A 41,043-nucleotide genomic window follows, 5' to 3' on the forward strand; every position below is an offset into this window, starting at 1 on the left:
GGGTCAGACCACAATAAAAACACCAGACCATTAAAAATTTAAACCGTGGTCTGACCCCGTCTTCTATTCCCATAGCCAGCGCGTGCCAAACCATCTCGAGTATCTGTGCCAAAACGTACAAAATCATCTGTGTTTGAAAAACCTTTTGGAATTACAGGCGCTTTTGCACCAACTAAACCTTAAGAAAAATAGAAAAATCCGAGCCAAGTTCATCTCTCAAGCTTTCAGCTAACCGCTCTCCCTCCCGCTTGAATTCCCGTTCTAGCTCCTCACTCTTGAATCCAGAATTGGGCGGGTAATCAGCATCCAGTGTTTCATCGTATATAGCGGCCCACTTTGATAGACGCTGCTGAAGCTCTTTAGAGATGGGAAGCTCGCAAGGAGATATGTCCCCATACTCATCGGGGGACATATCCCAAAGCGGATGACACTGATAATCCGCCATCAACTTTATATTTTTCATTTAACGCTCCCCCTTGGGTTTGCACCGACGACAAAGCCGTTGTCGCCAACAGTCACAGCGATTCGCTGCGGCTGCCCATTAATAGTTAACTCATAAATTGGGCGCCCAGCTCCAGAGCCTTGATAACCAACGAGCTTACCCTCAGAAACAGCTTTCATTACTACGCCCGGAATCTGAGCTTCAGACACGCCCATCTGAGCGAATTGGCTACCATGCTCCTCAATAATATGCTGCAACCCGGCTTTTGAGTTTCCAGCCTCGAGGAATACAACCTTCCCGCTAGAATTGCGAGTCGTTGCAATGACATTCTCGGGGGTAAATTTCACACCATTAGCAGTTAACTCATCAAGCAAAGATGTGTTCAACGTGCCTTTTGCACCATCCGTCAGCAGCAACGGCGGCGTATTCACCTTCGAATATGAAGCAAGCTCACTACGCCCATCAGCGTACACAACCTTCATCGTATCGTCACTGACAGTGACAATGCTGCCCTTGGGAATCACTTTCCCACTCTGCAGCGTTACGCTCTCACTGAGTTCGACTGTCGTATTGGCCTGAATCGTGGCGCTTTTAACGTATTGGGGGCCGCCCACCGGCACGTGATTGGGCACATCGATCGGATGTGGCCCTACACGTTCAAACTTGGCCAGCTTACCTTCAACACCACCCGCAGCCTTGGTGGCTGCAGCAATCTCTTTGAACCCATTGATAGAGACCTCGACGCCAGCTTTAGAAAGTGTTGACGCGCCCTGAGCAGCGCCCCCTGTTCCGCCGGTAGCAATGACTTGGGCGTACAACGCCACCGCCTCACCCATTTGCTTACCAAGCTTCTCGGCGTTTTCATCACCACCAACAACCAGCGCATCGCGAAGCTGACTAATTTGCGACTTGAAGCCAGCGGCAGCCGCACCGAAGAGCTTCTCCCCCTCCACTGACAATATGAACGCGTTCATAGCGTCAATGCTTGCAACTGGATCGCGCAGAACACCCACTGCACCGTTCAGAGCATCTATGCCAGCGCCTGCCATACTGTCTTTGAAACTATCGAAGAGCGCGCTGGCTGAAGCCATATCTTGGCTACCAGAAATGGATAACCACTTGCCCGTCACCTTCATTTTTTCAGTGAACGTTTTGGCTTCTGCTACTTCCTTGACCATTTGGACTATTTGTTGAGTCGCCAACCAATTGTTGTCGACGTTCGCAATCGCAGCGTTAGTAGCCGTCGCCGCGCCGTTCGGGTTGCTCATTGCAGCAATGCCGGTCACCATCGACGCGATAATGTTGCGCTTGGCCTCTCGCTCCTCGCTGGTTTCGTTAGGGCTGGTTTCGTTGAAAAGGCCTGCGAGTAAACTACTGGCCGAACCACCTAGCGCGCCCGCTGAGCAGCTCTGGCTGCTGGCGGCAGCACCGGCACAGCCGAGAATGGCATGCAAGCTGGCGTGCTCGGGGCTGCCTTCTTTCAGCCCATTGATTACCAGTTTGCCGATGTAGTCCGAGCCTTGTTGCTGGACGTAGTTAACGACCATATTCTGTGCAAACTGCGCACCACCACCGGTTACGTTGCCGCTTGCACCCGCGACCAATGCGGTCGCGATTTGTCGATAGGTACCGCCCGCGCCCCAATCAGCGGCGACGGCATTGGCTTGTTTATTCAGGTCCAGGTATTTCTGTCGATGAACCGCTTGTACGTTAGGGTCGACTTCAGGGTCGCGGGATTTGGCAAATTCCTTTTCAGCGTCGCTACGCAGCGTATCCGCCTCACGGGCGCGAGTCTCCAGATACGCCGCTACGTTCTGAACAAACTTGCCAGTAATCTCGAAACCGACCTGAATTTCCTTCGCGTCGAAAATTGGCTTTAGCTTGTTACTGCCATCTCGATCACTGGACACGTCAGTATTGATTGCAGCCACAGCTTGCTCGGCCGTCTGGCCGGTCAACGCCTGCTGCTTGGCGCTGTCAGTAACCGTCACTGCTGCGCCGCTGATACCGCTCAAGGTTTTACTGCTGGAGCTGTCACCGGCGTACAGCGCAACAGGGGCGTTGACGCCGAACCCGCCTTTATCAGCCACTGGTGTACCGGTCTTGGTAGCGTCGACGTTGCCGTCTGCATCCCTGCCAACCTTCCCGCCTTTGCTATAGCCACCGCTCAGATTGATACTGGTAGCGTCATAGTCCGCCTTGTTCTTGACATCCGAACTAGTCAGCGAGCCTGTTGTGAGGGTGTTCTTACCATCGGCTACCGCTTTATCGGTGCTGGCAATGATCGCGCCCTTGAGGTCGGTATTACCCTTGACCTCAACCTGGAAACCACCATCGCGCGCCTTGATGCCCGATTGATCGCTGACACTGGCGTAGTCGCTGTGCATTTTCTGCTGACCAATGCCACCACTGACGCTGCTCATTCCCATACAGAATGGTGGTACGCAAATGCTGACCCCGACGTTTGCGCTCAGTTGCTCGGAGCGATAAGTACTGGTGTCTTGCAGACTCTCGATATTGAGATCACCGCCCACCTTGGCCTGAACTTGCTGGCCGGTAACGACTGCACCTTTGAGATTGGTATCCCCGGCACTCTCAAGCCGTACTGTCTGCCCAGCCTTGACGGATGTGTTGGTTTGGGTGACATCGTCACCATCGGACATCCCCCGCCCTTTATTGGCCGCGAGGTCCAATGTGAACCCGTTTTGTTGCCCGCCAAAACTGAACCCGACACCAGCGCTCCAGCCACTGTTGTTGTTGGAGCTATCCTGATGTGCCGTATTTTGCGCAGCCAGGAGGTTGATCTTGCCATCCGCCTTAAGGTTGGCATCACCTCCAGCATCGATACGGCTGCCCACTACATTCAAATTACTATCAGCACCCGCCCCCTTGGCAGTGATATTGACGTCACCGCCTGCAACCACGCTGCTGCCCACCACATTGCGGCCACTCTGGCTACTTTCATTGTGACTACGGCTGTCGCTCAAGTTGACACTGATCTTCACGCCCGTGAGGTCTTTTTTCATCAGCGCCTGGCCACCTTCGAGCGCTGAATTGGCACTCATGGCAGCATTCACAGCGGACAGCGCGAGCATGCGGCCGTCGCTTGTTTGTTGGGCGGACTCAACTGTCCCCTGAAGGCTGCGCAGTGCATCAACCATAGGAACGCTGACGGTGCCGCCAACCGCCGTGCGACTGGTGCTCGCTGTGTTGTTGGCTTTCAAGGAATCGAATCCAGCCTCGATATCTACCTGTTTGGCCTTGATATCGATATCGCCTTTAGGCGCAACCACCTGGCTGGCAATCTGGCTGTAATGCTCCCCAGCCGTAAGGCTGACATCGCCCCCCAACGAAGCGATCTGGCTGCCGGTCTGACGGGTAGTTTCGCTCTGATCAGCCTTCTTGGTCTTGACGACACCTGTCGCACTTTGCCACCAGGAGCCCACCTCCCCGACCTTTTTGCTGTTGGCCTTGGAGCTTGCGCTTGAGGTGTTTTCAGCGCTGACTACTTCAAGATTTCGCCCCGCGTCGATCTGTAGCTCACGGTCCGTAACCAACGTACTTCCACGCACGGTAGTATCGCGTCCGCTGGTGATCTGCAAGCTATCGGCGCTGATATCACTGCCGATGCTTTGCGAGGCACTTTGCTGAGCCTGCTGGCCTTTCTGCGCCGCAGACATTCCGACGGTGAGCGATATGCCGACCTTGCTGGACTGTTTGGATTGGCTTGAGGCCTGCTGCACTTCAGCCGTACCGATTTCCACATCATTGCCAGCATTGAGCTTAACCACACCTTCTGCCCGCAGAGCCGCTGCTTCCAGAGAGATATCGTTATCCGCTCGCAGATCAATTGACTTGGCAACAAGCTCGGTACTATTCAACGTTGTCTGGCTACTCGAGCTGCTACTGGACTTACTCGAAAACAGGCCTTTTTTGGATGAAGAGCTAGCCTGGCTGGCATAGTTTTCGGCCGCAACAAGATTGATGTCGTGCCCTGCGGTAGCCAGCAGTGCCCCGCCACTATTGATCTTGGCGCCCTCCGCATTAATATCCTGAGCCGCCGAGATAACAACTTTCTTGCCAGCGTCAATGGATGAGCTAACAGCAACATTGCTGTCACTCTCACTCATCTTCGTACTCTTCTTACCCCATGATCCCTTCTTAGTTTTGGAGTAGTACGAGTAATCGCTGTCCTCGGCAGTGTTGAGATTCAAATCGTTTCCGGCAAACAGATACGCTTCATCACCCGCAGAGACTCGACTAGCCGTCAACGCCAAATCCTGCCCCGCACTCAAGCTGACATCCCCTCCAGCCTTAACCGAGGTGCCCACCTGGCTCACATGATCTTCCTGCGCTTTCACCTTCTTCAAATTCAACGCCGAATGCTGCTCATCCGCCGCCGAAGCCAGGGTCAGGTCTCCCGTGGCCGACATCGCCACATCACGCTTGGCCTCGATCTGGCTCGCAATGGCCGTCAAGTCCCGACCCGCAACCGCTGACAGATCCCGACCTGCTGTCACCGACGAGCCGTTCTGGGTCCTGGTGCTGCTGGAGTTGCTGGCGCTGATGTTGGCGTTGCTGGTCGTCTGTTCCACCGACCCAAAGCTCAGGTCACGCCCGGCCTGGATCGTGGTGTCGCGCCCGCTCTGCAGCACGCTGCCCTGGTTGGAGAAATCTCGTCCGGCCCTGATGCTGAGGTCGTTCGCCGCCTCGATGCGCGCGGCGCTGTTGAGGAAGTCGGTGTGTTCGCTCATCACCCCATTGCTGCTGTCGTGACCGGTGACCGTGCGCTCGTTGATCACATCACCGCGCAAGGCGGTCAACGTGACGTCGCGGCCGGTAATAATGCCCCCGGCTTTGTTGACGATGTTGTTGCCCGCCAGCAGGTCCAGGCGGTTGCCCGCTTCGATCAGGCCGCTGTTGACCAGGTCGTTGCCGGCCTTGGCCGACAGGTTGTTGCTGGCACGCAGGGTGCCGACGTTGTTCAGGTCTTGCCCGGCGATCAGGCTGACGTCATTCCCGGCAATCAGCGCGCCCGTCGGGGCCAGGCGATTGTTGGCGTTGGCCAGGTAGAGCACCGGCACCAGCACTTCCTCACCGTTCACCACGCTCTTTTCCAGCCAGACGATGTCGTGGGTCAGGGCCGCGACCTGTTCTGAGGTCAAGTTCACCCCAACGGACAGGTTCAGTTGCTGCTTGCTGGTGATGGCGTTGTCCATCAGGTACTTGAACAGTTTTTCGTCCGTGTTCTGGCCATCAATGAAGCGCTGGCCGGTGCGGGCCACCACCGCCTGTTGAACCAGGCGCTGTTCGTAGAAGCCGTCACCCAGGCGCTTGGCGCTTTCATCCGGGTTGTAGCCCAGGCCCGACAGCAGGTAATCCGAACTCATGAACTGCTTGAGGTCGGTGAGCACCGGGTTGGTTTCGATCAGGTATTTATGCGGCTGCGAAACCGCGCTACGGTCGGGAAGGCCCTGCACCCGGTTGACGGTCTGGCTGGCCACCGGAGTCGGTTGTGCTTCGGATGGTTGGACAACGACCACGGCAGGTCGGCTGCTGGTACTCGCGGCACCCGGTTGCTCGACCGGCGTGATGACCGGTTGGCTCTCGCGCGGTACCGGCGCTACCGGAACCACCACGGACGGCTGTGGTGTACCGACGGCAACCTGTGCATCGTGGGCCAGCGGTGTCAGGCCTGGCAGGTTGAGGTCGGGGCGCGTGCTACTCGGCGCAATGGCCACAACGCTGGTACCGCGATCCACGGTCGACAGGCCCGGTACATTCAGGTCGGGGCGAGTGCTGCCAGACGGGGTGCCATCGGGCGTGGTCAGAACGATTCGCGCGTCACGCTCGGCGGGTGTCAGACCGGAAAGGTCGACATCGGGGCGCGACACATCGACCACTGGCCGGGAACCGTCAATGGGGTTTTGGGTATTGATGCCGTCGACATGGGTGATATCGCCGCCGGTGGTGCGGCCAGGTTGTAGCGTTCCCACGTCGGCATTGCCCACACCGGCAACGTTGATGGCGCTGGCGCTGGCGTTGATTCCACTGGTTTCGCGTGCCGCCACCGAAACCTGCCGGTTGTTGGCGGAGAGTTGGGTGACATCCTCCAACTGAATCGTCCGGCCCTGGGTTTCGGGAAGGCTCTGTTGGCGTTGTGCCAAACCGACGCTCGCACCGCCCAGGGTCCAGCTCTGGGGCCCTGCATTAGCTTGAGTCGCCTGCCCGCTGCTGGCGCCCTGCCCGCTCAAGCGGAACAAGCCGTTCTGGCCGGTGGGCAGGCTGAAGCCCGGAAGCGCGATGGGGTTGACTTGCTGTTGGGCTAAATCAGGTGGCAACTGCGAATTGATGGAGATCGCTGTCGAGTAGCCACTGCCCGCGCCGGTGTCAGTCTTCGTGCGGCCCGCGGCCACATAGGCATAGTAAGGACGAACCACACTGTTGTTGATGTTCTGGGCAGCATTAAGGGCAACGTTGCCCCCCGCCTGGATGACCGCGTCATAGGACTGGCCATCGCTATTGAGGGTGGTGATCTTTTGCGAGAGCTTGCCGCCGCCCATCAGGCTAAGGAAATAGCTGAGGTCTGCCTCAACCGTTGCCGAAGGCGTGGGGCTATTTTTGGCGTTGAAGTTGGCCGCCGCCGGCAGGGCCTGGAAAATCTGCGTGACATAGTTCCAGTAAGTGCGGGTGGTCTTGATCTCCTGGGCTTGCACGCCCTGGTTATTGATGGTGGTCGCGTTGGCGGTCAGGTTGCCCGTAGCGGCAATGGTGCTGCTCAGGTTGTTGAGGGTCTGGGCGTTGATCTGCATGTCAGCGCCACTGCTGAGGCTCGAAGCCACGCTGCTGCGGGTAACGTTCAAACGATCGATTTCATCGATTTGCCACAGACCGTTTCGACGGCCTTTGCTGCGGAAGTCACAACCCGCACCCGGAATCAGGTTGCAATCAAGTTCGGTGATCTTCACCGAGCTTTTTTCATGCGCCGAATACTCCAGCACATCCCTGACGTTATTGACGGTCATGGCATTGATCGTCAGGTTCTTTGCGCTCTCGATAGTGCCTGAACGGTTATCCAGCAAATCGGCTTTAGTCTGGTTCGGGTCTTTGGCGATCAGTACCTCACCCAGTCCATAGACATCGGCATAGGCGTTGGTGAAGCTGTTAGCCAGCAACCGCATGTCGCCACCGCTGGTGATCAACCCATTGCTGTTGACCAGGGTATGGGTGCTGAGGGTCAGGTTGGCACCTGTAGCCAGTGTGCCTGTGTTGCTGACCCCGCCGGCCGTGAGGGTCATGTTGTTGCCGGAGGTCAGACGCCCGGCGTTATTGAGCTGGCCACCCACGTTGACTGTGCTGTCTTGTCCGCCAGCAACACTGGCCGTCGTACTCAGGCTCAATTGCCCGGCACTCAGGCCAAGGTTACCCACACTGCTATAACGCCCATTGCCACCGTAGTTGCCGGCCAGCGTCAATTGGGCCGTGCCATCGCTGGCAATCAAACCATCGTTGTTCCAGTTGCCGCCACTGCCGGCAAAGCTGTCAGACGCCAGCAACTGCCCGCCTGCGGTTTGATTCAAGGTATTGACGTTCACCGTCAAGCGCCCGGCCTGGATCACGCTGCTGTTGGTCCAGCTGTCCGCTGCCAGGGTCAGCCCGCCACGGGTCACCACGTTGCCACCGGCGTTGGTAAGGTTCGCGGTGGCAATATCAAAGATTCCGTTGCCGCTGTGCAGCAGGCTGCCGCCCTGGTTCTGGAAACCTGCGGCATTCAGGGTCAGGTCGTTGTTACGGCTCTCGAATTGACCATTGCGGTTGTCGAACAGGCCTGCGATCTGGAAGTCGGTCTTGCCGCTGCTGCCCATGGCGCGCAATTGGCCGCCCTGGTTATCAACGTTGTTGGCGCGCACGTTCAGGACGGTGTCGCTTTCGATAATCCCCGAATGGTTGCTGAGCTGGCCGCTGAGTCCCAGTTCAACTCGATTCGCCGCCACCTGGCCCGAACTGTTATCCAGCCACACACCACCGACCCGTAACAGATCCTTGGCGTACAGACCGCCGTAGGCGTTGGCGAAATAATTGGCGTTGACTACGGCGTCGCCATTTTGTGCAGCGATACGGCCGTGCTGGTTGTCGACGCTGCCGGCCATCAGGTTCAAACGCTGGCCTTGAATCACGCCAGCCTGGTTACCCTGACTGTAGCCGTTGAGCAGCCTGTCGCCGACGTTGGCATCCAATAGCCCCTTGAGGCTGGCCAGTGTGCCGCCCTGGTTATTCAAGGTGGTGGCCTTGACGGTCACGTCCCCGCTCTGCGCCAGAAGCTTGCCACCTTCGTTGTCGATGTCGCCGCTAACGTCCAGGCTCAGACCACTCTGCCCCTGCACCACACCCGCACGGTTACTCAGGCCAACGGCCTTCACTTGCAGGTCGGCACCCTGGCTGTAGATCAAGCCGTCGGCGTCGTTTTGCAGGAGGCCGGTGCTGGTGATTGCCACGCGCTCCTTACCGGCGATGGTGCCGCGCTGGCGGTTGTCGATACCGCCGGCGAGCAGGGTCAGCAGGCCTTGGCTGGCGATCTGGCCACCCTGGTTGTTGACCTGGACAGCGCGCTGCAACAGCAACGGGCCGGCACTCGCCAGCTTGCCATTGGTGTTGTCGAGGGTGCCCAACAGGTTGAGGGTCAAGCGGCCATTGCTGGCCAGCGCGCCGCCCACGTTGTGCAGGTCGGTGCCGGTGAGGCTCAGGGCTTGTTGTGCATTGACGGTGCCGGCCTGGTTGCCCAGGGTGGCGGCTTGTACGTCGAGGTCGGCGCCGCTGTCGATCAGGCCGCCGTTGGCGTTGTTCAGCACACCGCTGACGACGAGGCTTTGCCCTGCGCCGCTGGAAAGAATACCGCCGCGGTTGTCTAGGCTGGCGGCACTGACGTTCAACTGGCCTTGGCTGACCAAGGCACCGGCACCGCCATTGAGCAGTTCGCCGGAAAGACGTACGTCCACCGCGCCGCTGCGGCTGGACAAGGTGCCGTTGTTGCGGTTGTCGAGGCTGCCACCGCCGACGCTCAGGCCCTGCCAGCCGGAGACCAGGCCGTTCTGGTTGATCAGGTTGGCCGCGTTGACCGTCAGCACCTGGCTGCTGATCAGCTTGCCGCCGCTGTTGTCCAGGGTACCGGTGTTCAGGGACAGGGTTTGCTGGCTGGACAGTTCGCCGTTCTGGTTGTTGAAGGCGCGCAGACGGTTGAGGGTCAGTGGGCCTTTGGCGAGGATCAGGCCGTTGCGGTTATCCAGGTCGCTGTTGTTCAGGTCCAGGGTGACGCGCTGTTCGCCCACCACGCGGCCACCCGCCAGCGTCAGTGCGCTCAGGTTCAGGTCCATTGCGCCTTTGGCGGAGACTTCACCGCCACTGCCGGTGTTGAGGCTGGCGGCGCTCAGGTTGAGGTTGCCCTGGCTGTTGATCAGGCCGGCGACGCTGTTGTCCAGGGCCATGGCGCTGAGGGTGACGCCCGCTGTACCGAGCAGGCTGCCGTTTTGGTTATTCAGGTTGGCGCTGTGCAGGGTCAGCGCCTGGGTGGCGCTGATCAGGCCTTGGTCCTGGTTGTTGAGCAGGCCGTCGCTGGTCAGTTGCAGGTCGCTGCGACTGGTCAGGGTGCCGCCCCGGTTGTCCACGGAGCCGGCGTGTGCGTTGAGGCTGGCGGCGCCGATCAGGCCTTTGACGTTGGCCAGGGCCTGGTTGAGGCGCAGGGTCAGGCCTTGGTTGCTCAGGAGCTTGCCGTTGCTGTTGTCCAGGCTTTGCGCGGCCAGGGTGAAGGCTTGGGCGCTGGAGATTTCACCGTTCTGGTTGCTGACGGTCGTGAGGTTATTGAGCAGCAACGGACCGACCGTGTTGATCAGCCCACCCTGGTTGTTCAACTGGCCGTTGTTCAGGTCGAGGCTCAGGCTGCTGTTACTGAAGAGCTTGCCGCCCTGCTGGTCAAGGCCGGTGACGCTGGCGGTGAGGGCCTTGGCGCTGCCGATGCTGCCGCCGTTGTTCACCTGGCCGGCGCTCAGGTTCAGGGTGTCGCCGCTGTTGAGGCGCCCGCTCTGGTTATTCAGCACGCCGGTGCTGACCGCAACGGCACCCTTGCCGCTGATGCTGCCTTGCTGGTTGCCCAAACTGGCGCTGCTCAGCACCAAGGCGCCGTCGGTGACCAGCTCACCGTTCTGGTTGTTCAACTGGCCAGCGACGCCGACGTTCAGCCCCTGGGCACTGGAGAGGCTGCCCTGGGTGTTAGTGAGGTTACGTGCCTTGACGTCGAGGGTGCCTTCACTGCTCAGCAGGCCCTGGCTGTTGTCCAGGTCACCGGCCAGTTCCAGCCGCAACGGTTGCTGGCTGAGGATTTTGCCGCCGGTGTTATCCAGGCCTGTGCCCACCAGCATCAGGCGCTGGCCGCTGAGTTGGCCGCCCTGGCGGTTGAGCAATTGGTCGACTGTCAGGTTCAGGCCGTGGGCCGCGAATACCTGGCCGCTGTCGCTATTGTCCAGACGCTGGCCGATCACGCTGACGTCAGCGTTGCTGGTCAGTTCGCCGGCGCGGTTGTCGATGGCGCCCACGTCGAGTTTCAGCGCTTTTGTGGCGCCTACCAGACCGCCACGGTTATCCAGGCTGGCGCCGCTGACGTGTAGGGTTTCGGTGCCGATCAACTGGCCTTTCTGGTTGTCGAGGCGGTTCGCGTTGACGGTCAGTTCGGCCTTGCCGGCGATCTCGCCGCCACGGTTGTCCAGGTTGGCGGTGGCAAGCAGCAACGCGCCGTCGCCGATCAGGGTGCCGCGCTGGTTATCGATCAGGTCGCCGGCGCTGACATCCAGGCCGCCACGGCTGCTGATCAGGCCGTCGGTGTTGTCCAGGCTTGCACTGCGGCTGTTGAGGCTGGCACCGCTGATACGGCCTTTGGTATTGGCCAGGGCCTGGTCGATGCGCAGGACCAAGGCCTGGTTGCTGATCAGTTTGCCGTTGCTGTTGTCGAGGTTGCGGGCGGCCAGGGTGAAGGCGTTCTGGCTGGAGATCTCACCGTTCTGGTTGTTGACGTTGCCGAGGTTTTTCAGCACCAGGATCGGCGCGTTGATCAAGCCTGCGTTGTTGATGTCACCGTTGTTCAAGTCCAGGTTCAGTTGCGTGTTACTGAACAGCTCGCCGCCCTGCTGGGTGAGGCCGGTAAGGCTGGCGTTCAGGGTGCCGGCGCTGGCGATGCGGCCACCGTTGCTGACCTGGGTGGCCTTGAGGTCGAGGCTGCCTGCGCTGATCAGGCGGCCGCCCAGCGTGTTGTTGAACAGGCCGGTATTCAGGGTCGCGGCGCCCTGGCTTTTGAGCAGGCCTTGCTGGCTGTTGTCGAGGCTGGCGCTGGTCAGAGCGAGGGTTTGGGCGGTCTCGACGACACCGCCCTGGTTGAGCAGATCACTGGCGCTGGTGATGTCCAGCGTAGCGGCGCTGGAAATACTGCCGCCGGTGTTGTCGATGCGTTGGCCGAGCAGTTGCAAGGTGCCTTCGCTGCTGAGCTTGCCGTGGCGGTTATCCAGCCCCGCCGCCAGTTGAATCGCCAGCGAGCGCTGACCGGCAAAGGTGCCTTGGGCGTTGTCCAAACGAGTCCCGGTAAAGCGCGCATCCTGGGCGAACACCAGCCCCTTGGCCTGGTTGATCACCTGGGCCACGGCCAATTGCAGGGCGGTCCCGGCCAGCAGCTTGCCGCCACTGTTGTCCAGGTGCTGGCCGCTGAGTTCGGCGTCTATCTGGCTGGAGATTTCTCCGGCGCGGTTATCGATGCTGTCGACCTTGAGTTTCAGCGCTTTTGTGGCCCCTACCAGACCGCCGTCGCGGTTATCGAGGGTGGTGCCGCTGAGGGTCAGATTGCCTTGGGCAACCAGTTCGCCTCCTTGCTGATTCAGAACACCGATGGTGGCGTCCAGATCGGTCTGGCTGGCGATACGGCCTTTGCCGTTATTGACGCTATCCAGGGTCAAACGCACCGGCCCTACGGCGCTGATCAAGCCGCCCTGGTTGCTCAGCGACTGGCCGGTAACGTCCAGGGCCTGCTTGCTGTTGAGCACGCCCTCGCGGTTGTCCAACTGGCCAAGGTGCAGGTTCAGGTCCTGGTTGGCGCGGATCACGCCCGCGCGGTTATCCAGGCTGTTACCCCGCACAGTCAGCAGGTTTTGCCCGGAAAGGCGCCCGCCACGGTTATCCAGGCTCGCCGCCTGAATATCGATCAGCCCTTTGGCCAACACACTGCCCTTGGCCTGGTTGTCCAGCAAACCCGCGACCTTCACCGTCAGGCTGCCATCGCTGACCAGGCTGCCGGCCTGACTGTTGTCCAGGCTCGCCGACGTCACCTGCAAACGCTGACCGGCGCCCACGGTGCCGTTCTGGTTGGTCAGCGCGCCCTGGATCGCCAGGTCGAGGCTCACATCGCCCGTGACCTGACCGTTGCGGTTGTTCAAGGTCATGGCGTTGACCACGCTGGCACCGGCACTGGAGACTTCGCCGTCGGCGTTCAGCAGGTCACCGGCCAGCGTCAGGGTCAGGTCTTTCGAACTGCTGAACACCCCATCACTGTTGTCCAGGCTTGCCGCTTGAGCGGTGAGCCCGGCCGCTGAAATCTGGCCCTTGAGGTTGATCAGAGCCTGATCGATCTTGAGGCTCAGCGCCTGGTCACTCAGCAGTTTGCCGTCGCTGTTATCCAGGCTTTGCGCGGCCAGGGTAAACGCCTGTTTGCTGGAGATCTCGCCGCCCTGGTTGGCAACGCTCGACAGGTTCTTGAGCACCAGCGGGCCAGGCGCATTGATCAAGCCACCGGCGTTGTTCAGATGGCCTTTGTTCATGTCCAGGGTCAGGGCACTGGTGCTGTACAGCTCGCCGCCGCCCCGTTGGTCGAGGCCGGTGAGGCTGGCGGTGAGGGCCTTGGCACTGGCGATGCGACCATCGAAGCGGTTGTCCACCTGCCCCGCCACCAGGTTGAGCCGGTCGGCGCTGGTCAGCCGTCCGCTTTGCTGATTGTTCAAGGCTCCAGTGGTGACCTGCACGGCCCCATCACCGATAATTTTGCCGCCACGGTTGTCGAGGCTGGCGCTGGTCAAGGTCAAGGCGACGGCACTGAGCAACTCGCCCTTCTGGTTGCTGATCGTCCCCGTGGTTGCCAGTACCAGCGGCGCGGCGCTGCTGATGCGACCGCTGTCATTGTCGAGGCTGGTCGACTGCACGTTCAGGCTGCCATCGCTGCGCAGCGCGCCTTGCTGGTTGTTCAAATGACCGCTCAATGCCATGGACAGGTTGCCCTTGGCGTACACGCTGCCCTGGCCACTGTTATCCAGTTGCGCGGCGTTCAGGCTGATGGATTGCTGCCCGGAGATGATGCCCTTGAGCTGGTTGTTCAGGCGCTGCAAGGTCAGTTGCAGGTCGCCGTTGGCCAGCAAGTGGCCGCCGGTGCTGTTGTCGAACTGGCTGCCGGTGAGCGTCAGGTCGGTGACGCTGGAGACTTCCCCGGCGCGGTTGTCCAGGGTGTCGACTGCCAAGGTCATGGCCTTGCCCGAATTGAGCAGGCCGCCGTCGCGGTTATCCAGCGTCGTACCGTTGACCTGCAACTGTCCCACCGCCGCGACGCTGCCGCCGCGGTTGTCGAATTGGCCGACAGTCAGGCTCAGGTCGCTCTTGCCGGTGATACGGCCCTTGGCCTGGTTATCCAGGCCGGCGGCGGTCAATTGCAGTTGGGCACTGGCGGCAAACAGCCCGGCCTGGTTAAGCAACTGGCCACTGATCAGGGCGTTCAGGGTTCCGTCGCTGGTGAGCTTGCCCTGAGTGTTGTCGAGGCTGGCGGCAGTCAGGTTCAGGGCCTGGCCAGCGACAAGGCGGCCATTGCGGTTGGACACCGCGCCCGAGTGATTGAGGGTGAGCAACTGGTCGCCCTGGATCAGGCCATGGCGGTTATCCAGCGACGCACCGGTCAGGGTGGTGGTGGCGCCGAGGATTTCGCCCTGCTGGTTGTCCAGTGCCGCCTCGACGTGCGCCGTCAGGCCATCGCGAACTTTGAGGGAGCCTTCGGTGTTCACCAGGCTGTTCGCCCGCAAGTCCAGCCCGGTAGCGGAAACCAGGCCCTTGGTATTGTCCAGGGCCTTGGCGATACGCACTACCAGCCCTTGCTCACTGAGCACGTTGCCGCTGCGGTTATCCAGGCTGTCGGCGGTGAACGTCAGCGCCTGGCTGCTGGAAATTTCCCCGCCCTGGTTATCCACGCTGGCAAGGTTGCTCAACAGCAACGCACCCGGTGCATGGATCAAGCCGCCCTGGTTGTTCAGGTGACCGTGGTTCAGGTCCAGGCTCACGCCCGCCTGGCTGTACAGACGACCGTCGTTGTGTTGATCGAGGCCGGTCACGGAGGCGGTGAGTTGCTGTTGGCTGGTGATACGCCCGCCCGCGCTGTTGTCCACCTGCCCCGCAGCTAACACGAGTGTGCCGTCGCTGTTGATCGTGCCTTGCGCATTGTTCAGCGCGCCGCTGACCGAGAGGCCCAGATGTTCCTTGGCGTAGAGACTGCCCTTGGCACTGTTGTCGAGGCTGGCGGCGGTCAGTTGCAGGTTAGCGCCGGCCGTCAACTGACCGGTCTGGTTGAGCAACTGCCCGGCAATGAGCGCCGTCAACCGAGCATCGCTGGTCAGCTTGCCGGCGCTGTTATCCAGGCTGGCCGCAGTGATGTCGAACGCCTGAGCACCAAACAGCGTGCCCTGACGGTTATCCACGGCGCCCAGACTGTTGAGGTTCAGCGTGGCATCGCCTTGGAACAACCCCAGGCGATTGTCCAGGGAGCCCACATTGACCGAGGCGGTGCGCGCCAGAAGCTTGCCGTTGCGGTTGTCCAGCGCACCGTCGACCTGCAACGCCAAGCCTTCAGTGGCACTGAGTGTGCCCCCCAGGTTATTCAGGCTGCCGGCATTCAGTTCCAGCGCCTTGGCGGACACCAGGCCCTTGGTGTTATCCAGGACGCGCGCAATGCGCAGGGTCAGCGCTTGCTCGCTGAGGACCTTGGCGTTGCGGTTGTCCAGCGTATCGGCGGCCAGGGTAAACGCCCGGCTGCTGGAGATTTCTCCGCCCTGGTTGTCGACGCTGTTGAGGTTGCTCAGCAGCAATTGGCCAGGTGCGGTGATCGCACCGCCCTGATTGTTCAGGTGCCCGCGATTGAGGTCGAGGCTGACATCGCCCTGGCCGAACAGGCGGCCGTCATTGCGCTGATCCAGCCCGGTCACGCTGGCGCTCAGCGACTGGCCACTGCTGATACGCCCACCGTCGCTGTTGTCCACCTGGCCGGCCTTCAGGTCCAGTTTGACGTCGCCGCGCAAGGTCCCTTGCGCATTGTTCAGCGCACCGCCCAGCAACAGGTCGAGATGATTGTTCGCGTACAGGCTGCCCTGGCGGTTATCCAGGGTGGCCGCGTTGAGTTTCAACACACCTACCGCCCCGAGGTTACCGTTGCGGTTATCGAGCGTGGCGCCGGCCAGAGTCAGGTCGGCCTTGCTGCTGATCCGTCCCTGGCGTTGGTTATCAAGACTGCCCAGGTTCAGGCTGAGGTTACCGGTGGCGGCCAACACGCCTGCCTGATTGAGCAGGTACCCGGCGATCGCAGCGGTCAAGGCGCCGTCGCTGGTGAACGTGCCCTCGGTGTTGTCCAGGCTCCCAGCATTGAGGGTGAAGCTGTTGCCTGCTGCCAGGGTGCCGTGCTGGTTGGTCAGCGCCCCGCTGTTGATTGCCAGGGTGCGGTCGCCTTGAGCCTGACCGCTGCTGTTATCCAGTACGCCTGCCGTCAACGAAAGCTCATTGGCCAGCAGCTTGCCGCTGCGATTGTCCAACAGACCGTCGACGCTCAGGTTCAAGCCACCACTCGCACTCAGCGTGCCGCCCTGATTGCTCAGGCTACCGGCCCGGGCATCCAGACCCGAGGCCGAAACCAGGCCTTTGGCGTTCTCCAGCGCGTGGGCAATTCGCAGGGTCAGGGCTTGCGCGCTCAAGACCTTGCCACGGGTGTTATCCAGGCTGTCCGCTTGCAGGCTGAAGCCCGTGGCGCTGGAGATTTCCCCGCCCTGGTTGTCGACGCTGTTGAGGTTGTTCAACAGCAACGACCCCGGAGCGTTGATCAACCCATTCTGGTTATTCAGGTGGCCGCGATTGAGGTCCAGGCTCAAGTCGCCCTGGCTGTAGAGACGACCGTCGTTATGCTGGTCCAGGCCGGTGACACTGGCACTGAGGGTCTTGCCATTGATGCGCCCGCCCATGCTGTTATCCAGCAGCGCGGTGCGCAGTTGCAAGGTGCCGCCGGCACTTAGTTGACCCGCCTGGTTGTTCAGGTCGGCGCTGCTCAGTTGCAGGTTCGCGCCTGCGGTAAACAACCCGCTCTGGTTGAGCAGGTTGCCGGCAATGGCAGCGGTCAGCGCTGCGTTGCTGGTCAGTTTGCCAAGGGTGTTGTCGAGGCTGGCAGCAGTCAGTTCCAGGGTCTGGCCGCTTGCCAAGGTGCCGTTGCGGTTGCTGAGGGCACCGCTGTCGATCTTCAGCAGATTGTCGCCCTGCACCTGCCCTTGGGCGTTGTCCAGCGAACCCGCCGTAAGCCGCACATCACGGCCCAGGATTTCAGCGCGGTGGTTGACCAGCGTTGCGCCGACGCCCAGGTTCAGGCCGCCCTGCGCCACCAAGTGGCCGCTGCTGTTGTCGAGGCTGCCGGCTTGCACCTGCAGTGATGTCGCACTCACCCGGCCCGCCGCATTGTTCAAGGCCTGGGCGACGGCCAGGGTCAGCGACTGCTCACTCAAGACCTTGCCGCTGCGGTTATCCAGGTTGTCGGCTTGCAGCGTGAAGCCGGTGGTGCTGGAGATTTCTCCGTTGCGGTTATCGACGCTGTTGAAGTTGTTCAGCAGCAACTGGCCGGGTGCGCTGATCACACCGCCCTGGTTGTCCAGATGCCCGCGGTTGAGGTCCAGGCTCAGGTTGGCCTGGCTGGAGAGGCGGCCGCCGCCGTTGTTCAGGCTGCCCACACTGAGCTGGCTGGCACCGGCGCCGCTGAGGCTGCCGCCACGGTTGTCCAGCAGCCCCGTCACACGGGCGTTCAGCGTACCGCGACTGCTCACGCTGCCTTTCTGGTCATTGACCAGGCTGGCAACATCAATCTGCAAACCGGTGGCAACAATCTGCCCTGCACCGTTATTCAGTGTCTCGGCAATCCGCAAGGTCAGTCCCTGGTCGCTGAGCAGCTTGCCGGCGCCGTTATCGACAGTGCGTGCCGCGACGGTAAAGGCCCGTGCACTGGAGACTTCGCCCTGGCGGTTATCCACGCTGTTGAGGTGGTCGAGGGTCAATTGCCCGGCGGCATTGATCAGCCCGGCACGGTTATCCAAATGGCCCTGGTTGAGGTTCAGGTTCAAGTCGGTGTTGCTGTAAAAGCGGCCGCCGTCATGTTGATCGAGGCTGCCAAGATTTGCGTTCATGCCCTGGGCGCTGGCGATCTGGCCACCGAGGCTGTTGTTGACCGCGCCAGCCGTCAGGTCCAGGGTCTGGCTGCTGGTGAGCACACCGCCCTGCTGGTTATCCAGCGTGCCGGCCTTGACCTGCGCACCGCCGGTGGACTCGATTCGTCCCTGCTGCTGGTTGGCCAGGGCGCCGCTCAGTTCAATCCCGAGCGTGCCTTGGCTGGTCAGCAAACCCTTTTGGCTGTTGTCCAGTGAAGCCGCCTTCAATTGCACGGCTTGGCGTGCAGCGATCCGCCCGCCCTGATTATTGATGGCCCCATTCGCATTCAGGCTCAAGACTTGCCCGGCCGACACCAGGCCTGCGACGTTATCCAACGTCGCCACCTGCAAGCTGGCCTGGCCGAGGCTCGACAGTTCACCGTTGCGGTTGATCAACTGGCCGACCGTTGCCGTCAGTTGTCCGGTGCTGGTCACCAGGCCGCCCTGGTTGTTAAGCCACTCACCGGCATTCAAGCCCAGGCTGCCAGCGCTCAAAATCCGGCCCTGGTTCTGGTTGTCCAGACGAATAGCACTGACCTGCGCCTGGCGCTGGGCAGTCAAGGTGCCGCCCTGGTTGACCAGTTCGCCGGTGTTGACGCTCAGGTCGCGACTGGCGATGACCGTCTTGCCGCTGTTGTCGATGGACTGCGCCGTCAAGCGCACATCACCGTTGGCATTGCGGCTGTTATCGGCATTCACACCTGCTTCGATAATTCCACTGTTGGTCAGCCGACCACCACTGTCCAGGGCAATGCTGTCTCGGGCGGCGAGGGTCTGGCGGTTGGTCAGCGCGCCTTGGGTCTTGACGCTCAGGTCAGTACCGGCCGACACCGGGCCCTGGGCATCGAGGCTGGCGGCCTTGACGTTGACCGCGCCAGTGGCGGAGGCCAGCCCCAGGTTCAGATTGCCACTGGCATCAATCTGAATATCCCCACCAGCCACCATGTCCCCGGCCAGCCTCACCCCTACACCTGCCTCGGTGCCCACCAGCTTGATCGCCCCCACGTACATGCCGCCCAGGGCCGAGGAGTCGATGGCCAGTTCCGGGGCTTGGCTGCCATCGGCCGCCCGCGCGGTGGCGTTCAAGCTGCGTGCATCCACATCGTTGCGACCGGCCACGATCGTCAGGTGCTTTGCCTGGATCTGTGCGTTGATTTTTGCGGCGCGGGTGATGATTTCGAACTGATCGACATTGCTGGCGTTCAAGCCGGCACCGTCGACGGACACGTTGCCCTGGTCAACCTGATAGCGATTGATCTGGCCGTTCTCGATGATCGCCTTGCCGGTGGTCAGGGTCACTTTCGGGGTATTGATAAAACCGCAGCCATTGCAGCTGATGCCATAGGGGTTGGCCACGATCACATGGGCCGACTGCCCCGCCACTTCGGTATAGCCACGCAACTGGCTGGGGCTGCCGCCGTTGACTTCGTTGAGGATGATATTGGCCGCCTGGCCCCGCAGGTTGGGGTTGCCGACGATGATCCCGCCCAGTTGGGTGTCCTGGGTCCGCCCGGTAACGTTATTGAGGATCAGGCCCGGCGCCGCAACGTTGTAGTCCTTGAACTGGTTATGGGACAAGCCGTTGGCATTGGGCGCCGCGATGTTGACGATGGGCACGCCGTTGCCTGCCTGGCCGAGGCTGGTGCCGGGCGCACTGACCACGATGCCATCGGCCTGGGCCCACAGCGGTTGCCAGAACATGACGTTGGCCAGGAGCAACGCCAGACCGCGTTTGGGCAAACCCCAGAAATGCTCGCGCGACTGCACGGCAGCCGAGGGTTGGCGAACCAGAAAGGCGAATTGGCGAACATCCATGTCGTGGTCTCGTTGCAGCGGCGGCGATTAAAGGAAGAAATCCATCCGGAAATAGATCGGGCTTTCACGGTCGGTAATGGCGTTGGGGCGTTCCAGGGAATGGGCAAAGGTCACGCTGGCATTGACGTGCTTGCCCCGGGCGAACAGCTCCAGGGAATTGCTGGAGACGCGGCCGTGTTGTTCGTGGTTGTAGCGATCGCCACGAATCACACCCTGGTCGTAACCCACGCTGGCGCCGTATTCGGCCAGCACCGGTTGCAACCACGGCAGGGTCACCGGGCGGCTCCAGCGCAGGTCGTTGCGCCAGTAACCACCGCTGTCGCCGGTCAGCGACTGATCCTTGTACCCGCGAATCGACGACAGGCCACCCAGGCTCAGGCGCTGCGGACTGAACAGCGGGTCTTCACTGCGCTGGCCGGTCATCAGGCTGCTGAAACTGAATGACTCGCCCCACAGCTTGAACGGCTGCAAATAGCTCAGGGTCGCCGTGTACTTGCGGTAACGGGCGTCGGGCTGGCCGGGTTTGAGGTCGTGATTGCTTTGTGCATCGAAGGCACCGATACCGTTCTGCATCCCCAGGTCGAGGTTGACGAACGCGCTGCCGATCCGCCGGCCATGGTTGATGCCGAACTGCGCTTCGCTCAGGCGATTGCTGCTCAGGGCCAGCTTGCTGTCTTCGATGTAGTTGTTGGTGCGCAGGTAGGCCAGGCCGGTATTGAGGGAGGTCTTGCTCACCGCGTCGCGATGGATGACCCGCTCTACTCGCAGTTGGTGATTCTGGGTATCACCGGTCTGCTTGAAGTTGAACCCATTGGCCTCGGCCTGGGAACGGTATTCGCTCTGGCTGTAGGTGTAGCTGACATTCCACCAGCCCCAGGGCAGGTTGTAATAGAACATCTCGTTGTGGGACGTGCGGTGGTGGTCGCTGACCGCATCGTGGCCGCCGCGCAGCATCAACTGGTCTGCCAGGCCCAGCGGGTTGTCCCAATCCAGGGTGGTGCCCCATTGCTGTTCGCCGGTGGCTTTCTGGCCTTCGTTATTGCGCGAAAGGCTGGCGCGCCAAGGCTTTTGCGGAGCGTTCTTGACCAACACCGTGCTGCCTCCGACGGCGGTGCCGGGGGTCAATTCCATCTGCGCCTGGTTGGAGGGCAGCCGGTTGAGCTGGTCCACCATCTGCTCGATGTCTCGCAGGTTGAGCAATTCACCGGTGGTGCCGGGAAAAGCCATGGCCAACTCGCGTCGAGACAGGCCGCTGCCCGCGTCGCTGCTGATGCCTTCCAGCCGGCCTTCGACCACCTGGATATCCAGATGCTGGCGAGACAGATCCTGCTGGGGCAAATAGGCGCGGCTGGTGACCAGGCCCTTGGCCAGGTAGTCGTCGGTGATGGCTTTGAGCACGGCATTGAGCTGCTGCACGCCCAGGCATTGGCCAACATACGGGCGAGTCAGGCGCTCGCGCTCATCTGCAGAGAGACTGTCCGCGCCCTTCACTTCAATGCTGTTGATCTGAAAGCAGCGAGTATCGTCAGCCGCCGGTGGCGCCGTCGGGGCCGCTTCCTTGCCCGGCAGGTTGCGCAATTCGTCCAGGCGCTTGCGCTGCTCTTCGAGGAGACGATCCTGACGATCACGGATCAAGTCCTGCACGCCTGGAGTGGCCGCAAGCACGGGGGAGAACGCGTTCAAGCCAAGTACAACAAGGCAGAAACACGACCTCAGGAAAAGGTGGCGGGAAAACATGGTTCGGTCCTTCGAGATATCACAGTGCCATCACTGGGCCGCGATACTAGAAGGATAGAAAACTGGCGTCAACCAAACGCCATCATTTAGACACTACTGCGTTGATCATCCAGGCGCAGCTATCCGGTTGGAGCCACCCGTGACCTATTGCCGAGCGCCCCCTTGCCCGAACCGGTAGATCGCCAGGCAGTAAACCCCCAATGCCAGCGCGGCCAGCAACCCGCCCGCCGCACCAATGTAGGCAAAGCCAAACTGCCCACCCACCCAACTGCCCAGCAACGCGCCGCCACCAATACCGATGTTGTAGATGCCGGAGAACATCGCCATGGCCACATCTGTAGCGTCGGGTGCCAGCACCAGCACTTTGGATTGCAGCGCCAGGCCGAAAGCCATGATGGCCATGCCCCAGAACACGCTCAACGTCACCAGGTACGACACCTCGCCACTCAACGGCAACAGCAACGCCAGGCACAGGGTGAGCACAGTGACGGCGGTCATCAGGAAGCGATAAGGACTGAACCGGTGCAGCAGGCTGAACAGCAGTGAACCGATGATGCCTGCGCCGCCGAACACCAGCAGCACCAGGGTCACCGTGTTGCCGCTCATGCCGGCGACGTCTTCGACAAAGGGTTCTATGTAGCTGTAGGCGGTGAATTGGGCAGTGACCACCATCGCGGTCAACACATACAGCGCCACCAGTGCCGGGCGCTTGAACAACATGGGCAGGCTTCGCAGGGAGCCGGAGTTCTGGCTTGGCAGCAACGGCAACGTCCGCGCCAGCCAGAACACCAGCGCAGCCGCAAAGGCGGCGATGACGATAAAGGTGGTGCGCCAGCCCATGGCTTCGCCCAGCAAGCGGCCGAGTGGGATACCCAGGACCATTGCCAACGAGGTGCCGGTTGCCAGCAAGCCAAGGGCCTGGACCTGCTTGCCTTCCGGCGCCAGGCGTACCGCCAGGGAGGCCGTAATGGACCAGAACAGCGCATGGGACAGCGCGATACCGATACGGCTGACCATCAGCATGCCAAAGCCGGTGGCCACGCTGGAAAGGATATGGCTGACGATGAACAGGCCGAACAGCACGATCAATAGCTTGCGCCGCTCGACGTTGCGGGTCATCAGCATCACCGGCAGCGAAGTCAGGGAGACCACCCAGGCGTAGATGGTGAGCATCAGCCCGACCTTTGCGACCGGCATGTCGAAGCTAAGACCGATGGCACTGAGCAGGCCAACCGGGACGAATTCGGTGGTGTTGAAGACAAAGGCGGCCAATGCCAGTGCGATGACGGGCTGCCAGTTAGCCTGGGGTGTAGCTGCTGAGAGGGTCATTTAAAACTCTATGGATAGGGACACCGTGAAAGACAGCAGCCACAGCTGAATGTTAGCGCAACGAAAAAAGAGGCCGAAGCCTCTTTTTTCATCGCCAACGATAAATGTCGGAAACAAGGATGGGTAGTGAAACCTTCAGGGGGATGTCAGGGTGATCAAGTACATCCCCGAATGAACCGGTTTGCCTGCGCTGTCCACCAACGCATATTGCTGATCATAATAACGCCCACCCTGGCCACTATCGGCCACCAGCCTGGCACTGACCGCCGAATGGTCGAGCGCCGTCACGCTGCTGACGGGCTGAACACGACGTACATTGATTTGACTGCCGCGACTGGCAGGTGAGCATCCCTTCAGTTCCATGACCGCCCCGGAAGCACTACTGGCACACCCCGGTTCCACAATACTGCCATGAAACTGAATCACCCCCTGCCCCACCTGTGACGCCGCACCACAGCTCTCTACCATGACGAAGAACAGCCCCATCACCACTGACAAACGCTTGAGGTTCATGCCGACGCTCCTTACTTGGGTAGTTAAGGATTACGTCGTCAGTCTGGTTGCCAACTTTAGCCTTTGCGCTGCCCGGCCCCGTCTATTTCTTCACATTGCCAACCAGGTCTCAGCCAATCAGGGATCCACTTGCCCCATCAACTCAGGAATAGACTCCGGCCGCTGGGCATAGCGCTGTGCCAACGCCGCACACACCATCAACTGAATCTGGTGAAACAGCATCAACGGCAGGATCAACACCCCCATGGTCGCCCCCGCAAACAACACCTGTGCCATGGGCACCCCGGTTGCCAGGCTTTTTTTCGAGCCACAAAACAGAATGGTGATGCGGTCTTCCTGATTAAACCCAAAGGCCTTGCCCAGCACGGTCGAGGCCACCAGCACCAACGCCAGCAGCACACAGCACGCCACCACCAACCCGCCCAGTTCCCACAGTGGGATCTGGTGCCAGATGCCTTCGTTCACCGCTTCGCTGAACGCGCCGTAGACCACCAGCAGGATCGAGCCCTGGTCGACGAATTTCAGCCAGGTCTTGTTACGGCCCACCCACTCACCGATCCAGCGCCGGGCAATCTGCCCGGCAATGAACGGCAACAGCAGTTGCACACTGATTTTCAGGATCGCATCGACGGTGGAACCGCCATCGCCATGAACATTGAGCAGCAAGGTCACCAGCAACGGCGTCAGGAAGATCCCGAACAGGCTCGACGCCGCCGCGCTGCAAATCGCCGCCGGGATGTTGCCCCGGGCCAGGGAGGTAAAGGCAATCGCCGATTGCACCGTGGCCGGCAGCGCACACAGGTAAAGCATGCCCATGTACAAATCTTTGCCAATCAGCGGCGACAGCACCGGCTTGAGCGCCAGGCCCAGCAGTGGGAACAGTACGAAGGTCAGGCTGAACACCAGCAGGTGCAAACGCCAATGACCGGCACCGGCGACGATGGCCTGACGCGACAGTTTGGCACCGTGCAGGAAAAACAGCAGGGCGATGGCCAGGTTGGTCAGCCAGCCAAAGGCCGTGGCGGCCTGGCCACTGACGGGCAGCAACGAGGCGAAAATCACCGTGCCGATCAGGGTCAGGGTGAAGTTGTCAGGCAAAAAACGCGGGCGGGTCATAAGCAGATCTTCCAGGGGGTTGCCAAGAGCATCGTGGCGACTCTAACGTAACGGCTTGTTACCGACTAACGCCAATGAGCCACTAAATGCCGCCTAAAGGACATGAGAAAGCTGTCCGCCGCAGTATTCCCGGGTTGTCCAGCCTGCCGCGCCCGGTGTACGGGCGTACTGAATCATTGCCCAACCGCGCCCTGACCCGCCGCCACAGTCATCCGTGGGTGCAACTGTCCTACGCCATTTCCGGGGTGTTGGAGATCCAGACCAGTGTCGGACGTTTCGTCGCACCACCACAACGGGCGGTGTGGATACCGGCCGGCATACCGCACCGGGTGTTCAGTTCGCCCCATACGGAAATGCGCAGCCTGTACCTGGATTGCAGCGTCACCACCTGGGCCGCCGAGCGTTGCCAGGTGTTGGCGGTGAGCAGTTTATTGCGCGAGTTGATTCGCAGCTTCAGCGAGTTGCCGGTGGAGTATGTCGAGGATGGCCCGCAAGGTCGCCTGGCCCAGGTAGTGCTGGATCAACTGGCCGCCGCGCCGAAGGTCGACCTGATGCTGCCGCTGCCCCATGACAACCGTCTGCGGCAGATCTACCGCAGCCTGGACCAGCACCCGGAGCAGCAAACCACCTTGGGCCAGTGGAGCCAGAAGTTGGAAGTGAGCGAAAAGACCCTGAGCCGTCTGTTCCTCAGTGATACCGGATTGACGTTCAGGGCATGGCGTCAGCGCCTGCGTTTATTAAGCGCCCTGCCCGCGCTGGAACAAGGCGAACGGGTGACAGATGTGGCCTTGGCCTGTGGTTACGAGTCGACTTCAGCGTTTATCGCTGCATTCCGGCAACAGTTCGACGCCACTCCGGGGGAGTTTTTCCGTTAGAGGGGTGCCTGGTGTGTTTCCAAGCAAGCGCATTGGCAAATGTACGTCGCCTCAGAAACGACCAACCGGCAAAAAATACCCATTCATCCCCTGTGGCTGGTATGGTGCCGCGCTTGAAAAACCCGCCGCTGACTTGCAAGGAATAGGACGTTGAACACTGACGAAAAAATGACCGGGGACCTGTTTGAAGTGGACAAGCGCCTGTCGCTCAAGCCCGTGGTGGATTTCAACAGTTACCTGGAGGCCGCCTTCGCCTCAGGTCCCTGCGCCTGTATACGTTGCGTGGCCAGCAGCGGCGACGAAACCGGTTACGAATTCCAGCACACCTTTGACTTCCAGGGCCAAACGGCCAACCGCCGCTTCGCCTCCACCGCCGGCAGCGATGTGCTGCTGATGCTGAAAAAAGCCTGGCTGTCCTACACCAAGGCCGAACTGCCGCTGAGCGGTACCCTGGTGTTGGCGACAGTGAAGGAGTTTGTCGAGCCGCAGTTGCACAAGCGGTTGTTGCCATTATTGGTGGCAAGCGGGTTGGTGAAGGAGATTGAGGGCGTGTTACAGATTCAAGCGCAAATGCCGGGTTGATAGACCCGATTCAATGCATCACATTTTTCAGGATTGTCGCTCGGGAAATATAGGGAAATTACAATGTTGGCCAGTCTTGAAGATGTTGAGAAATACCTGAAGGCGCTTGACGTATACCTCGATCATAACAAGGAGCATGTCTCTCCCTATATAGATGAGATGGCGAGGCATATCAGAGACGCCCTCATGGATCCGTCCGAGCTTTCTATCCCAGGCTCCTGGCCTACCTATTTTCCTGAGCGAATAGAAATCATACGTCGGCTCATGATGATGCCCGTCAATGAAGAGACTATCGGCAATATTCACTTCGAGTTGGCTAAAACCTTTAGGCATGTAAACGTCCTGGATGGATCGCCAAGCTTCAGCGCGTATCCGGCCGTTCTTTTTTATGCTCACCCAACATTTCCTGAAATCCCGCTGCGCAGGACGGATGTGATTCTGTTCGGAGTCCCCTGTGACATTTACAGCGAGAAGATCGGGGTCCCATCAGGCGAACTCCGTGAAATAGCCAAAAAAGTAGAAGCGTGGAATTCAAACATTGGAGATTGGGAAAACCGCGCCACAGAAGCCGAAGGACGCTATAGGGAAGTGGTCTCCGGCAACAATTATCTAGGGTTGAGCCATGCCTTTGAAAAGATGATTGCAAGTAAGTTGGAAGAAGCAAAAGGTTTGCTTTCGTCGTTGAAGATTCTGGGGCTGCTGGCAGTACTGGTGCCAGCCCTTCAAGTGTTGTTTGGCGTCATTCCAGCCCTAGTGGAGAAACTAAGTATTCCACTCCTGTCCACCGCCATTTTCTCAGTCGCCGTAGAAGTCATATTAATCTACTACTTCAGACTGATTCACTCACGCTGGGTTGCCCTGAAGAGCCAAATCTCCCAGCTTGAGCTAAGGCACGCCATGTGCGCATTCGTCCATGATTACGCCGAGAAATCCAAAGACCTGAATCGCGACACTCTGGCGAAATTCGAGAATATGATTTTCTCAGAGGTGTCACAGGACAACTCTCCTCCGCCCAGCATTTACGACGCAGCAGATTCCATCGCAAAGCTGCTCACCGCCTGGAAAAAGCCAACCTGATATCACAACCGGTGATAGCGCTCGATAACACCGCACCACGGCGCGCAGGTATAGAGCACGCTTGCCCTGATACCAACCCGTTAAGGCATGCCAACCGGTGTGGGAGCTCTCGAGCCTTGGCGAGGCTGCGATGACGTCAGCACATCAAACAATGGTATTGCCTGGTCCACCGCTATCGCAGCCTCGCCAAGGCTCGAGAGCTCCCACCTTTTACCTTTACTGCCTTGAGTTTGGCGTTCGCTTAACTAACCGGCGTCAAGCCCAGCTCCCCTCGCCCATCCACAGGCACAACCACCGCACTACCACTGGCCACAAAGTCTTCCTTGCGCAAAATCACCAAGGCGATCAGCGACACCAGCCCCGTGCCGACATAAAAGTACCAGGGCGACGTGATGTCGCCGGTGGCCTTGATCAGCCAGGTGGAGATCAGCGGCGCACTGCCACCGAACACCGCCACCGGGACGTTGTAGGCCACGGCAATCCCGGTGGAGCGGATGCGTGTGGGCAGCAGTTCACTCATCAGCGCGTAGGTTGAGGAGGCATACAACCCGAACAGGATCGCCACTGCCATCAGCGGGAAGAAGAACGAGCTGGCCGTCGCCGTCGGCGCCGACTTGAACAGCCAAAACATCGCCAGCGTGGCCAACGTACCAATCACCAGCAAGAACGGCTTACGCCCGTACTTGTCGGTAAACGCGCCACCAAACGGCATCACAAAGGCCGCCGAGAAACTGGCGACAAACACGTAGAGCAACGTGGTGCCGCTGTCGAACTTGAGGATTTTCGCCATGTAGGTCGAGGCGAAGGTCAGCACCAGATAGAAGATCGAGCTGTGCAGGGTGATGATGAAGAACACCAGGGCAATCGCCCGTTTCCACTGCCAGACTTCACGCAGTGGTGCCCGGGAGGTCTGCCCTGCCCGCTGCAACGCGAGGAACTCGGGGCTGTCTTCCAGCTTGAGACGGATATACATGGAGATCATGCCCAGGGGCGCGGCGATCAGGAACGGAATGCGCCAGGCCCACTCTTGCATCAGCTCGGCGCCGAGGATCCAGGTCATGCCGTTGGCCACTGCGCCCCCTACCAGCAGGCCAAGTACTGCGGTCACCATCAGCCAGCAGGTAGCGAACCCACGTCGACCGGGGCCGGCGTACTCGGAGATGAAGCTGGTCACGGTGCCGATTTCGCCACCCGCCGAGAAGCCCTGCACACAACGCACCAGTATCAGCAGGATCGGCGCGGCAATCCCGATGCTGGCGTAGGTCGGCAACAGGCCTAACAAAACCGTCGAGCCGGTCATCATCACCAGTACAGTGATCAGGGTCTTGCGTCGGCCGATCTTGTCCGCCAACGGACCAAAGAACAGCCCACCCAGAGGCCGGATGAAAAAGCTCAGGGCAAACGCGGCGAAGCTCGCCAGCAGGCTGGTGGTGGGGTCGTCCGAGACGAAGAATGCCTGGCCGATGTACACGGCGAGAAAACCGTAGACACCGTAGTCGTACCACTCGATCAGGTGACCGGAGGTGGCACCGATAAACGCACGGCGCCGCTTGCGGGCCGTGTCTTGCTGTTGAATGCCCATCTAAAGGACTCCTGTCTGATGTCTGTCCATGGAAAACGCTTCAGGGAACGGCGGTGACGCTCGTGTCTTTCAACCACTGCCGCAATTCGGTCTTGAGGACCTTGCCGTAGCTGTTCTTCGGCAGGTCGCTACGAAACAGGTACTTCTTGGGTTTTTTGAACGAGGCCATGCGCTCGATAAACCAGGCATTGAGCAGCGCTTCATTGAGCGCCTGTGCGTCCCGGGAAACCACAAAGGCTACCACTGACTCGCCCCACTGCGCATCCGGTTCACCGACCACGCAGACTTCAAACACATCGGGGTGCTGCGCCAGCACTTCCTCGACTTCCCGGGGGTACACATTGCTGCCGCCGGTGATGATCACATCCTTGGAGCGATCGGTGAGTGTCAGGTAGCCGGCCGGGTCCATAAAACCGATGTCGCCGGTCAACAGCCAGCCCTCCACCAGGGCCTGGCGGGTGGCGGTTTCGTTATGCCAATAGCCCTGCATCACGGTGGCGCCACGCACGGCGATTTCTCCGCGCTCGCCGCAAGGCACAGGGCTGTGGGCTGCATCCAGGATGCGGATTTCCACGCATGACTGCGCCTGGCCAACAGACGCCGCCAGCGTGGCCCACTCCGACCGTTGCCGATCTGCGATCAGTTCACGGGGCAAGACGCTGATGGTCATCGGGCTCTCGCCCTGGCCATAGATCTGCACCAGGCGCGGGCCAAAGGTCTCGACGGCCTCCATCAGATCGGCCAGGTACATCGGGCCGCCGCCGTAGACAATGGTCTTGATCCCCTCGCCGGCGTATTCCTGGCGACGCGCCTGTTCCACCATACGCTTGACCATGGTCGGCGCGGCGAACAACGAGACATTCCCCAGTTCTGTGGCCAGCCCGAACAGCTCGGCAGCATCAAAACCACGGGACTCGGGGACCACATGACGCGCGCCGCAGCGCACATGGATAAAGTTATAAAGGCCGGCGCCATGGGACATCGGCGCGGCATACACCGCAGCGTCTTCAGCACTGACCGGGTCCACGTCCGTGGCGTAGCACAGCGACATGGCGATCAGGTTGCCGTGGGACAGCATCACGCCCTTGGACCGCCCGGTGGTGCCGGAGGTGTAGAACAGCCAGGCCAGGTCGTGGTCCTGACGAATGCAGGGGAATTCCAGCCCTGAATCGCAGGCACTATCCGGCGGCGTTCGTCCGTCCAACTCACGGCATTCGGCGGGTAAACCCTGGGATGAAAACACCTGGCCACCGTCGGTAAAGATCAGTCGGGCCTCAGCGTTTTCGGCAATCCAGGCCGCTTCGCCAGGGTGCAGTTTGCTGTTGACCGGCACCGCCACCGCGCCGACCCACCAGATGGCGTAGAGCAGTTCCAGGTATTCACAACAGTTCTTCATCAACAGTGCCACATGGTCGCCGGGCACAATGCCGTGCGTGTCCATCAGGTGCGCGGCACGTTGACGGACGCGGGCGGCAAAGGTGGCGTAGTCGGCAACTTGGCAGGCGCCCTCAAACAGTGCCGGGCGTTGTGGAAAACGGCGGCTGGTATCGTGTAGCCAATTGGCGATGTTCATCCTCAGCTCCGGCGCACTTGCAGCACCGAGGCATAGTTGGCGACCGCCATCCCGCCCATATTGAACACCAGGCCGAACTCGGGGTTAGGCACCGACAGGCCAATAGGCTCCCCCGTCAATTGACGAAAGGCCATGGCATGCATCGACACGCCGGTGGCGCCCACCGGGTGCCCCTTGGCCTTGAGCCCGCCGGACAGGTTCACCGGCAGGCGCCCGCCAGCACGCACCACACCGGAATCCAGTGCCCGATGCCCTTCGCCCTTGGGCGCCAGGCCCATGGCTTCGTAGATCAACAGTTCGGCGATGGTGAAGCAGTCGTGGACTTCGGCAAAACTCAGGTCTGCCAGGGTCACATTGGCCCCGCGCAAGGCCGAGTGAATCGCCCGCTGCGGGCCGTCAAACGCGAGGATGTCGCGCTGGGCAATCGGCAGGAAATCGTTGACCTGGTTCATCGTACGAATCTGCACGTCACGCCGAAACAGCCGGGCGCGCTTGGGCGAGGCCAGGATAATCGCGGCGGCACCGTCGCTGATCAATGAGCAATCCGTCAGGCGCAGGTTATCGGCCACATACGGGTTGCTCTGGGAGACGTTGTTGCAATGTTCGAAATCCATGACCTTGCGCATTTGCGCCAATGGGTTGGCCATGGCATTGGAGTGGTTCTTGGTGGCAATGGCTGCCATCGAGGCCATCGGGCAGTGGTAACGCTCGGCGTACTGCCGCGCGGCCATGCCGAACAACTGCGGGAAGCTCAAGCCGGCTTCGGCCGCATCGTTCTGGTAACCGGCACCGGCCAGCGCCCGGGTGACCTCGGCGGTGGTGTTGCCGGTCATCTTTTCCGCACCCACCACCAGTACCAATTCGGCGGCGCCGGAGAGAATCGCGTTGATCCCCGCCTGAATCGCCGCCGAACCCGAGGCACAGGCGTTCTCACAGCGGGTAGCCGGCTTGAACCGCAGGCCCGGATCGGCCTGCAACATCAGCGACGCGGGGAAACCATCGGGGACCATCCCCGAGTTGAAATGCCCGAGAAACAGCGCGTCGATCTCCGAGGCGTCAATGGCCGCGTCCGCCAGGGCCTCGCGGGTAACCTGGACGATCAGGTCTTCCAGGTTGGCACCGTCCAGGCGGCCAAAGCGGGAGTGACCGGCAGCAACAATCGATACGCAATCAACAGGCATGTTTAATTTCTTCTTCTCTTGGCTCGAACTTTCCCTACAATGGACTACCGTGCCAATTTCCCGCTAGTTCGTGCAACTACTTACAAGGGTAAGTAGCCGCTGCGACCGGCAACGTTCGCCGTGGCCGGATTCAACCTGAGGCAGGATGCCCGATGACCGTCTTCGCACAACAACTCCAAGACATCGAATGCCTGGCATTCAAGGTGTCGCCCGCCCCGCAACTGATTACCAGCCATCGGGTGATGCTCGACTGCAATGAGGCCTTCTTGCAGCTGTTCGGCTATCAGCGCGACGAACTGCTCAATCAGTTGACCCTGCTGATCTACCCGTCCCAGGCCGACTACAAGTCCATCGGCAAGCGCAGCCTCGACTGGTTGCACGACAGCCCCAGTGACTCCTATTCCGATGAGCGTTTCATGCAACACAAGAACGGCGAGGTGTTCTGGGCCAAGTCCCATGGCTACACCCTGACCCCCGACGACCCGTTCAAGCTGATGGTCTGGCACTTCGAGCGCCTGAACCGCACGCACCATGCCACCGGCGACCTCACGCCCCGGGAGCGGGAAATCGCGATGCTCATCGTCAATGGGTTGAAGTCCAAGGAAATCGCCAAGCAACTGGAAATCTCCCACCGCACCGTGGAAGTCCACCGGGCGCGGCTGATGAAAAAAATGCAGGCGAAAAATATTGTCGAACTGGTGTCGAAAATCATTTTTGTCAGTTGACGGTATGCATTCATGCCCCCTTTGGCGGGTCATTTATAGCCAACGATTACAACCCACAGGTCCTGCGGTAGCTACGCTGAACTTCGCTTAAACGGAGTTCTCGCAAGCGTCTATCTTAAAGGACTAACAACATGGCTCAATTTGATCGTTCCACCGCCTCGTCCAACCACCCGTCAACCCCGCCCCGTACCGAGGGCACTCGTTCCAGCCGCCTCACCCTCGACAACGCCGGCCCCGTGCAGATGGGTTTCTGGGTGCCCAATCGGGTGTGGGCCACCGCCAAGTTCCTGGTGCCTCTTCGCGACTTCATCGCCGCCAAGAAGAAAGCCGGCACACTCACGCCGATGCGCCCGCAACTCATCGAATTCAAGCGCTGGGTGACCACCAACAGCGTGTACCGCATGTGGGTGACGTCGATGATCGACCAGTCCAATGCCTATGTCCTGACCCTTGATCCCGAAACCCAGGAACACATCAAGGACCAGGATGGCGACACGCTGTGGATCAAGGACTACGACAGTTTCTTCGAAATACTCAACGAAATCGTCACCACCTCCTCCTCGTTCAATGCCACGGCGCAGGTCGGTACGCCGATGAATGCCTTCCTGGCCATTTCCATGGCCACTGAAGCCGGCGTGGCGGTGTTTCACGACGAGACGTTCAACCAGCAATTCAAGAAGGTGCTGGACACTTGGAACACCTTCCTCAAAAGCCCCGAATCCCTCGACAAACTGGACATCAATGATCCCGAGAAAGAAGGCTCGTGGATTTCCGAGGCCGCCTGGGCCGCCGGTGTATGGGACCAGATGGAGTGCGACCCGAAGCAACCGGGTTATGGCTTCGATTCCTGGAACGCGTTTTTCATCCGCAAATTCGTGCCCGGTGCGCGGCCTTTCCAGGGCGACCCACTGACCCAGATCGACATTGGCTGCGAGACCACGCCGTGGCAATACGAAAACAATATCGCCTTCGAGACCGACTTCTGGATCAAGGACGTCAACTATTCGCTGCTGGATCTTTTTGCCGGCCAGTCACAGTGGGCGAAGCCGTTTGAAGGTGGCCAGATCTATCAGGGATTCCTGTCCGCCACTCACTATCACCGCTGGAACGCGCCACTGGACGGCACCATCCTGCGCTCATGGGTGCAACCGGGCACCTACTTTGCCCAACGCCCGGCGCAGGGTGAAGGTGAAGGCACCTGGGAAGGCACCGAGTCGCAGCCCTACCTGGGGCATGTGGCCGCTCGCGCTATCTTTATTTTCGAACACGCCACCTGTGGTTATGTGGCATTGATCTGCATCGGCATGGTCGAGGTGTCGACCTGCATCATCGAACCGCAGTTTATCGTCAACGAAGGCAGCGCTCCGGTGACAATCACCCGCGGCACCGAGATCGGGCACTTCGAATTCGGAGGGTCGACCCACATGATGGTGTTCCAGAAGGATCGGGTACGCCTTGAGCAATGGGCGATTGATGCGGTGGCCCACCAGAATGATCCGCAGCCGACAGCCATGGGGACGGTGATTGCGACGGCGCTGGATACGCAAAACCACGGTCGCTGAGATCCTGAAAACCTTGTAGCCGCTGCCGAGGTACGAGGCTGCGATGCATGTCCGCAGGACTGCCTGGGGGTCGCTGCGTCGGAATGCCGCCCAAACCCATCGCAGCCTCGTTCCTCGGCAGCGGCTACATAAATCCGCCTCTCCGAAAAAGTCATTGTGTTGTCATAACCGGCAATGTTATGTTTCTAACAGAGAATATAATTATGCAATATTGATAACATTCGCGATCACCCTTTTCGAGACCGTCATGGACAAGCACAGCTTCCAACTGACGCTGGAACAACAGTTCCCCACGCTGACGCCCACCGGTAAGCGCATTGCCACCTATCTGCTGGGCAACCTGCAGCAATTGCCATTCGAGACCGCCGACAGCATCGCCCAGCAAGCCGGGACAACCGGCATTTCAGTCGGACGCTTCTTGCGTGCCCTGGGCTATCGCAACCTCGATGACGTCAAGCAAGGCCTGCGCGGCGACACGCCGGCGTCGTGGTTGATCACTGACCGGCTGGGGGCCTTTCGCGATGAGAGTGACCAGGAAGACGCCCTCGACCGCTCCCTGAAGCGGGAAATCGAGGCCATCGAACATGTGTATGGCCTGGCCCGCAGCCCGGCGTTCAGCACTATCGTGCAGCAGATTGTCGAGGCCGATGCGGTGTTTATCCTCGGCATCCAGTCCACCCGCGGCATCCTCAACGCCTTTCACAGTCACCTGGAACACATCCGGCCCAAGGTCTATTACGTCGATGGCCTGTCGGGGATCTACGCCGAGACCCTGAACTCGGGCTTTGAGAAACCCTACGCAATCATTTCCGACTTCCGTGCCTACTCTGCCGTCACGCCCACCTTTTGCGAAATCGCCAACCTGCACCACCTGCCGCTGGCGCTGATCACCGACCTGCAATGCCCCTGGGCCCGGGACTACGAGCTGGACCTGTTGCAACTGAAGACTGATGTCGGCCAGTTCTGGGATTCCCTGGCGCCGCTGGCCTGTCTGTTCAACTTGATCGTCTCGGCTGTTGCCGAACAATACGGCGAGCGCCTGGATGCGCGCCTGGCGAAAAATCGTGCCCTGCAACAAGCTTTCGGCCAGTTTGAATCCTGACCCTGAAGAGGATGTGTTTGCGTGAATAACAGTCCCTTGGTAGAGATCGACCCCCAGGTGTACCCGGTGCAGATCGACCTGATCTACGCCAGCTCCGACAACCTGGCAGGCCGTGTGATCTATCGCACTAATCGTTGCCTGTTGCATGTCGACGCGGCCGCCTGCCTGCACAAGGCCAGCCACGCGGCGCGCCAGGCCGGGTTGACCCTGCGCATCCTGGATGCCTATCGGCCCGCGTACGCCCAGCAGTTGCTCTGGCAGGTCCTGCCCGACCCCAACTACGTACGCGACCCGCGCCTGGGCTCGCATCACACCCGAGGCGTGGCCGTCGACCTGACCCTGGTCGACGCACACGGCGAAGCCCTGGACATGGGCACCGCCTTCGACGCCATGGAACCCAAGTCCCACCCGTTCTACCCCGATTTACCGCCCCAGGTGCAACGCAATCGCCTGTTGTTGATGGGGATCATGCTGAGCGCCGGCTTCAAGGCCATCACCACCGAATGGTGGCACTACGAGCTGCCGGACGCCGAACACTTCCCCCTGATCGAGGAGCCCCGCTGACCGTTTACCGCCACACCACAACAATAAGCAGCACGCTTTAGCTCCAACTGCCCGGTTATACATTTAATAAAAAACCTGACGACGTTCCCCTCATCTGATGATCAAGGAAACCGGCATGACCCTTAATACCGTGACTACCCGCAAGACCCTCGTCCTGTCCCTGTTGTGCGCCGCCCTGAGCCTTGGCGCCTGGCAATCGGCAAGCGCCGCCGCCCCCAGGGACACCCTGATGATCGGCAAGGCCGCCGACCCGCAAACCCTCGACCCCGCCGTGACCATCGACAACAACGATTGGGCGGTGACCTACCCGGCGTACCAGAAACTGGTGGCCTACAAGGTTGAAAACGGTAAAGGCAGCACCGAAGTCCAGGGCGACCTGGCCGAGAGCTGGAGCATTTCGCCGGACAATCTGGTGTGGGACTTCAAGCTCAAGCCCGGCAACAAATTCGACGACGGCGCGGCAGTGGATGCCAATGCGGTGAAGTTCTCCTTTGACCGCCTGATGAAGCTCAAGCAAGGGCCTTCCGGCGCCTTTCCCGATGACATGGCCGTCAGTGTCGTCGACCCGATGACCGTGCGCTTCACCCTGACCAAACCCTATGCGCCCTTCCTCTTCACCCTCGCCCACAACGGCGCCGGCATCATCAACCCGGACGTGGCGAAACAGGGCGATATCAACGCTTACCTGTCGACCCACACCGCCGGCTCCGGTGCGTTTCGCCTGAGCAACTGGCAAAAAGGCCAGGCCCTGACCCTGGAGCCCAACACCTACTACGCCGGGCCCAAGCCCAGCCTGAACAAGGTGGTGATCAAGATCATCAGCGAAGCCTCGGTACGGCGCCTGCAACTGGAACGCGGTGACCTGGACATCATCGAGGACATGCCCGAAGACCAGCTCAGCACCCTGGCCAGCAAGCCGGGGATCGTCGTCGAAAAATTCCCGTCGCTGCGGGTGACGTACCTGTACCTGAACAACAAAAAAGCCCCACTGGACAACCGCGACGCGCGCCAGGCCATCGTCGATGCGCTGGATTACAAGGGCATCGTCGACGGCATCCTCAAGGGCCAGGCCAAGCTGATGAACGGGCCGATCCCCGACGGCATGTGGGCCCACGACGCCAGCCTGCCGATGATGAAACAAGACGTGGCAGCCGCAGACGCCAACCTCAAGAAACTGCCGCAGAAAATCAGCAACCTGAACTTTGTCTACTCGGACAAGGACGCCAACTGGGAATCCATCGGCCTGACCCTGCAAGCCGGCCTGGCGCCATTGGGGATCAACCTGAAGATGGAGAAACTGGCCAACGCCACGATGCGTGAACGCCTGGGCAAGGGTGACTTCGACGTCGCGATCGGTTCCTGGAGCCCGGACTTCGCCGACCCCTACATGTTCATGAACTTCTGGTTCGACTCCAACCTGCAAGGGCTGGCGGGCAATCGTTCGTTCTACAGCAACCCGCAGGTAGACACGCTGGTGCGTGATGCAGCGGCCAACAACGACACCGCCAAGCGCATCGAGCTGTACCAGCAAGCGCAGAAGATCGTGCTCAAGGACGCGGTCTACGCCTACCTGTATCAGAAGAACTACAGCCTGCCGATGCGTGATTCGGTGAAGGGATATGTGTTCCATCCGATGCTGGAGCAGGTGTTTAACGTGGCGCAGATCAGCAAGTAAAGCGCCAACAGCGCTTGCCGATGATTTGTAGCCGCTGCCGAGGTACGAGGCTGCGATGGGTTGCGCAGCGACCCCCGAGGGCGGTCCTGCGGACACGCATCGCAGCCTCGTCCCTCGGCAGCGGCTACAACTGATCTCACTACCGCCCGTTCCGCTATATCGAGGAGCCCCCATGGCCTTCCTGAATATGTTGCGCAAACGCCTGCTCGGCCTGCTGTTGGTCGTGATCGGTGTTTCGCTGATCACCTTTTGCATCTCCCACCTGATCCCGGGTGACCCGGCGCGGCTGATCGCCGGCGACCGGGCCAGCGATGCCATTGTCGAGAACATCCGCCATCAACTGGGCCTGGACTTACCGCTGTATCAGCAATACGGGCGCTACATGAGCGACCTGCTGCACGGCGACCTCGGCACCTCGATCCGCACCAGTCGCCCGGTGCTGGAAGACTTGCAAGCGTTCTTCCCGGCCACCCTGGAACTGGCCCTCGCCGCGCTGCTGTTGTCGGTGCTGGTGGGCGTGCCGCTGGGGGTGTTATCGGCGGTCTATCACAACCGTGCCATCGACCAGGTCGCGCGCACCCTGGCCGTCACCGGCATTTCCACCCCGGCGTTCTGGCTTGGGTTGGGACTGATCGTGTTGTTCTACGGGCAACTCGGCTGGTTGCCCGGCAGCGGTCGCCTGGACGAAGGCCTGGAGCCGCCCCACACCATCACCGGGTTCTACCTGGTGGACGCATTGCTGGCCGGTGATATCCCGCTGTTTCTCAACGCCCTGCAACACCTGATCCTGCCGGCGATCACCCTGGGCTTCGTCAACCTCGGCGTGGTGGCGCGGCAGATCCGCTCGGCGATGCTGGATCAGTTGGGCGAGGACTATATCCGCACCGCCCGCGCCTATGGCCTGTCGCGCTGGGCGGTGATTTTGCGGCACGCGCTGCCCAACGCGCTGATTCCCTCGGTCACCGTCCTCGGCCTGACCCTCGGCGACTTGCTCTACGGCGCCGTGCTCACCGAAACCGTGTTCGCCTGGCCCGGCATGGGCGCCTATGTGGTCAAGTCGATCCAGTCCCTGGATTTCCCGGCGGTGATGGGCTTCGCGATCCTGGTGTCGTTTATTTATGTGCTGCTGAACATGGCGATCGACCTGCTGTACCGGGTGATCGATCCGCGTATTGGCGAGGTGAATTGAGATGACCACGCCTGTGACTGTCCCCCTGCCCGTACCCTTGGCTCAACGCCCGACCTTGCACGCGCGCCTGGCGTACCTGGCTTATCAAGTACGGCGCAGCCCGCTGACCATTGCCGGCCTGACCATCACCCTGATCGTACTGATCTGCATGGCCTTCGCGCCCTGGCTGAGCAGCCACGACCCCAACGCCCTGAACCTGGCCCAACGCCTGGCCGCGCCCTCGGCCGAGCACTGGTTCGGCACCGATGAAGTGGGCCGCGACCTGTTCAGCCGAGTGCTGCATGGCAGCCGTCAATCGGTGGGCGTCGGCCTGTTCGTGGCCTTTGCCTCGTGCCTGGCGGGCGGCCTGCTGGGCTGCCTGTCGGGGATCATCGGCGGGCGTTTCGATGGCCTGATCATGCGCTTGATGGACATCATGCTCTCGGTGCCGTCCCTAGTGCTGATCATGGCATTGGCCGCCGCCCTGGGCCCGAGCCTGTTCAACGCGATGCTGGCAATCACCGTGGTGCGCATTCCATTCTACGTGCGCCTGGCCCGCGGCCAGGCCTTGAGTATTCGCCAGATGGGCTACGTCAAGGCATCCCAGACCTTCGGCGCCGGGCGCTGGCATATCGTCTCCTGGCACGTGGGCCGCAACGCCATGCCACCGTTGCTGGTGCAACTGAGCCTGGACATCGGCAGCGCCATCCTCATGGCCTCGGCCCTCGGCTTTATCGGCCTGGGCGCGCAACAGCCCACCGCCGAATGGGGTGCGATGGTCGCCACCGGGCGTAATTTCATCCTCGACAACTGGTGGTACTCGACCTTCCCGGGGCTGGCGATCCTGATCACCGCCACCGGCTTCAACCTGCTGGGTGACGGTGTACGTGACCTGCTTGATCCACGGCAACAGGGGAAATGAGTATGTCCAGTCCAGCGGTCCTCGCCATCGACAACCTGAGCCTGGAATTCCCGGCTTACCGCAACAACGTCCAGGCCCTTAACGGCGTGTCACTGCACGTCAATCCCGGCGAAATCGTCGGCGTGGTGGGCGAGTCCGGTTCGGGTAAATCGGTCACCGCGATGCTCAGCTTGCGCCTGCTGCCGGAGCGCAGTTACCGGATCACCCAGGGCAGCTTGCACATGCTCGGCCGCGACATGCTCGGCGCCCGGGAAAAAGACCTGTTGCAGGTGCGTGGCCGTGACGCGGCGATGATCTTCCAGGAGCCCATGACCGCCCTCAACCCGACACGGCGCATCGGCCGGCAGATGCTCGACGTGATCATCCACCACCAGCACCTGAGCAAGGCCGAGGCACGCGCCAAGGCCATCGCCCTGCTCAAGGACATGCACATCGCCGACCCCGAGCAGATCCTCGACAGCTATCCCTTCGAACTGTCCGGCGGCATGCGCCAGCGGGTGATGATTGCCCTGGCGTTTTCCTGCGATCCACAGTTGCTGATTGCCGACGAGCCGACCACGGCCCTCGACGTCACGGTACAGCGCCAGGTGCTGTTGCTGCTGCGGGAAAAGGCACGCCAACGCGGCACCGCGATCCTGCTGATCACCCACGACATGGCGGTGGTCTCGCAGTTCTGCGACCGGGTGTACGTGATGTACACCGGCGCCGTGGTCGAAGAAGGCCCCACCGCCCAAGTCATGGGCGACCCCCGGCATCCCTATACCCAAGGCTTGCTCAGCGGCCTGCCGGAACAGGTACAACCCGGCGAAGACCTGCTGACCATCCCCGGCCAAGTGCCCAACCTGGCCGCCCTGCCCTCTGGCTGTACCTTTCGCGAACGCTGCCCCCAGGCCATGAGCCAATGTGCCGAACGCCCGCGCCTTAACCCGATCGATCCGGCCCACCTGCGCAAAAGTGCGTGCTGGTTGTCCGCCAAGGAGTCTGTGTGATGACGGTTTCCCAAGAACCCTTGCTGACCCTGCGGGACGTGCAGGTGAAGTTCCCGGTAAAAAACGACTGGCTGGGCCGGCCCCGTGGTTATGCCCATGCCCTTAACGGCATCGACTTACAGGTGCGCCCGGGAGAAACCCTGGGCATTGTCGGCGAGTCCGGCTGCGGTAAAAGCACCCTCGCCCAACTGCTGATGGGGCTGGTGGCGCCCAGCGGCGGCGAAGTGGACTGGGTCTACAGCACCGCCCGGGAGCGCCATCGCCATGTGCAGATCGTGTTCCAGGACCCGCAATCGTCCCTCGACCCGCGCCTGCCGATCTGGAAGATCATCACCGAACCGCTGTTCGCCCTGGGTGACACGCCCAGACGCGACATGCGCGCCATCGCCGCCAAAGTGGCCGAGCAAGTGGGCATTCGCGCCGAGTACCTGGACCGCTACCCGCACCAATTCTCCGGAGGGCAACGGCAACGGATCGCCATTGCCCGGGCGCTGGCGTCGAACCCGAGCATTCTGGTGCTGGACGAGCCGACCTCGGCCCTGGACATCTCGGTGCAGGCGCAGATCCTCAACCTGTTGGGGGAGTTGCAACGGCGGTTGGGCCTGACCTATATCCTGATCTCCCACAACGTCTCCGTCGTGCGGCACATGGCTGACCGGGTGGCGGTGATGTACCTGGGGCAGATTGTGGAACTGGGGGATGCCGAGCAGGTGCTGGGGCAACCGCGGCATCCGTATACGCAGTTGTTGCTGGAGGCGGTGCCGAAGTTGGGGGTGGCGTTGGATGATGCGTATGTCAGTGCGGCGACGGAACTGCCGGGGAATCGGGTGTTGCCCGGTGGGTGTTTTTTTCTGGAGCGGTGTTTGAGGCGTACGCAGGGGTGTGAGAAGCCGCAACGGCTGGCAGGGGGTGTGCATCAGCAGGTGCGGTGTCATTTGGCGCTTTGAGTGGGGGCATATCCGTTGCTGCGGTGATGGCGGCTTATGGTTCCGCCCTTACGGCGG

At 60.7% G+C, this 41,043-nt stretch carries 21 protein-coding genes; 12 read left to right on the forward strand and 9 right to left on the reverse strand.

Annotated elements, in window-relative coordinates:
* Nucleotides 1–172 precede the first annotated feature (172 nt).
* The 6 genes from GNF76_RS27555 to GNF76_RS27580 form a co-directional block, all read right to left on the reverse strand.
* On the reverse strand, nucleotides 173–463 hold the full coding sequence (locus GNF76_RS27555; RefSeq protein WP_178123624.1) for a hypothetical protein: 291 nt from the start codon (nucleotides 461–463) through the stop codon (nucleotides 173–175).
* Nucleotides 460–19,767 (reverse strand): hemagglutinin repeat-containing protein, encoded by a 19,308-nt coding sequence (locus GNF76_RS27560; protein WP_155586214.1) that lies wholly within the window; start codon nucleotides 19,765–19,767, stop codon nucleotides 460–462. Before GNF76_RS27560 ends, GNF76_RS27555 begins: the two co-directional genes overlap by 4 nt.
* Before the next feature lie 27 nt (nucleotides 19,768–19,794).
* Entirely contained in the window at nucleotides 19,795–21,504 is a 1,710-nt protein-coding gene (locus GNF76_RS27565) for a ShlB/FhaC/HecB family hemolysin secretion/activation protein (protein WP_155586215.1), read from the reverse strand.
* Nucleotides 21,505–21,648: 144 nt separating this feature from the next.
* On the reverse strand, nucleotides 21,649–22,833 hold the full coding sequence (locus tag GNF76_RS27570; RefSeq protein WP_155586216.1) for a sugar transporter: 1,185 nt from the start codon (nucleotides 22,831–22,833) through the stop codon (nucleotides 21,649–21,651).
* A 135-nt stretch (nucleotides 22,834–22,968) separates the two neighbouring features.
* Entirely contained in the window at nucleotides 22,969–23,346 is a 378-nt protein-coding gene (locus tag GNF76_RS27575; RefSeq protein WP_155586217.1) for a type 1 fimbrial protein, read from the reverse strand.
* A 117-nt stretch (nucleotides 23,347–23,463) separates the two neighbouring features.
* Nucleotides 23,464–24,462 (reverse strand): bile acid:sodium symporter family protein, encoded by a 999-nt coding sequence (locus GNF76_RS27580; protein ID WP_155586218.1) that lies wholly within the window; start codon nucleotides 24,460–24,462, stop codon nucleotides 23,464–23,466.
* Between the two features lie 86 nt (nucleotides 24,463–24,548).
* Here GNF76_RS27580 and GNF76_RS27585 point away from each other — a divergent pair, with 86 nt between their 5' ends.
* From GNF76_RS27585 to GNF76_RS27595, 3 genes are all read left to right on the forward strand, one after another.
* Entirely contained in the window at nucleotides 24,549–25,337 is a 789-nt protein-coding gene (locus GNF76_RS27585) for an AraC family transcriptional regulator (protein WP_155586219.1), read from the forward strand.
* Nucleotides 25,338–25,487: 150 nt separating this feature from the next.
* Nucleotides 25,488–25,919, forward strand: a complete 432-nt coding sequence (locus tag GNF76_RS27590; RefSeq protein WP_155586220.1) for a hypothetical protein — start codon at nucleotides 25,488–25,490, stop codon at nucleotides 25,917–25,919.
* A 63-nt stretch (nucleotides 25,920–25,982) separates the two neighbouring features.
* Nucleotides 25,983–26,996 carry a hypothetical protein gene (locus tag GNF76_RS27595; RefSeq protein ID WP_155586221.1) on the forward strand — a complete coding sequence of 338 codons (1,014 nt, stop codon included), beginning with the start codon at nucleotides 25,983–25,985 and terminating at the stop codon, nucleotides 26,994–26,996.
* Between the two features lie 241 nt (nucleotides 26,997–27,237).
* On the opposite strand, the gene GNF76_RS27600 is transcribed toward GNF76_RS27595, so the two are convergent.
* From GNF76_RS27600 to GNF76_RS27610, 3 genes are read right to left on the reverse strand one after another with little or no spacing between them, the layout of a single operon-like run.
* A complete protein-coding gene (locus GNF76_RS27600; RefSeq protein WP_155586222.1) occupies nucleotides 27,238–28,578 on the reverse strand; it encodes an MFS transporter in 1,341 nt (446 codons plus the stop codon).
* A gap of 40 nt (nucleotides 28,579–28,618) precedes the next feature.
* Entirely contained in the window at nucleotides 28,619–30,151 is a 1,533-nt protein-coding gene (locus tag GNF76_RS27605) for a class I adenylate-forming enzyme family protein (RefSeq protein WP_155586223.1), read from the reverse strand.
* Nucleotides 30,152–30,153: 2 nt separating this feature from the next.
* Complete coding sequence (locus GNF76_RS27610; RefSeq protein ID WP_155586224.1) at nucleotides 30,154–31,332, reverse strand: acetyl-CoA acetyltransferase; 1,179 nt, start codon at nucleotides 31,330–31,332, stop codon at nucleotides 30,154–30,156.
* Between the two features lie 152 nt (nucleotides 31,333–31,484).
* Between GNF76_RS27610 and GNF76_RS27615 the strand changes: the two genes are divergently transcribed.
* The 9 genes from GNF76_RS27615 (at nucleotide 31,485) to GNF76_RS27655 (ending at nucleotide 40,986) form a co-directional block, all read left to right on the forward strand.
* On the forward strand, nucleotides 31,485–32,057 hold the full coding sequence (locus GNF76_RS27615) for a LuxR C-terminal-related transcriptional regulator (RefSeq protein ID WP_155586225.1): 573 nt from the start codon (nucleotides 31,485–31,487) through the stop codon (nucleotides 32,055–32,057).
* A 131-nt stretch (nucleotides 32,058–32,188) separates the two neighbouring features.
* Entirely contained in the window at nucleotides 32,189–33,619 is a 1,431-nt protein-coding gene (locus GNF76_RS27620; RefSeq protein WP_155586226.1) for a phosphatidylserine decarboxylase family protein, read from the forward strand.
* A gap of 247 nt (nucleotides 33,620–33,866) precedes the next feature.
* The gene (locus tag GNF76_RS27625; RefSeq protein WP_155586227.1) at nucleotides 33,867–34,721 is read left to right on the forward strand and encodes a MurR/RpiR family transcriptional regulator; all 855 of its coding nucleotides are present in this window, start codon (nucleotides 33,867–33,869) and stop codon (nucleotides 34,719–34,721) included.
* 21 nt (nucleotides 34,722–34,742) lie between these two features.
* Entirely contained in the window at nucleotides 34,743–35,285 is a 543-nt protein-coding gene (gene ddpX, locus GNF76_RS27630) for a D-alanyl-D-alanine dipeptidase (RefSeq protein WP_178123625.1), read from the forward strand.
* Nucleotides 35,286–35,400: 115 nt separating this feature from the next.
* The gene (locus GNF76_RS27635; protein ID WP_379652626.1) at nucleotides 35,401–36,960 is read left to right on the forward strand and encodes an ABC transporter substrate-binding protein; all 1,560 of its coding nucleotides are present in this window, start codon (nucleotides 35,401–35,403) and stop codon (nucleotides 36,958–36,960) included.
* 172 nt (nucleotides 36,961–37,132) lie between these two features.
* Nucleotides 37,133–38,149 carry an ABC transporter permease gene (locus GNF76_RS27640; protein ID WP_155586229.1) on the forward strand — a complete coding sequence of 339 codons (1,017 nt, stop codon included), beginning with the start codon at nucleotides 37,133–37,135 and terminating at the stop codon, nucleotides 38,147–38,149.
* A 1-nt stretch (nucleotide 38,150) separates the two neighbouring features.
* Complete coding sequence (ddpC, locus tag GNF76_RS27645) at nucleotides 38,151–39,050, forward strand: D,D-dipeptide ABC transporter permease (protein WP_155586230.1); 900 nt, start codon at nucleotides 38,151–38,153, stop codon at nucleotides 39,048–39,050.
* Nucleotides 39,051–39,052: 2 nt separating this feature from the next.
* Nucleotides 39,053–40,039, forward strand: coding sequence for an ABC transporter ATP-binding protein (locus tag GNF76_RS27650; protein WP_155586231.1), 987 nt, complete (start codon nucleotides 39,053–39,055; stop codon nucleotides 40,037–40,039).
* Nucleotides 40,039–40,986 (forward strand): oligopeptide/dipeptide ABC transporter ATP-binding protein, encoded by a 948-nt coding sequence (locus tag GNF76_RS27655; protein ID WP_155586232.1) that lies wholly within the window; start codon nucleotides 40,039–40,041, stop codon nucleotides 40,984–40,986. The genes GNF76_RS27650 and GNF76_RS27655 overlap by 1 nt, the downstream gene beginning before the upstream one ends.
* Nucleotides 40,987–41,043: the final 57 nt, after the last annotated feature.

Source organism: Pseudomonas spelaei (assembly GCF_009724245.1).
In the GTDB taxonomy this organism is placed as follows: domain Bacteria; phylum Pseudomonadota; class Gammaproteobacteria; order Pseudomonadales; family Pseudomonadaceae; genus Aquipseudomonas; species Aquipseudomonas spelaei.

What these genes read in the sequence shown, in the direction of transcription:
- GNF76_RS27555 (WP_178123624.1), bottom strand. Translation starts at nt 463, where the DNA reads ATGAAAAATATAAAGTTGATGGCGGATTATCAGTGTCATCCGCTTTGG.
- GNF76_RS27560 (WP_155586214.1), bottom strand. Translation starts at nt 19,767, where the DNA reads ATGGATGTTCGCCAATTCGCCTTTCTGGTTCGCCAACCCTCGGCTGCC.
- GNF76_RS27565 (WP_155586215.1), bottom strand. Translation starts at nt 21,504, where the DNA reads ATGTTTTCCCGCCACCTTTTCCTGAGGTCGTGTTTCTGCCTTGTTGTA.
- GNF76_RS27570 (WP_155586216.1), bottom strand. Translation starts at nt 22,833, where the DNA reads ATGACCCTCTCAGCAGCTACACCCCAGGCTAACTGGCAGCCCGTCATC.
- GNF76_RS27575 (WP_155586217.1), bottom strand. Translation starts at nt 23,346, where the DNA reads ATGAACCTCAAGCGTTTGTCAGTGGTGATGGGGCTGTTCTTCGTCATG.
- GNF76_RS27580 (WP_155586218.1), bottom strand. Translation starts at nt 24,462, where the DNA reads ATGACCCGCCCGCGTTTTTTGCCTGACAACTTCACCCTGACCCTGATC.
- GNF76_RS27585 (WP_155586219.1), top strand. Translation starts at nt 24,549, where the DNA reads ATGCCGCCTAAAGGACATGAGAAAGCTGTCCGCCGCAGTATTCCCGGG.
- GNF76_RS27595 (WP_155586221.1), top strand. Translation starts at nt 25,983, where the DNA reads ATGTTGGCCAGTCTTGAAGATGTTGAGAAATACCTGAAGGCGCTTGAC.
- GNF76_RS27600 (WP_155586222.1), bottom strand. Translation starts at nt 28,578, where the DNA reads ATGGGCATTCAACAGCAAGACACGGCCCGCAAGCGGCGCCGTGCGTTT.
- GNF76_RS27605 (WP_155586223.1), bottom strand. Translation starts at nt 30,151, where the DNA reads ATGAACATCGCCAATTGGCTACACGATACCAGCCGCCGTTTTCCACAA.
- GNF76_RS27610 (WP_155586224.1), bottom strand. Translation starts at nt 31,332, where the DNA reads ATGCCTGTTGATTGCGTATCGATTGTTGCTGCCGGTCACTCCCGCTTT.
- GNF76_RS27615 (WP_155586225.1), top strand. Translation starts at nt 31,485, where the DNA reads ATGACCGTCTTCGCACAACAACTCCAAGACATCGAATGCCTGGCATTC.
- GNF76_RS27620 (WP_155586226.1), top strand. Translation starts at nt 32,189, where the DNA reads ATGGCTCAATTTGATCGTTCCACCGCCTCGTCCAACCACCCGTCAACC.
- GNF76_RS27625 (WP_155586227.1), top strand. Translation starts at nt 33,867, where the DNA reads ATGGACAAGCACAGCTTCCAACTGACGCTGGAACAACAGTTCCCCACG.
- GNF76_RS27635 (WP_379652626.1), top strand. Translation starts at nt 35,401, where the DNA reads ATGACCCTTAATACCGTGACTACCCGCAAGACCCTCGTCCTGTCCCTG.
- GNF76_RS27640 (WP_155586229.1), top strand. Translation starts at nt 37,133, where the DNA reads ATGGCCTTCCTGAATATGTTGCGCAAACGCCTGCTCGGCCTGCTGTTG.
- ddpC (WP_155586230.1), top strand. Translation starts at nt 38,151, where the DNA reads ATGACCACGCCTGTGACTGTCCCCCTGCCCGTACCCTTGGCTCAACGC.
- GNF76_RS27650 (WP_155586231.1), top strand. Translation starts at nt 39,053, where the DNA reads ATGTCCAGTCCAGCGGTCCTCGCCATCGACAACCTGAGCCTGGAATTC.
- GNF76_RS27655 (WP_155586232.1), top strand. Translation starts at nt 40,039, where the DNA reads ATGACGGTTTCCCAAGAACCCTTGCTGACCCTGCGGGACGTGCAGGTG.